We start from the raw sequence: 53076 nt of genomic DNA, 5'->3' as shown, positions 1-53076 counted from the left end.
AATTCATGGCATAACAGATTTAGAAAGTTATTTACCAGATATGAGAAGAAGGCTGAGAACTATCTTGGGCTGATACAGTTCTCTTGTTTTATGATTGTTTATAGAAAGATAATTTTGGGATAGACTCAGTTGTTTTTCTTTTAAATTAACTTTACTAATATAAAGAAAGTTTACTACAGTTCTTATATTTGATTTGAATGCAATTATAGAAATAAGACCAATTTTTCTCTTTTTGTTACCATCGTTTAACCAATTTTCTACTATCTAATATATTTCAAATTCCCATATACCTTTGATATTTACTAAGTATGGTATTAATATACGCCACAAACAAAATTTCCTATGATCTTCAATTGGCGTTTGTAAGAGTTTTTCTATCCATGGGATTTCTTTTAGTTCCCTTATATTAGATCTTTGGTTATAGCTGGGCCGTCTCTTTTCTTCTCTCACTCTTTCAGTTATAAGATGGGATAGAAATGTTCCAAGTTGATATGATATTGGGACCCTTTTGCCATCCCGCTCGATCATATTAACTTTGGATTCTTCTTCAGTCAACTCATTACAAGACATATTGAATTTAAGTGAAAGGGAAAACTTGACAAATATGATTTGAATGAATGAGGTCGACCTTGTCAGCATGACCGTGGGATAGAAAGTCTTTTATCAAATATTTTATGAAAAAAGTTGAGTATACATTAACAGTTTTATATTAAAAAGTTTTGAAGATGGTTATCCAACGGAAGATGGATCAATGTAGAAACTTGGTCTTGATTGGTTTTCCAGTTTATATGTTTCGACACAAAATTTTGCTATAATACAATCTTTTGTCTGATTTCCTTTTAACTATCTTGCAAAGGTAGTCTAAAAGTAAATGTTGCCCCTTTTCCATCTTGATTGTTTTGGGCCCAGATTTCGCCCCCATGAGCTTCAATAATACGTTTTGCTATGTATAACCCTAGCCCGGTTCCCTTCTCTGATTTTGTGACAAACTTGTTAAATAGTTGTGGTAAAATTTCTTCATCAATACCTTTTCCCTTATCCTTTATTGAAACTATAACGCCATTTGCTTGACTCTTATCGTTTTGATTTTTTGTTGTTACAATGTCAGATTTCTTCTCAATTCGAGTGCTATCAAAAAGATCTTTCTTTATTGAAATAGTTATTGGTTCATTATCTGAAAACTTAATGGCATTGTTAATCAAGTTGGAAATGGCTTGAAACATTCTAGTCCTGTCTATTAGAACCATTAATGGGTCTTGCTCGGTTTCAAAGCGGATATCAACGGGTTTGACATTTCCTGCTTTGCTAGTCTCGCTTGATTCCTCATGTATATCTCTGATTACATTTTTGACCTTTTCATTAATATTGAAAATTTCTTTATCAAGTTCCAACCTTTTGCCTTCAATTCTTGATACATCCAATATGTCCGAGACTATTTTTTCAAGTCGCCGTGAATTTCTATAAGTTGACATCAGACCTTCTATAAAGCCATGCAATTGTTGCTTGTCTTTTACCATGTCTTCAAACTCTTTATCTATTTTTTCATAATTTGCTGATGTTCCTTTTAAAAGTGATGGAAGATAGGCGATTTCAATTAATTCTATATTTCCCGATATGGCTTGTGATGGTGTTCTTAGTTCATGGGCCGCAATATTGATGAATTCTTTTTGTTGAATATCATGTTGCTCCAGTGCCTTGTTGGCATCTTTTAACTTAGAATTGCTTATGGCTAGTTCTTGATTTGTATTTGTTAGGGCGTTCTTTGTTTTGGTTAAATCGCTATTTGATTGACTTAATTCCTTTACCATTTCTTTTAATTCCCCTGTTTTTTGATTCACCAAAGAGCCGAGTAATCGATTCCATTTTAGTAGTAATATTGCCGTTATAAATGATATAGTTATGATGGTTCCAATTATGATAAATGTAAGAGAAGTTTGAAAATTGATAGTTGCTGTTACATCTTCAGCAAGTGTATGGGGCGCGGCAATGAATAAGGTTCCTATTTTATCAGATGATTCTAATACTTTTTTTCCCCCAGCCGTGACGGAATCGTATGCAATTGTAGTTACATTATTGCCAAATGTAAATTCATTCATACCATTATTAGAATTCATTGCATTTCTTATGATTGAGTTAAATTCTGCAGATCTGTCCTTTAATAATAAATTCACTGCTCTTTGAAACTTTTGACCAAAAATCCCCTCACCAATTAATGTTTGATTTTGAGTATAAAGGATTGTACCATTCCTATCAACAAAAGTAACATCCCCGGGAAAATTTGGGTGAATTTGATCTTCCAAAAATCGGCCGAGCATCTTTGTTTCAATCGACGCAAACACTACTCCTTCAAAGGTTTTAGATATGCTTAATGATTCGTTTCCATTTGTTCTATTATCCACATTAGTGACTTGAGGTGCAAACGATGAAAAAATTGGAACTGAAATATACAGGCGGGGGATATTGTCGTTTGAAATGATCACAGTACTTATGTAAATTGTTCCATTTTGTTTTGGAATGTTAAAATATTCTCTAGAACTTAGATCCGTTCCAACGTATTTAGAATTATCTTTCTCATCAATACTTGTAAATGTTACTATCTTACCTTCTTTATCTAATAAATAGTAACCATCTGTAAGACTGGCTGTTGACTCCAAACCCTTATTCAGCAGTATTTGAATTTTAGAAATATTCCAATCCGTTGTTGAAGGCGAATTGGCAATTAATTCTAAATTAGATCTAATTGTATTAATTGCATTTCCAAGACCATTCGATAAGCTAAAGGCCTCAATTTCGGAATTTGTTTGTAACTCTCTAATCGCTAGGCTTTGAATCTTATCATTCGTTTGAGTGAAATAATTATAAGAAAAGAGAGATAAGACTATAGAAGAAACTACAATTATAGATAAAATTATGGTGCTTTTTTGAAGTCTCCTCCGGTCCAACATTTTATAAAAATAGGGTTTGATTTATTAGGATTGTTTTGGTCTCATATGTTGATTCCCTAAAATCTTAAGTAATTGGTGATAAAACCAAAATTTTGCAAGTTTAATTTACCCACTAATTTCCGATACCTAACAATAAAAATATATTCAGAGACAATCAATATATGCACATCAATGACAAGAACGCTCCATCTGGAGTGCTTAGACTAGTAATGAGGGCTTTTTGTCAAGTTTCCTTGATAGTCAAAAAACTTGTTTTTAAAGGCCTATTACATCTTCCACATACAATTTCGTAATATGGTACCTTATTACTTCAACTGGCAAGAAACTCATGTCCTCTGATTACTTCAAACATATCAGCATTAGATCTCTGATATATCGGATATGCTATCAAAGTTAAATCATATGTAAAAACATGCACATACATCTTCTTTAGAATTGATAACAGATTCAAAGTTATATTGATAAATATCTTTATGATTTTTACAGGTTTCGTAAAAAAGTAGATTCGACTTGAGATTGTTGTCTCAAAAGTTTTGGCGATGGCATGTTGTGATTTGGGACTCAAACGAAGCCGTCAATTATAGATATATTCTATTGCAATAGACTCATCATAATTTCTTATATCGAGTCTTTTAATCAGTCTATCAAGACTTGTATCTTTGTCTAATATCTTTCTGTTCTTTATGGCAACATATCTCTTGTCATACTTTTGCTTAAGGTCATAGTCCAGCTTATGTATCCATTTAAAGTTATCTGCCAATTTTTCCAATTTATCTAGATCGGATTTGGCAAAATCATCTAGATCTTGCATGGTAAAGACTTTCATAGAATTCTAACCCTATTAAATATTGTCTTGATTCTAATTTCTTATAGTCATTAACTTAACAATTTAACGTAATCTTGAATCAAGTTTAGGTAAATTCAATCTATGATCTATTGTTTTTAATAGTTTTATTTCAAGTCCTAGACTATACATCTTTAGACTTAAACAACTAGAAAAACTTGCTCTTGATTTTTGCCTAAAAGAACAAGGGTTAATTTGTAATTACATTTAGTCAATTCTATGTGTTCGATTTGACTCATAATTGAATTGTGGGTTATACTTGCAATAGGCTAGGTAGATGACTACTTTTGGCATTGTATGATCACAGTTTTGTTCTCTTAATAGATAATATTTCATGAGTTTTTGTAGGGATGTGCTGCCTTATAGGTACGGTTTGACGATATCCAACTTTTTGAAGAGGAAATTCTCGATGTTAATGAGGATTGCCATGCTCATCTATATACAATATGGTCGCAGAAATCTACGCTGATTATCTCAACATTTTTTATAATTTTATATTTTTTGATATAAAAATGACTATCTATTTTTGTTCCTACGAGATCGAAAGTTTTGGCGACGGCTCTTCCTAATTATGAGTAGCGTAAGATCAACTGATGATTAAATAGAATGTTAATTCAAGTATGCTATGTCAGATACCAAAGAATCAGTTGAAGATGCAGGGGAAAGTATGAAAAGAGGAGCAAAGAAGGCAGGTCATAAAATAGAAGAGGGTGCAGAAGAAGCCAAAGATAAAATAGACTAGGTTTATTCACTTTCTCTAAACTCATACGTTTTTTCTTTTTTTATCTTAATTGCGTTCTAAATTAATAGGAACGTCCTTACATATGTATAGGCCAAAGACACCAAATGCGAGAGCACGTATACATAACATTAGATTTACTTATAGTCAGCGAAAATAGTATTTTTCATGGTAAATTTTACTTATTCTGATAGTTCTGATTCCAAAACTCGCGAAATGGAGGATATGCTGCTTCAGACGCTATATGAGTCTCATGTTCATGGGTCGGACTAAGTTGATTTAGGAATATTAAAAGAAAGGCCAAATCAGGATTATCATATTTTGCAGATGCAGTTTCAATTCTCCGAGAAAAGTTATTCATTGGGGCGCCGCCAGAGGGCACTTTTAGAATTTCTAGTGAAGGTATTAGTGAATATCAGAGGAGAAATCTTTCCTAACGACGACCGCGAAACTGTGGAACAATACTCCTAAATATGACCTGTTTGTTATGGTGGTTTAATTATTTGAATATTAAGGATAGGGAAAGGAGAATTTGTATCCTGGACTATAGAATGCTTTCCATTCTTGGACTAAAGTGGGGGCCGTCACTACTAAAACTGTAATCATCAACACAACAAAACACATTACCAAATACCGCAACATGTCATTGTTCTATTAGCATATTCTGATATTTTAGCGATATAAGATGGTCCACACTTTAATGAATCGGTGGAACTTCAACCAGGATAGATCTTTCGCATCAGTGGTGTAGAGGCTCTTTTTGCAAAAAAGAGTCACACAGTCCGGCTAAGCATTTCGCCCTCTCAATCGCGACAAGATAGGAAACCTTTAAGCTCTATTCATCATATAATACAACATTCTTTTGACAAAATGCAACCTTTGTAACCAGGGATTGAACTCCAACTATATCAGAATTGGAAATGCAGGAACCCTCAAAAAGATTGGATATACATGTCCAAATTGTAATATTCACTACGATAAAAAACTATACAGTAAATCAAAAACTGTATACAGATTCTCAAAAAACAGATATCAACAAAACAGGCCCAAATTGGCCCCAGAATTCAAATATAAGGATGCTCCGGCCGGGATTTGAACCCGGGATCGTCGCCTTGAGAGGGAACGTTCAAATCCCGTCCTTGGAGGGTTTTCAAGAATATTTGGAATCAAGCCTAAAGCTTGAAAAAGCCACTGTTAGAAATCGTATGGTATATGCTAAGAAGTATCATAGCTTATTACAAACATGGAACTTCTCTGAATTAGCAAAGATGTCTATTCAAAAACGGGGTCATGTTATGAGAGCACTATCGTTATTATCAAAGTATCAAGGTCAATATGAGAAATGGCAACAAGTGAGAAATAATTATCAATTAAAATGGTCAAATACCGATTCGCTGAATAGTTTTCGTAAAATAAACGATGAAAATAACGATATTAATAGTATGATAGACTGGGTAAGACAATCAGTTAAACAGTTCCCTAGATTTGCCAATGTCTTAATATTCAATACTTTGACAGGCCTAAGACCAACAGAAGCTGTCGAGTCCTTTAATTTATTATCCTCCTCTTCTAGGGATTACCTCTCTAAAGACGGCAGAAGACTGGAACACTTTAGATTTCCGTCAATCTTTATCAGAAGAACTAAGAAGGCATTCATCTCAATAATGAATAAGCACATAATGAATTTGGTAAAGGAATCTAAATATGAAGATTTAAACTACTCTAAAATCAGACTTGCATTTCAGAGGAATAATAAGAAATGCAATATGTCTTATTGCCGCAAGATATTTGCTACTTTCTTGAGGAATGAGGGGGTTGAACCAGAATTAATAGATCTTTTACAAGGACGAATACCTAATTCCATCTTTGTCAGGCACTACTATCGCCCGCAACTCGAAACAATTTATAATCGAGTTGCGGACAAGTTGGATAAACTAAATGACCTGTTAACAAGAACTTAATTATAAGGATAAATAATATAACTTAATCCTTTCAAAGAGATTATCAAATTAATAGAAATTTACAGATAAATTGAGGATTATAAAATAGTCATGTAAACCGAACATGTATTATTGTCACAAGGTCTTTATTACCTTCTTCTGCAACAAAGGAATTGAGCCCGAAATAATCGATTTACTTCAGGGAAGGATTAGTAGTTCAGTATTTGTGAATCACTATTACAGACCCGATATCAATCAAATAATAACAAAAAGGATACGACCGGTATTGGGTGAGTTAATGCAGTAACTGATTTGACTAGCAACTATTATCAAATTTTGTTAATAAGTATGAATAACGAACATCGTTTTCTGCAAGGTTCAATTATTTCCTATACGGCTACTAGCAAGTTCTAAAGTTACCGCCTAAATGCAAACCTTTATTCTAATTCCTATAAAAAGAATAGGATTGACTCAAATAGTATATCTGATTAATAATAATACAATCGTCAGGCGCTGCAACAGAGGCGAAAACTAACAGTCACACGACACCAGATAACTCTTAGACTCTGATATGCTTTACTAATATGGCATACTACCCGGATTAGTTTCTTTTCAATGTTTCTCTAGATTAAAATGTGTAGGAGCAAACACTTCTGGGCACCAGATTCTCGGTCAATTAAAATCCACACACATGTCGGTGTATCATAACTTCCCTTTTCTATAGTTATTTACATTATAAAACGTGTAACTTAATTCCATTAAAGCTTAAATTCTCGGCCAATGCTTTCTATTTAAGGTATTTCGTGTAACCTCTCTTACCTGTGAGAAGTAGTACCACACATCTCTTCTCATGGGTAATTTAATTAGAAGTCAATACAGTCTTATACCAATAAAATGTTTGACCTATGTGGAGACCTACATCTATGGTCGAAGAACAAGGCGCTTTAGTGGGTGCCAAAAGGAAAGAAATTCAGAGAATTAACAATCAGGCGTTATTAAACTAAACTTAAAGTATAATTGGTAAATAGACTCTATCGATTGTAATTGAGTACTACTAATCAAAGTAAAGGAGTTTGGGCATTAGGTGATTATAAAAGTCTTGGTAGAACAGTTCCTCCTGTTTCTGCCAAATTGACAAGACTTGTCAAAGTCGACCCAACAGATTCTGTTTTAGACGTAGCTTGTGGATTTGGTAACACCGCTATAACAGCCCGAAGAATTGGGGCAAAGGTAACCGGAATAGACATTACTCCGGAGCTTTTATCTTTGGCAAAGGAAGAAGAATCTATTGCAGGATTTAACGACATTGTATGGGAAGAAGGAAACGCCGAAAACCTTCCATTTGAGGATGAAATATTTGACGTAGTTCTTTCTACCTTTGGTCATATGTTTGCTCCAAACCAAGAGAAGACCGCAAAGGAAATGCTTAGGGTTCTCAAAAAGGGCGGGCGTATAGGATTTACAACGTGGTCACCAGACCTTGCGATGGGAAGAATGTTTTCCGTTGTATCAAAATACGCGCCAACTACACCGACTTCTTCTCCCGTTGAGTGGGGTAATCCAGATAGAGTAAAAGAGCTTTTGACTGGTGTAAAAGAGTTATACTTTGAGAGAGATACAATGAATTTTCCAATTCTTAGTCCAAATCACTATTGGCAGGAAATGTCAACAAAATCAGGATCTATGGTCCAACTTATTGAAGCATTCCGAAAGAGCGATAACAATGAAAAGATAGAATTACTTAGGAAGGAATACCTTACGGCCGTAGAGCCATACATAGTTGATAATGCAGTAAGGTTAGGTTACCTGATAACAATAGCAACAAAAGAATGAAAATCACCCTCTAGTTTGTTGTTGCATGAAGTAATTTTCGTATAACACATTGTGTCTACTTTTAATAACTACAAATTACTCACAAATAAGCTCAAGGCAGATAGATTAATTGACGGATGATGAGAAATTGCTTTGAAATAAGTCTCAATTTCAGAAACATTCAACAGTATTTACTCATTAGTTCAAAAAGAGTAAAAATGATATTACTTGGTCTGAATTGTTGTTGGTGATTGATTTTGAATTTGAGTGGGGTTATCTTTATGTGTTTTCGAGGTGGTGAGGTTATCTTGCTTTATAATTTTAGAGTTTGACTGACTCGAGGAAGAGGCTACAAATACTATATCTGTAGAAAAACTCTAGCCATGAAACATTGCATAAACATCTTGTGTGATCAATTCAATAAGATGTGCCATCGCGGCAAATCCTAGACTAAAGATTACAGAAATTATTGAAATTAGTTTATTCATATTCTGTAACTTAAATAACATGCTTGAATATATTCTAATATTGAAAAAGGCGGCTAAATGCTGTTAGATGCTATCTCTGTGAGAGTATCACATTAAAACATGGTGACAAGAAGATTTAAAGATACAATAAGGCCAATTAATATAGAATATGTCAACCATTACTACAAGCCGGACATAAATGAAATTATTACAAAAAAGGGATAAGGCCGGTGTTGGAGGAGTTGATGAAGGTGATACCTAATTGTCCGAGTATAATATGGAAGAATTTGCAAGTTCCTGTATTCATTTTTATAAATGCTAATCAATTACTAATTCGCATTACTTGTCTTGAAATATACAGATAATCCTTTCGCATATCCTCTTCTTTATACGGAATTTAAATAGCATAAAGTATAAGATACAACAATGTCCTTAATTTGTCCTAATTGCTCCTCTCCAATGCGAATTAGCAACAGAATGGGAGTAGAAATAGATCAGTGTCCAAGTTGTAAAGGTGTGTGGTTAGACCGAGGAGAACTGGAAAAGATGACTAAGATTCAGGATAGATACGAAGATGAACACTATACAAAGTACCATTCCGGACGGGATTATCATGATGACGATGATGATTATTACCGTAGAAGAAAGCACAAGAAAAGAGGCTTTTTAGGCGATCTGTTTGACTTTGATTGATTAGCCGTCCTTACATAATTTGATCACAATTCCATAGTATTTTTATTAATTTAACTACCAAAATTAAGGAAACCAAACAGCATGTTTAACAATCTGTCTATTATAGAGCCTGATTGTTCTTGCTGACTTTGAGAGGGAACGTTATCCTGAATACTAGTACTTTGGTTGGCTTCTGGAATCTGATTGTTGTTGTTGTTTGAATTTTGAGGCTGCTGTTGTTGTAGTTGTTGGTCTTGATTTGAGTTCTGTAAGTTACAAAAGTTTTCTACATTAATGATGTTAAACCCTCCTACAATTGAACATAATTCAGATAATGCTTGATTGGCACCAATCGTGTTTAAGTTATTACATATATTTACTGCTTGATCTAGTCCTGTAAGGCCCGCAATGAACCTATTATCCTGAATAAGCTGGCACATGGAGTTTACTGGAGAATTTGCAGTTTGAGGTTGCTGCTGTTGAGGTAGTTGTTGTTGTGCCATAGCCATATTTTCACCCAAGGTCAAAGAGATAGATAATAATGCTAGAGATAACAGCGATATTTGAAAATCCCGGAAATTGGCGGTTATACCATATAACATACTCTGAGTGTTCATTTTGTTTTAATATATCTATCCCGTGTAGGATTTCTAAACACTATAAAGAAGCACGCTTCCAACAATATACAAAAATGCAAGCATTTTTCGCTTGATCTTGTAACCATTATTAGATTTTGAATAATCATATATTTTGCGCTTTGGTTTTTGGTTTCTTTTCTTTTTACTACCTTCTAGATGTTGTGATTCTAAAGGCTCTGTTTGTTTCTCGTTTGTGTTTAGTCGGGCTTTTGTCTGTCCGGCCATCAAAAACAACTTGTAGTTTCCCAAGTTTAATTTGTTTTTTATAGATTTAGCTGGATTGCCTGCAACAATATCTTCATCACTTATGTCATGTATAACAGAACTTCCAGAACCTACTATTACTTTATTTCCAACCGTTATCTTGTTCTTTATAGTACAGTTAAGGCCAAGCCAGCAGTTATTGCCTATGGTAGTACTTCCACCAATTACTGTGCCTGCAGTAACTTGGGTGTTTCTGCCAATATGAATATTATGTGCTATATGACATAAGGAATCTATTTTGGTTCCTTTTTCAATCACAGTGTCAGAAATTGAGCCACGGGCGATAGAGCAATTGGCAGAAATTTGTACATTGTCTTTTATTATAACCAAACCATAATGAGGAAACTTTTCAAGTTCAAATGTAACTTTTTTCCTCTCAAAAGCAAATCCTTCTTCACCTATTACAGTACCCGATTGAACCGTACAGTTATTTCCTATTTGACAGTTTTGTAAGGTTGTTCTAGACTGTATTATACTGTTGTCGCCTATGGTACAGCCATCGCCTATTACAACAAAGTCGCCTATGTAACAGTCTTTTCCAATTCTAGCTGAATCTGAAATTACCGCATGTTTTGATATTACTTTTTGTATTTTGTTTTCTGGTTTTATTGTCTTGGCAATTTTTATGAATACTAATCTGGGATTATCCACAAACACAATCGTTTTCTCATCATAATGATTGTCTTTTATTCGATTCGTTAATTCCATTAATCTTGTGTTGGTCAGAGATTTTCTTATTTTGTTATTGCAAAGAATTGCACCTGCTTTCGATTTTGATATGGATTCTAAGGTTTTATTATCGGCTACCTCAGAAGAGCAAAACGATAAATCTTTTCTAGTAGCTTTGTTAAGAGGAGCAATATCTGTTATGGGTTTTTCTTTCGGTCCATAGATCTTAAAATCATATCCATTCTTCTCGGATAGGGATTTGACTGTCCATGTAGCCAACACTTACCTATTAATATATACACTATCACTGAATATAACCATATGAATATACTCTCAGAAATGAGATTTAGTTTGTTGTTTATTCGAGATCGACTCATGTATATGCTGATAGATAAAAAGCCCAAAATTAATTACGTATTTATGGCCATTGTAGAATCATCTTAGACGTTTTAATTATTATGACTTGTAATGGAATTTGTGTAAGGTATAAAGCAAAAAGGAAATCAGATGTTCCATTTAGATACAAAGAAGGCCAGAAAAGATGTAGTGTGTGTGAGATATTCATAAAATGGGATGAAAGTGTTTATTGTCCTTGTTGTAACTACAAGCTTAGAACACGATCTTTCAGAGGCTTTCAAAAGGGAAGGAAGGTACGAGAAATTATTATAAAACGATACTAAGTTTTTACTCAGGTTTAATCAGCGAGAGGAGGGAGCGCCCGCTCTACAGAGCGGGCGCGAAGAGTACGCTAGTTGTTATAGTACTGGTCGAGGTGGTGGTGTACAACGTGAAGGATCCGTATTACAGACTTCTGGATGCATTTGAGAATACAGATATCTTACATACTTTTCTGCGACTTGACATTTATCTGCTTCAAGACCTTCTGGTCCATTACATACTATCTGTGAATACTTCATTATATTGTCAAAACACTCTTGTAATGTTTCTTTATCTGCTTCTAACGTATATGTATAAAGATAACATCTCGATAATTCTGTATCCAATGAAGTTTCAGCAAGCTCAGATAAATCATCTTCGGGTGACACAAATTCTATGGCCAATACATTTTGATATAGTGGTGAAAACATAATTAGTAACACTATCATGTAAATTAATTTCATGGATTTATTATATCACATTAGATCTATATGCTTTCCTGAAAGATTTTACTGTTCGAATTGTAATTATTGATAGAAACATGGAGATGATTCAGGTTTGAAGATTCTCATAAGCAACTATAATTGACGCGGTATGAAGTGACGCAAACTGTAATCAAATATTTTAGTTCCTAAATAGAATTTAGGGCAAATAACATATGATATTCCCTCCCCACATTTAGCAGATCTATCTTATCCAACTTAATTATCCTTTAGATATTTCACTGTAACATATTGATCAGATTATTCCTTTAGGTAAGTTACATTTATGAAGTTATATCTAATTTTCTGCAAGAGAATAGTATAATCATCTTTGAGTTTAGAGTGTTTATTCGTTGCAACTAATTTAGCCAGTAAACCTGAGTTACAAAAGTTACCGCAAAATAATATATCCCCTTTTAAATTCGAACTCCATAATAAAGATTGTATATAATTGAATATACTACTCATAATAAGTATAGGAACAACACTATACTTCCATCACCAATCCATAAACGCTAGAACATACAAGGAAAGAAGCGATTACATTTACTACACACGTCTGTCAATAGAGATAACAAAGATACTTGTGAACGAAGCGACAGAATGAACATAGTAAAAGTTAATGCTTATTTTTCAAACTCTGATCGGAAAAAGGAATTTCAAGAGGCTATTGGAGACACAAAGGTAAAGGTGAAATGATGATGAGAAAAGAATCCTTTGTAGAATATGACCAATATTACAAGATTTGACGGAAGAGCTACACAAAGAATAAACAATGATGGAAATTGTTTATTAAATTTCGTCGGTATCTAACTGCCATCTTTAGAAGATCAACACAGTACACTGCTTAGTTTGACCGCTAAACATTGTGCCCTGACATTGAAACTCTGATGTTTGTTCGCCCGTTCCTTGAGGTGGAATGGGTGTAACTGAATAATCACCTTCTTCTATGGTCACATTTGTTCCTGTTTCAGAACCCTGAAATTCTGAGGGTAACGGATTATTTCCATTAACAACAATACGAACATCAGATGCATTAATTTCATTGGCAGCTGGATAATGAACATCTACCTTGACAATCAGTGTGCCGGTTTGGATTCCTCCTCCTGCAGGTCCTGGAGGGCCTTGCGGACCTGCGGGTCCCATAGGACCTGCTGGGCCAGTTTCACCTTTCTCTCCTTGAGGACCCACAGGACCGGGTTCACCAGTAGCACCGGGTGGACCCTGTGGACCAGGGGGACCCCTTGCTCCCTGCGGACCTTGCGAACCGATTGAAGGTATTTCATCCATTTTAAAGCTTAATCCATTTTGGCCTCCAAAATTCAAGTCTAGCGACCAAACATTATGATCAATAGGTGTAAATAACATCATAGAAAATATTGCTATTGTCATTGTCGATAACACAATCGGATTATTCATTAAAGAAATAATACCTGGTTAAAATTTAGGTGTTGTAGAATTAGATTATAAAATAATCGTGTATAAAAAAGACAGTTATTTGAAACCTATAAAGTAAATCCATTACCTATATTAAAAGACATAATCAGTTTCATTTTTGGAATCGCATCATCTTTATCATTAATCATGACGAATCACACACAATGTCGGAGATAAAGATAATGACAGTATTCTCTCGAGACAAAGAAAGTCTAGCGTGGATACAATATGGACAAAATTTACATGGCTGGAGTTACCATCCAATTATCATTGCTGAAACTAAAGTCTATAAACAGATCTCTTATGATTAGAATAGTGTAAAAGGTACAAGAAAGATAAACATGAAACGATTCTAATTTTAAACCCGGTCTTGATGACAAAATAAGGAGAGTGAGCGCCTGCTTCGCAGGCGCTAGCAGTTTAGCGAGACCACGAAGAGGCACACATTAGTTTCTTACTTTGTAAGATATACCCATTGTTCATAATGCAATGCGCTATCTCCTACATCAGGAACAAAATTATGTACTTTATAACCTGCCTTATTGAGTAAATCTAATTCGTCACCGATAAGAGATAATCCTCCTTCTAATACACCAGCGATAATAGAGTTATTTGATTCATACACTATAGTAAGAGGAGAATAACAAAATTTCACACTTAATCCGGTACATATATTCCTATACGCATCACTTTCGAATAGTTTTGTAAAATTAGTTTGTGCATATACATGAGGGATAAAAGATATAGATAATATTAATCCCAGAATTGGTGTTATGTAAGTTAATTTCACAGAACTTGTAATATAATGTTCGATCTAAATGTTTTTCTGAAAGTGTTTTCGTTGTATTTATTATTGAGTAGTAAGTTGATGTATCCGATGTTTTGTGAAATTCGATATTATTTATAAACTTGAATTACATATTGAGCAAGCAATGGACATCGGACCCGAAAAACACCATTACGGAAATAATTATTCAAATACATCAGGAAGAGGACTTAAGTTGTTCATTGCAGTGGCATTAATATTAACTTGTTCGATTCTATGGATCAGTGTTTATCATGATTTTCAATCCTATGAGTCAAATATGACTTTTATTTATGCTAAAGCTTTCATAGGATCTTTCTTATTATTACTTGGGATCGCTGGTATTACTAGTATTCAAAGTAATTAACCTAATATGCATAGGTATCTCTTCGTATATCCTAACTATAAAGTATCTACACGTAAAGCACTCGGAGTTACAATATCAAGTCCTCGGATTTGGTGGTCACAGGCCGACCGAAATCACTCACCTTTACGACTAAATCCAGTATACAAATTAAATATCTGTGAATTGAAACCTACCAACAACTTTTTTAATTCATTATTGGGATTGCCATATACATCTAGCGTATTTAATTTCGCTATATTAAATATTTTAGGAAGAATCATTTTTGAAGCGTCACTTTCATTGTGAGATATAACAGCCTTGGAATCTACATATGTTTCAGGGACCATACATTTTGTTCCATCTGTGTTAAAATAGGCTTGATATACTAATGTTGTCGGTTCGTTGACCTCGACAGCCCGACTCATTTCCCTTATCAGTTTCTTAAATTGTTCCACATTATCCTCTTTTATGAGGAATTCAGCTCTAACATGGATATTTTCGGACATTCTTATTTAATTTTAATGTAAGTATATCTCATTTGTCTTAATTTTGTCTTTCACTTTACTAAGTAAAATAGCATTATATTAATGACTTAGTATTGCATCTAATTGAAAAGTATGATAAATCATAAAATCGGCCGCTGATGGATAAGTAATAGGTCTAGTCGCATTGTATATTGTGTAGCCAATCATTATAATGACAACCAGAAGAAATATGATTAAAAATATGCCCGAATTAGATGACCCTGAGCCTCTTCGTCCACCAGATGAAGAGGGATTGTAGCCTGCAGGATACGTCATTTGGCTTAATTCAGGCTCATTGGTTATAAAAGGGATTCTAATCCAAAGTTGAACTAAGGTTTTATAAAAGTATAGTTAGAACTAGTCACGACACTGCAAAACTCATTTAGGAATTCGCTCGCCAAATACTATAGATCTATAATGGTCAAACCATTTTACAATTAATAAGATCTTCAGTTGCAACTCTGATATTTGTTATAAAAAAACACGTAGAAAATTGTTGCGCTTTTCATTATTCTTAGAAAAGATAACATATACTCAATGTTTGGATTTATCGTAATATTAGAAAACATACTGATAAACTACTATAACTTTTAATATTCCTATACAAATCCAATAGCAATGGTAATTAATAATAATATAACCATTAGCATAGTATTGCTTGCTATCTCTCTTGTGATAGTTTTTGGAGTTTCTTCACAGCAACAAGCAAGTGCTGTTACTGTGGCTGCAGGCGGAGGTAATGGAACTGCTCCATTGACCATATTTGTTCCTCAAAATGTCGATATAAAAGCTGGTCAAAGTGTAACCTGGAATAATCCAACAACAGTAGGCGAACCCCACACTATCTCCTTTGTTAAGGATAATAACATGGTTCCTCCATTCGTAGCTCCTTTTAGTATTCCAAACAATACTGAATTAATCGCTGCTATACCTTCTCCTAATGTCGAACCTACAACAATGCCCGATACATCAAATCCAAATAATAAACTGGTCGTAGTAGATAATATGAGGTCATCTGCTCCCGTTGTAATTGATGGCACTAAAACAAATGTAACTTACCTTCCACCAAACGCAAACTACACATTTATCGGTGATGAAAGTTATGTGAACTCGGGTTGGATTTGGCCAGAAGGACAGGTTCCGCCAGGTGCTCCACCAATTACTTCATTTACGATGACGTTTACTACACCAGGAACATATAACTACATCTGTGTAGTCCATCCTTGGATGACAGGTACTGTTACTGTGAGTTAGAGGTATTATTTACACCGATTATCCCAACCCTTCTTTTTAATTTAATAATGTAATCCACTATCAAACATGTTTTTACAAAAAGTGATAAATTCAAGGATTAAAATAATCTTCTTTTTACATAATGATATAGATGTGGAGATCTTTTTGATACATCGCAAATGTTATTGAACAATCCTTTTTCGTATCTACCTAGGAGATAGTGCACAGGTTTTAAGGAATGCAGTGTTAAGGAATGCAGCCAAGAGTTAGTTAAACTACGGATATTCTCTTAATAGATTGATAAAAGGACTCAACCTTTTTGACTATAATACCACCTATCAATAATGTGATAATAACTTGTTTGTCCATAGCATAGATAATACTCTTCTGTATATAGTTAAATTAAGAAAAGCGAATGAGAGAACAATCTTGCAGTATCTATTAAAGCAACTGTTAAAATGATAAACGTTCTCTATAAATAGTGAATAGTTACCTAAATTGCTCAATATTTAGATTAGATAAAAGCCATCATACAATAGTATTTGCTCTTTCAATTTGTGGTATATTATCTATGGGTTTATTGACTGTACATTCTCCCAATGATATGGCTCATGCACAAGGTAATCAAATTTTCAAGGTAATAGTCCAGGTCACAAATAACGGTGATAGTGATGAATACGGTGCTGTAAATGTTGATATTGATGGCGCCATGGCCGCACAATGGCAAAGTGGTCAGCTATTTCCATCGCATCAAACTAAGTCCTATACATTTACATTTAGTTCAAGTGATGTTCCGGTAGGAACTGGTTTTACTGCAGAAGTTGTGTATGGTGATGATTCTCATAGGTTTGCATACGGTAGCAATGGCCCATCCAACTCTCCTGAAACAGTAAGCATTAGCATTCCCTAATCCTTGAACTTGTTTGTAATGGCGATAGTGCGATTAGTCTCCATCCTTTGACTATCCGGCATTAGTTCTTATTATTCTATTTTCGTCCATAAATTATCACAATTTAATGAAGAGATATGTATGCTACCTGACGCTTTTATTCTATTTTTATTAACATCTCTGTGCTAAGCGTTAGGGCTTACCAGAGAATTTCTTTTAAATTAATCATAAATAGTATCAATATTTAGAACTGGGTTTAGATTTGTGCGACTAAATGATGATGGTTACTCATTATAGTATTCTATTACATTTTATATACCAAAATTACTATTTCTTAAATACTATTATGCACATGTTATGGAATGTCAAGTGACAAAAAAAATACCAATTTGTCAAATTCCACTTACAACGTTATATCTGCAATGGGAAAAGAGGCTGACTTCCTTTATTCAGCAGTAGACAAGTATATTCAGGATGCTCAAAGTGATGGACGTCAAAACCTTGTAGATTTGTGGAATGAGATAAAAAAGGATAAGCAAAATCATTTGTCAAGATTGAGAGAATGTCTACAACAAGAAGCAAAAGATCAAAAGCTCAGTGGATGATTCTTATTATTCTTGAATCCTATATTGACTCATTTATACTCGGAAAGCATTTTAATATTATTTAACCATGATAAAGTTTTTCAATCCTACCGACTATCTTCCTTGTAAAAATTGTTCGCATTCTAAAAAGCTTCATCTTATCAATTCCGAACTTCCTAGATGTACTGTGAGTGGATGCCTGTGTAGTTCTTACAAGAAATATATCTAAACTACTCACGCTATTGGTAAAATAAGGTAAAGATAAGGGTGAAAGACCATTTTATCAAGGCAAATAAAACAAAGCATTTCATTTCATTGTAAGTGATATTTGTTGTAATCGATACAAAATTACTGCATGATGTTGACAGTTCACAAATGGATTAATAGTGATAGAGCGCGTACTTAACAGTGGGATTATGAACCGTAACATGGTTTTCATTCATGCAGTGGTAGACAGATATCTCATTATTCAGTTTGCATTTGGAGTTGACGGAGTTTGTGTAAATATGGATAAGTCACCTAAAATATAAACATGGTGTAATCAGTTGCAAACAACTGTATGTCCTTTTAGGGTTTGTAAAATTATATATCTTGAAACGGACGAAAGTAAAAGTCTATTAAAACAGTAAAAAAGAGGTGTGATAGAGTTTAGTTCTTACTTTTTCAACAACTCTTTTCCATTTTCATCTATTATTGATTGAACTGTTCCAAATACTGGGAGCCCTTTAAAGTGATCTTCAGTTTTAGCTGGATCGATATTGATGTTTAAGATGTTTCCATTCTGCATAGTTACGTGAATCAAAACATCTTTCCATTTTACTTCTCCATTAGTGGTTATATCTGCTGTTCCTCTAAACATCGTAGAATTTCCGTTTACCAATGCTATTTTGGAATTAGGTTCCCCAGTCATGAAATTTAATTTAAGTGGTTCCTGAGCACCCATCGGCATTCCAGTTGCGTTGTTTATCTTTTCTATCGAGTGCTTATGTGCTGCTGTTCCATCTACTTGCGTCATATCTATATCAGCTACAAAGTTAGTCAGGTTGCCATTGGCTACATTAAATTCCCAATCACCGCCCAATACCCAAATTGCGTTTTCTGAAGAGTTAGATGTTCGTCCAGCTAGCGTGTCAGACGCTAAACTAGAGATTTGACCCTGAGCACGAAAGGTGTCAATAGCACTAGTTGAATTACTTGAAGTTGCATTAGAGCTAGTCGTATTAGTTACATTTTGAGCCTCGGCCGATTGGATGCCAGTATTAGTACTTGAAATGGTCATTAACAATATCCCTACTGCGACAGGTATTGTAAGCGAATAAATTACATTTTTTGATATAATCATTGTCAGCACATGTACAATAAGCTATAAAAAGACAACATTTTTGTCCTTTTCATACCTAATCCCGAGCATATAAATTATAATATTTGTACAATCACTATATCATTTAGATATTTAATAAGTTGTGACTTGAAATGATATGTACATTTATCCTTTAGAATACATTAAACCTGGCGCTCAAATGAACATTCGCAGCATAAGAAGTTTTGTGATGAAATGTATGAATAGGTAACGGCCCACTACTACCAATGTAAACAAGACGAGGTTTTGACTATATATGAGTGATGATTTGGACCGTTACCCACAGTCATGCTGTTCTTGTCCTTGGCTCATAATCAAATATCCTTAATATAAATAAACCGCACTCATTCGCAAGCAATTGCAATTAAAATGGTTGTTTAGATTGAGAAATGCAATCAACTAAAGATTCTTCCGTTAATCATTTAAAAATTAAACCTCATTTATGAACCTGCTCACCGAATGCCGTTATCTTATAGTGGTCAAATCTTTCTACACTCGTAAGAAAACTGAATCTTTCGGTAGAACTAGGTTCGTAAACGGTATGTCCTAGTTAAGAAGCAACAAAGGCATCAGCTGACTGTTTGTTACCGCATATGGTTTTCAAGTCTCATGCTTTTGTAAATATGTGAAAATCGTAGTAATAATAGGGCTTAGCATCAGCAACAATAGCAGCAGACAAGTAGTTTCCGACTTCTTTAACCACCATTGTTGCTGAAAGCACTATTATATAGTCATCATCAATTTACTACTTTCTTCACATTCAACTTTTATCGCATGAATGTAGCCTTTGCTATTTCTCTAGGCTATTCATAATTGTACTACAAGGTTAATAAGGTTAATACTGTGTTTTAGTAATGAAGGTAAAATTATCGCAAATGGGAATATTGATAAAAATATCATGAGACTGCATATTTATGATATTTAATGTTATTATCAAGCAGGGTATACCTATTCTAAATTACCTATAATACAATAAGTTAATTTATTCTTCATGCACACTGCTGTTGATAAAGATAATCTTTAGTCCTTATGAAATCTTGTATTGAGATTCAAAAACTATCTTTTATATGTATTCTTCCATCGTGTACTTTACTTCGCATTTGTCAGACAAGATAATAAAGGCAATTAATAGTTTAAAATACAATATTCTCGAACATATTTTGAAGAAATAGAGGGAGGTTTACTTCATGGATTGTTTTCTCACTTTTGGATTTGTTTAATAGATAATGATTGGCAAAATCTTGACTTATTGTAATTATACCTGAAAAATCAACAATAATTTCCTCATAAGGCTTGTTAAATAATTCTTTATTTAATTTATTGTCGATATCTGGTATCGTCATTAAATTGCTTGTAAAGATATCTTTGATAGAGGCTACATAGATAATGGGCATAGTGGTCATTACGTCCCAATGTATTTATTTGAATATGAACATTTCTATCGTTTGTTATAGGTTAATTTATCTATATCAATTATATCTTCAATTTCTATTAATGTACGAATGAAATTAAAACCTTTCAAAGTAATGCCTTGGCATATAAACAACAAGCAAGCCCGAAGGCCTGAGCGGGCCTTTGGGTGACACGGTTGTAAAACGCAATGAATGATAATGTAAAAGCCTCAGCGGCTCGTTATTAAGACGAGCCGCTGAAACGACATAAGGAGCCAGCCGTAAACGACGAGATAGAAGTGTACGGCTGGCTCCTTCAATGAAACAACTTCGTCGATACAAAGTTGACGAGACCTTGTATCAGCTGTTTCACTGCTGCATACCGGTCAAAATATGCGTGATTGTATTATGCATAACAGAGTAATAAATTTTAGGGGCACATAATTAGTAGTATGAAGATATATGTTATAATTAAACTGTGAATAATTTGAGGTAATTACTATGATATCTGTTCTAGGATTATTGCCATAATACGATAGTTGAATCAATAGCGTCTAAGAATTCTGTTAATTATATACCTAACAAAGACATAACTCATAATGATAACGTTTATTAATACTTCGCTTCCAAGGATAAGAGACGACGAGAAATGGGTGACACCAGTATTAAACATAAAATTAGTATACTTCATGAGACATTTACAGGATTAGAGTGTGAACAAGATAGTGACTTGGTAATGGGGGGAAAATAGATGACAACTGAATCATCTCAGTTGGATGAAATCTTTGGTACCTTTACTAAGGATAGTCGTGCTGAAACTCTTCAAGATAATTCAAAATCTGCATTTCGAAATGAAATCCCTAAATTGGAAGTATTATTTAGATTGCCTATATCTGATGAACATAGAAATAACAATATTAAATGGATCAAAATTAATCCTCAATACCAGATTGTAACTAATATTAGAAATCATGGTAATTTCAAAACTAATATCAAGTATGAAAAAGTGGATGGTAGATTCCGAATCAACTGGGAAGAAACTAATGATGAAATAACCAATGATTTGAAAGAAGAAATAAGAACTAAGGAAGTAAACTCTATAATCAAATCTATACTGTCAAGTTTAGACATACAAAGAGACAATATCGAATACTACATCAACGGAATACCGACCAATGGTCCTTTGGACGCTATTAGAGAGTATATTGTAAATCCTGATGAATCTGACATATCTGACATAAATGATGTAACAAAATCAGAAACGATCAGCGTATCCAATGCAATCAAACAAAGTGAGGGATATCACAAAGTTAAGGGAGTCATTATTAGTGTATCTGAGCCTTACAAATTAATTCAAGCATATCAAGCTGAATGTATCTGTGGCTGGTATTCTACTACTGAACAGTTTAAAGTTCCCATTTATAAGGAACCTCGATTGAATTCATCCTCCTGTAAGAAATGTCAAAGTAGTCTGAATGTACATTACGAATATGTTAATGCAATAATGATAGAACTCCAAGATGATGAAAGGTTTAGTGAAATTGAAAGGTTGAATTGTTTGCTACTTGATACAGATACACATAACATTAAGGTAGGAGAAAAGGTAACAATAGGTGGCTCTATTCATATCACTCAAAAGAATCAGAAAGGAAATCTTCTTCCAATTTTATACAGCCGAAATAAGCTAGACTATGAAAATAGAATCGAAGTAGTAACGAGTAGTTTGGATGAGGAAGCCATAAGAAGGTTTGCAAGGATATTCGGTGAATCTACAATACCAAAACTAGTTGATATGTTTGATAAATCCGTAATAGGACAAGATCTCGCAAAGGAATGTCTTCTGTTAAGTCTAGTTAGTTCAGGTGATGATTTGAACAAAACCAAATCCAATCAGTCTGGGAGAAATAGAACTCATACATTGTTAGTGGGTAAACCCGGTAACGCAAAAAGCTCATTACTAAAGAAGGCGGCAAAACTCCTTCCTAATGGTCGTTTTGAAAGTAGTCAGCATTCATCTGGGAAAAGCCTGACTGCAATTATTGAGAAAGAAAATGAACATCATTTACTTAGATTGGGCTCAATCCCATTAGCAAAGTATAGTGTCTGTGCTTTAAATGAGATTGGAACCATACCATTTGAAGAACAAAAATACTTGTTAGATGCGATGGAGGAAGGCGAGTTTAGCATCAATAAACATGGGATACATTCTGACATTGAATCCCCTACAACAATAGTTGGGTCAACCAATCTTTTAAAACCCACCTACCACGCAGACATAACTGATGGTAATATTAGTCTTAGTCAAATACCTTTAACAGCTCCTGTTTTGGATAGATTTGACCTGATAAACGTGGTAACTGAAAATACCAGCGATAGTGCTATACTTTATTACACTGAAAAGAAGATGGAGTTATCTGACAAACGTATTCCCAAGTATGATTTATATCTACAGAAACATATTGAGTATGCAAGGAAATTAGATCCAAAACTGAGCTCAGAGTGTAAGGAACGTATAAAATACTTTTATACCGCCCTTAGAAAATCTAATCCTGATTTTGGTTCGAACCGAGTGTTAGAAACAATTATTAGACTATGCAAAAACGTGTCAAAACTAAAACTAAAACAAACAGTTGATGAATTGGATGCTAATGAGGCAATAGAATTCTATAGTAAAATAATATCGAGGTATATAGAATCTTCAACAAGAGTTCCGATAGAGCCCGATAAATATGCTTATGAAAAATGCTTTAACATCCTAAAAAGACGATATGTAGATGATACTCAAGTGCGATTTGAAGACATTCTATATGAGGCCTGTGAAACTGACGGGGTAGTGAAGGCATATATTTTAGATTCGCGTTCGGAAATAATCGATAGAAATAATCTGAAACTAGATAGGAATCGTAAAGCTCGACAAGTCAGAGACCTGCTAATTAATAATCAATTTGTGAGGATTATAAAGAAAAACCCACTTACCTTACAAATTGAGTAGGCAATACGCGATCAGTGAGTTGGATTTTAATTTGTCAGAAATGTCAGATGCGTCAGATGTAAGATACAAGCAAGAGTCGGGAACAGATTAAATAATAAGAACTTCATCCGCGTGGTTGAATGAATAAGATTCAGTTCCGATCGATACAGAGAGGTAGTCTTAAAACGACTCTATATTAAACCTCTCGAAAACTAAATCCATTTAAAGCCAATCATTACCAATTTACAGTAAATACTTATATATCATCTAGGTCATAAATATGATATGGATTCTGGGAACACTAACAAATACAAGCAGATTTTAATAGACTTGGATAACTACAACGCACTTAAAGACCTAGGAAAAACAGGTGACTCGTTCAACAAAGTAATCGGTAATCTATTAGACAAGCAAAAATGTGAGAATGGAGATACAGCCTAATGTCATATCTATCAAATGTCATAGTCTTTACATCTAATAATGAATTTATGGTGAGAATAAGCCCTTCACTACGTAAGTTAGGAATGATTGCCATAACCTGTAATAAAAATAGGATGGAGATTGAATTTAGAGGTGAATACTACATAACAATTCATTATCCCAAAAACCTTGATCATCTTCCTGACGCCGTAGAAGAAGAAGTTAGATTACTAGCACCATTATACGAATCGAATATTCAGACGATAAGGTATCATATTGATGAGAACTTGGAGCAAATTAAAGATGCTTTAAATCACATAAAATAGAAATCTGATGTATAAAGAGATTCTAAAATAGATAACACGTTTATTATATCAATTTTCGATTGAAAGATAAGTAAAACGAATTTGGTATAAGATTGATATAATATTCAATTATTCTCACTCATTACAAATATAAACGAGTATAATAATCCTGAAGAAATAGTGGAATCGCTATATCAAACTTGTTTGTTGATTATAGTAGGTCTTTTCTTTGCTTTGTGTATCTCAAATGAATCTATGGCAATTCAATTTAACGGCCTAATATCGCATGAAAATGGTACTGCATTAGCATCCTTTAAAATTGACAAAATTATAACTTTAGAATATCCTAGCAAATATACTACAGATCCCATTCTAGACATAAGCAATCCATCTATAGAATTTACCTTAAATTCATCAGATAACTCCAATGGCTTGAAAAATGTATTGGACAAAATAAATGAATTATTCTCTTTAAAAGACCAGAGTCAGGCGAAATTTGATAGTGCAATCCTCCAATACAAGGCTTCAGTAATTGGAGGACCCTCCAACGCTACTTTGTATTATGATATTTCATTAGTGCCCAAGGTGTCAAACCTCATTGTAGATTCCAATCAGACGTCATCCCTATTTGATGTTGGTTGGAGGAGTTTTGCTATTGAAGGACCATTGATAGTAAATACTCAGGAATATGGCCCCATTGATATAAATTATCCATATAGTGCCTTAGAAAAGATGTCTCCTAGTCTTGTTTCTAAGATCAAAGACACATCATTAACAGAAGTAGTTAATGAACCATTACTAAATTTTGAAAGATTTAGCGAACCTGTGAGTAAGTGGAAATTTACAAATATGACAAAAGAGGTCGCTTCAAATATTTCTAATATGGATATGATCAAAATAAATCCAAAGCCTGAAGATGGTACTAGTTATTCCTTTTATGACGATAGTAATTCAAACAATGGGAGGTATCTACAGAATTTGAAATATGGCCTAGTTGATGGGTTTAGTGTTAGAGCTGCCAGTTATCTACTTACACCATCAGGTTATTTGCAAATTGACGGTCAATCTCATCTAATAAAGAAAGGAGATGCCGAATATATCTCGGCTCCAAAGGAAAGTTCCAAGAGCCAAATAGATTTACCTTCCAAGATATTTTCAACAGTAATTCAATATTATCCTGCAGTAACCTTGGAATTCATTAGTGATTCTACAGTTGTATTAAAAGGAGATGAGAAATTTATGCTAAAGTCTGAAAATGATTTAAGATCATTCTGGAAAGCTATTGACACAGTAAAACAATTTGGATTTAGTGTAGATGAAATAACGGAATCCGGATTGGGAAGTGTAGGAAATCCGACTAGATTTTATGCGGTAATGTCACTGGATGTCGATTTCGAAGAGAATATGGATCATTAGGATAGGAGTGATAATATTGCATTCTCACAATCAAAAACTAATTTACGGATTAATTTCATCACTGTTCTTAGTTTGTATAACTTTTCAATCTACATTTGCTCAAATGGAGTCGGATTCAACACCTATTATTCCCGACGTCACTTCTAACATCTCTGAAATAATGACACCTGATTTACCGGATAATTTATTTGAAAAAGACTTTCTTAAACCATTAAACCACCATTATCAAAAATCTGCAAATAGTAGTCAGAACACAGTTAATAGTACCACATTAAATTTGATTCCATCCTCGGACAAAACGTTAGGTACTACGGCAAGTAATGACATAACACATTCATCGAATCAAACAAATACGACTGAAGATTCCGATCTTATAGTTCCTCAAATTTCAAATCCGAATCATATGTTCAAAATGTCAAATTCTTTGAATAGCGTGTCTCAGACATTATGGAATAACTTTACTTCAGATGATGGATACTCCTTCTCATACCCAAAAGGTTGGAATTTGAGTACTTCTGATAATGAAGTTTACCTCGAATCGACCGAACATGATTCTGACTATTACCCGGAAATGACCATTTCTATAAGATATCTCGACCCAAACTCATTGAATGATACTATTTCTGATTTGTTTTCCGTCGAAGGAATATCCCTTGATGTAATATACTCTTCATTTTTTGATAGCAAAATCTTATCAAATATGGGATTAAAATATTATATCGATCTTGATTATGTCATACTGGAGCCTACCCAAGTAGGAAAGTACATAATTGATGGAAAACAAGCGTCATCATTTAAGGTCCATGAATTAGGAAGCAATTATGAAAACGAGCATATAACGGTCAAAAACAATGATAAACTCTATAGCATAGAAATTGATTCAGACTATTTTCCAAGTTCTGCTAAAGAAGCGGTACAATTAAATCAATTTAAAGAAACTGTGTTGGAGTCAATTAAATGGCTAAATAAAGAAACAAAACCCATTACGATAGAATCCGACTTAGCGGATGCAACTAACAACACCTTCACCATTCATGATGAAAGTAATGGTACACTAGATTTATTTGACAATGATGGTGACGACAATGAAATACACAAGACTATTTCATCTTCTGAATCTGACCTAAATATTACAAGTTCAACACACTTCTTTGATGGCGATAATTTCAAAGTTGTTGGCGAGGTCCTAAACAAAGGACCAAATGCGAAAGATTCCGTGAAAGTGATAATCACGTTGTATGATAGGAATGGCAACATACTCGGAACTGAACTAACTTATACAAATCCCGATGATTTGAAACCACAACAATCGGCACCATTTGAAATCATAATAAGCCCAGGAAATGTAAAAAATGTAAGCGAGATTGGCAGATACAAACTGTATTTAACGTCCTTGGCTGATCAATCATCATCCACATCCTCGTTATTTGAAAATACAAGTATTATCAATCAAAGTGTTCATTCTCCAGAAAACAAAATATCCGTAAATTCGCTGGATAAAAATCAAATATTAAACGAAGACGAATTTGCAATCAATGCTACGCTTAGCGTAAGTAAAGGATTTGGAAATTCAAGTAAATCTTATTCTGTACAAAGTTTAGATTTTAAAGTTGGGTCCAATAGCACCATTTGTCCAGAGAATAACTGTGAATATGAGATACAAGATGGAAGAATAGGATTGTTAACTGCGCATCAATACGTCTTTAGCGGAACGTTAAAGATCATTACACAAGACGAAGAGGGAAAAAGATCTAAACTAATGTACATGCATTCCATATTGAATATAGGAGAAATCCTTGAAAAAGATGGTATTGAAACTGAAAAACTCGCAGGCAATTTTGACATCGGACCTTCAATAAGTTATGCGGTAGCGAATAGTTCATTAACGCTCCATGAGAATAATGCAATGTTGTCCCTGTTTGGTAGGGCAATTTAGTATCATCCGCTGATCTACAACGTAAGTGGATGTAATTTTTACACTATATTTGGAATCTTTAAGCCAAAGATCAACCGATAGAGCCTAACTCGACCTAATTCTGTTTGTATTATAATACACCAGATCAATCTATTTATTCTGATTTTGATTATCTTAGATCCAATTGACAAAGTGTCGAATTTGTCACAAAGGTCTAAATTCTAGCTATATTAGAGTTGGCGCTAAAGAATCATTCAAGAAAATTGGCCTATACTGTATCAGTTGCGATATGTACTACTCGCCGGACTTTCAAAAACAGTATACTGTAATACAAAAACAGTATACTATAGATAATTCAGAAATAACCCTGTCCCGGGTTCAAATAGATAACACAAGGATGCTCCGGCCGGGATTTGAACCCGGGATCGTCGCCTTGAGAGGGCGAAATGCTTAGCCGGACTGTGTGACTCTTTTTTGCAAAAAGAGCCTCTACACCACCGGAGCTCTCGTGCTGATTAATTATTTGCGAAGGGTTATTAATACAATACTTTGAAGCTGGCCCCTCTAAAACACCAACACTTGGTTTTAAATGGCCATCACTACCATTTAAAGACATATTGAAGCATTTCGTTCCTGCGGGAAGTTTCTTTCCCCCATTATGCTTCTTGTATCGCTTCTTGCTACTAAATTCAGTAGCAATGAGAGTATTAGAATGGATATTACTAAATTCCGTAGCTCCTTGTATTTTTTGATATTGATCACAGGCTTTTAAGCGGTTAACACCCCCATAAATCTCAAATCCCTTGTAGCCTGGGGCAAGAGTAGTAAATTGTCCATTACTTAATTCAGTAGCACCCTTTACATTGTTGAAATTTTGAACAATGAGTGTATGTTTGACATCTTCTTGTTTTGGAATTTGGATCGAGGTGCAATTCTCATCTACGAATCCAGATAAAATTGAACTAATATTTTCACCAAATAGCGTAGACAGAAGCGGAAGTTCTTTTTGCAATGACCTTATCTTTTTCATAATTAAGCACTTTAACTTCCTTTCATAGGATTTGGAAACTTGTTTTTGACCCTGAAGATACTGAACTTCTGCTTTTGATAACATAGTGATATGAACTCTAGGTCCAATGAAGAATTAAGCTTTTTCTATTAAATGCCGATTTGTATACTTTAAAAAAGTTTGATCTTAGACAGTTTTGATTTGAGTCATAGTTATAATACGCTGTGTATACATGTATAATAGTTAAATCCATTGACTTTATAATGTCTATGTGGGCCGCAGTATACTATCATTCCGACAACTCATTGAAATAGAAAAGTTGGTTTGGTCAGAATTTAAGAAGGAATTAAAGACCAAGGATGTCAAAAAGACTTTTGATTCTCTATTTGACAACACCAAACTTTATACATCTCACCAGTCTTTTGCGAGCAGATTCATACCCATTGAACCCATCATAGTGGGAATGATATTTCATCACTACAAAACCTTTGCAAGTATAACGAAAAGCAATACAAATGAGGGGGCTGTAATAGGTACAGAAATTGTTACATCTGAAATCTACGAACCCTACAACAAAGAGTTGGTTGATAAAACATGCGACAAATGGCGCGCTTCATCAGGATGACAGAAAGGTTTTGCCAATTATGTTTGTTAATGGCGGTAATGGTTTGGATGAGGGGTCGGCGAAGACCATAATTGAGAGAGATAAGCCATAGTAACAATCTATTTCTTCTTATATCTCATTTTGCAGAATCAAAGATTGATAGACAGAATTATAAATTCTATCTCGGAAAACGAAAAAACAGAATGTAAGTTGACAGATTTTTTAAGATGTGATAGTTCTATAAGTTACACATTATAAAACACTGAAAATCCAATTTCAAACCAAAGTTGCAAGATTTCTTATCATGTTCAAATTTATAATGAGTGGGCATGATATGCCGTCGCCAAAACTTTCAAAACATACTTGACAAAAATTTTTAATGCTTTTCATTCCCATAGGCTATAAACTTTTCAGAAATGCTTTTGATTACTATGTTAGAAAGTACATCCCTTTCTATAAATAGAAAACTATAAAGCTCTGGTCCTTTTTTAAGAAGACATCGTGGGAGAAACAAAAATAGTCACGATCGTTGGCCCTGAAGCAAAAGCCATTTTAGAAAATCTTGTTAGAAAAGGAGATGATGAAAAATATTCATTTACTTAAGATGTTAGCGATAATTTAGACATCGTAGAAATATGGATTAATGATTTCTAACCATAGAATATTCTTCTATTTTTATAGACGATAAAAAAATTCTATTCATTTGCCCATTAGTGGACAATCAACTATAACAATCTTCTATTCGTTTGCCGACAAGTCCTCAATCGTATAATATATTCTTCTATTTTTATAATCCATAAAAAAATTCTATTCATTTGCTGTAACTACAGCAATCGACTATAACATTCCTCTATTTCTTTGCGAAACACATTGCATTCAACTATAACAATCTTCTATATTCAAGAATATTAAGTACAACAGTTCCTTTAAGCAGGTTTCGGCCCGCTCTTTCCTATGAATGAGATAAATTTATCATCATTTAGATGGTATCACACTCTGATAAAACAAGGACCAGGTTCAACAACGATAACTATCCCCAACCAATTATAGCAGCACTAGGGTTGAAAGTAGGCGATCACCTAGAAATTCAGTTCAAAAAAGGAAAGATCATAATGACAAAAAAACAAAGAAAAGGAGAATGAACAAATGTATAATCGATTATGTAGAAAACCAGACTATACATATTTCTATGGAATTTTGAAGAATGATACTGTTGATTTTCATTTTGAAAGGAAAATACAGATACCTTTGAATGAGGAATCAGTTGTCGAATATTACACCCACAATTTTGACTATATTGTAAGAACTAATGATTACACACACAAGTTTCATATTTTAAAAAAATATTTGAAATTCCTTGAATTCAATTCTCGTTTTGAATTTGAAGAAAAGGTTCTCAAACTTATCATCTTGAATTTATGTAGTAAATATGGAGTAGATCTTGAGAAAGTGCAAAAGAAAATTGACAATGGTATTTCTTATGAGGAGAACTTTAATTGACAGTTCCCAAAACAATAGATCCTGACTTTTGGTTTTATACAATCGGTGTAAACGCAATCCCGGCCACTTCCATGATAAAAATACCCAAAGTTGAATGGAAAGAATGGCAAGACAAACCAATACCCAAGGAAGTCTATGAAGATTGGAAGAAATCTAGTGCTTTCAAGGCTGGTTGTGCAATCATTACGGGATTAATATGGCGTGGCGAATTCAAAGGAAAATATCTAGCCTGTATAGATATTGACAATGCTAAAGGAATTGAAGCATTTCTTTCCAAATTTGGTAAAACCAATACATTAGAAAAGATTGCAGAAAACACGATTGTTGAACAACATCTTGATGCTAAAGATAAAAAGGCGCACGTCTATTTCGTAGTTGAAAAACCGTTATCAAAGAAATCAGGGATCGATGGACCGCCCAATTCACTGGATCAAGAAATTCCAGCGATTGAGGTAAAGTCGGAAGGAAAGCACGGTATAATGTATTGCTCACCTTCAGTTCATAAGAATGGACACCCTTATCAAATCATTGGATCTCGAACTCCAACGGTATTAAACGAAGAACAGTCAGAAGGTCTTGAATATTCGATTAATCAGATATATGAAGAATTTGGTCCCACAATATCGGATAGTAACAAATCTCCCACCATCCAAGATCTGTTTAAACATGATTATGTCAAATTTGAAGGTAACAACAGACACCTAGATCTATTGAGGATGATGGAATCTCTGATACAAAGAAACAAAGCTATAATGTCTGAAGAAGAGATAAAGGAAATATCTAAAAGAATGAATCAAGAACATTTCAAACCACCCCTAGATGAAAAAGAATTTGAGAGACAGTGGAAAGATGCAAAGAACTTCATATCAAGGAATGCCGAAAATGTTGAAACAACTGACAAATCAAATATTCCAGATTTGTTAGAGTCAATCAAAAAACGATGGTTACAGGTTTTCAAAGACCAATTTAACAGATACTATGTTACAATCTGCATAAATGATCATATTGAATGTATACCCCTAGATAGTGATCGATTCAGAAAGATAGTACAAAAGGAGTATTATGAGAAAGAAAAGAAGCCTCTAAACAAAGACAGGGTAAGCGAAATAGTTTCCCTTTTAGAAACACAAATGATATTTGACGAAAAAGTAGAAAAGTTCGACTTGAGTCTAAGAGTAGCATCTAGAAAAGCAGAACCAAGTGTTTTCTACTATGATCTTACAAATCTAGATTGGGATATAGTCAAGATCTCGTCAGGTGGCTGGGAGATCATCAAAAGCAACAAAATTCCACTTTTTAAAAGATATGAAACCAATTGCAGTCAACAAGTCATACCATCATCTTCATCAAAACAAGACAATGAAAAAGGGTTTATTCACTTCTTAAGATTGTTTAATCTACAATCTAACGACGACAAGATATTACTATCTGTATACCTTGTCTCTTTGTTTATACCTAATATTTCTAAAGCAATATTGGTGGTAAAGGGCGATGGCGGGGGCGCCAAAACAACAGCATTTAAGATGCTAAAGAGAATAGTAGACCCATCTAGCGTTGATAACTTTTCATTTAGCAAGCAGTATAATGACATCATACAGACTTTGGAGCATCAATACGTCGTATTCTTTGACAACATATCATCTATTTCAAATTATCATTCAGATTTGTTGTGTAAAGCAGTTACGGGCGCGGGCTTTAGCAAACGAGCGCTTTATACTGATGATGGGGATATAGTTTACAATTTCAAAAGATGTATTGGTATTAATGGTATCAATTTAGTTACAACACGGGCAGATTTTTTGGATAGATCTTTGATTATCAAGTTTAAAAGAATTGAAGAGAATGCGAGAAGAAAGGAACAAGACATTGAAAGAGAATTTGAATGGTTAAAGCCATTTGTTTTGGGACACATATTTGACGTTTTGGTAACGGTACTTAGATACAGAGAAGAACACCGGGATGAAAAAATATTGGAGAAGCTCCCAAGAATGGCTGATTTTGCTGAATGGGGGGAGATCATTTCAAGATGTTTGGGATATCCAGAAAACAAATTTACCAAACTATATTCTGAAAATATATTGGAACAAAATGACGAAGTCATTGAATCTTCCCCAGTCGCTGAAGCAATATTGATTTTCATGGATGAAAGAAATAGCGAGTGGAATGGGAGTCCAACTCAACTACATAAAGAACTTGGTGATGTAATAGACCAAATAAAACCCGAATTAAGAAGGAGTAATTTATGGCCAAAAACTTCAAGTGAACTTTCCAAAAAGATTAATGAAGTGACACCCAATTTAAAAGCGAAAGGCATTGACGCTATTACTGGAGAAAGAGATACCAAAGGCGGGCGAATTATCAAGCTGATGAAAAAAACAGAATATAGCGTATCAGAAAAAAGGGATTTTAATTCCCATATACATAGGATTGGATACACTGATAGATTTGAATGTGACAAGTGCCCATTAATTGATGATATCCATCATATGAGAAATCATATATGTGTTTAATTGACGGGCAAGAAATTGCCGTCAAGATCCTGTCAAACCATTTTATAATATTTTCAATCAAACTAGTGCTTAATTTGATACTTTAAATGATATCATTTGACAGGTGGACGGGTTTGACAGGTATTTTTCATAAAGTTTCCAATGATTTACGAAAACGTATTTTCGAGAAAATGGTAATATCTCTTTTCATTTGAAAAAGTCTCGCCAAACCTGTCAAGCCGTCAAATGTCTAACATTATGGTAACAATGTTAGCACGAAAGAGGTCTAAATTGTTAAAAATCAATTTGACACATGTTTGACAGGTGATAATCCTCTGTCAAAAGAAAGATTTAATGATTTTGTAACTGGAAAAATTATGCCGTCGCCAAAACATTGACAAATGTAGTATTATAGATTAACCCACCTTTAAACCTGAAAATTTTCTTTACAATATAAAAAAGCTAAATATTAGCAAAAGTAATAGAAGATTTGTATGCTAATACCTTCTGCTATTGTTTTTGCTATTTTTTGTGTATTTATAGGCTTGGGCGCCCAACACTCTGTTTTTGCTCAATCAGAAGAATGGAAAACCTATATTAATCCTGAATATAAATTCTCAATAGATTACCCTCATATGGAAACAAATGTTGCAAATATATTGATAATTGGTGATAAACCAAAAATATCAAACAATCTTGAATCAGAAATAGATTTTTCATTACTTATATCTCAGAAAAACGATTCTAATGATATTAAACCATATGTTGAATATTGGTTACAAAAGGATTTGTCTAATGAATTAAGAAATGTAACTATATTTGATCCTCTACACCCAGTAATTTTTGCAAACAGTTCAGGTTATGAGTATGTTACTTATAATGGAAAGGATTCATTACGAACCAATATCTTCCTAGATCATGATGATAAGATTTTCTTTTTTACTACGTCCAACCCAACAACAGATTTCAATCTGGACAAGTTTTATAGATCAGTTAACTCTACCAAATTTTTTGATTAGTCTTCAAATTGAAATGGAATATAAACCAATACAGATATTTATGTTATGATAATTGAAAGAATTTGTCGGAGCAGTAGATGAAACAGAGGATGGTGAATATATTGCTTTTATGATTTGTAATCATGAATCATTGATTAAAAATATTCCATGTCTTCCTAAGAATTTTACTCATCTGACAAGTGTATTTTACTCCACAGACAGACAACAACAAATTATAAATAGTTTTGATTTTAGTCAAGGAGTTTTGATCTGCTGTATAAAATTTGGAATATCTTCATTACGTAAAGAAATAGATAATTCAATCAATTTTGGTAAAATGCCGCAAGTTAAATTTCGATCAAAAATTTCATATAGAATGCGAAAACATTTGAACTCTATTTGTAGTAGGTTTTTAGATAAACACCGGATTAAGATAAATGAGGTCCAATTTCAAGTTGATAATGGAGATATCCGAGGGTTTTTAATGCAGGGTGGATTAAAATGTGTCGAATCATCATATGCTCATAAAATTGCTGATTGTATTGCATATGCCAATCATAGAGGTTGGCCGCTCAAAGGTGATCACATAATAGAAAAAGGAGAAGATTTTAGACTATCTTTTCGTGATCAAATCATTAAAGATTTAAAACTATAACACAATATGTTTTGCAGGCATAAGGACCCCACATAAGCTCTAGTTATTACATCTCCGAGTAACCCCATTTCGTGAGTATTATCCCGCAACTAGAAATGCTAGAGATTCGAGTTCCAGTTCCCCACTAATGAACATTGACGACGAGATCATCAATTACTCATTACCTATATTATAGTGATCATAATATAAAAAGATTATAGGAATGTTGGGGTGGGCCCCTTCTATTCATACCATATTAGATAGTTCCCTTCTTTTAAAGACGGGCGCCCCACTCTGTATTGGCCGAAACTCCAGATGAAATTATAATTAAAGATTCTAAAAAAATATCAAATCTAAATATTAGCAAAAGTAATAGAAGATTTGTATGCTAATACCTTCTGTCATAATTTTACTTGCTGTTATAGGGTTGGGCGCCCAACACTCTGTTTTTGCTCAATCAGAAGAATGGAAAACCTATATTAATCCTGAATATAAATTTACGATCGAATATCCATTTAAGACTGATAGTTTGAGTGGTTACATCAATTATAACAAATCTTCAGACATGTTGGATTCAGACATTACTTTTGGTTTATACATATATCCTTCTTACGGAGTAAAAGATATCAAACATTTTGTAGAGAGCGCTCTTGCAAATGATACTGATTCTACTACCATAAATTGGACAGTCTTTGAAGATATTAAACCAGTAAAATACGCAAACCTTACTGGATATGGATTTAAAACATATGACAAGAATGACAGCATAATGACTGATATAATTTTACTTCATAATGATATAATTATGAGGTTTGAAACATCTAACTCAATTACTGACTACACCGTAGATAAATTTATCAAAATGATAAATTCAATCAAGTTTTTTAATTAATTTTTATAGAATGGTTAGAAGAAACAAAACAAGGAAACGGTTCACAAAAGTAGCCACGATAGTCGGGCCCCAAGCTCGTGCTATCAAAGATCACATCTTAATCCAAAGAGAGAAACCATTTATGAATGGCAGGATAAAAGTGTAGAAGGAATAGATATTGTGGAGTTATGGATTGACGAATATTTATCATAAAACGAAATAGTTCCCTTCTTTGGTTTTTGGGCGCCAATTTTGTAAATGGCGCAAAATCCTTATGAAATTCTATTAAAAGTTTTAGGGAAATGAGATCCAATTAATATTAGCAAGTCTCAAACTAAATTGAAATACTAACATAGATAGAACTGAAAGTAATTCATCGTTTGAGGCCATAAAAAAGAATTTTTACCACTAAACAGAGATTAGTTAAATTGAGACGAATGCAAAAAGGTTAAACGTTCTTTCAACATAATCCTGTTTTCGATAAAACAACTGAAAGAAAAAACACCCCCTAGCCTATATGGCTTTTCTCCTACCTCTTAAAACGAATCTGGATATGAGTGGCTTAACTTCCGCAAACTATTACTTTCCTTCAAGTAAAGACGGTTTTATGTATCAATACCTACTTACCTCAGGCATGACCAAATCCGAAATTTAAGATATAAACGGGTTACAGTCATAGCTTAGGATGTAGCTGATTTAGTAGAGAAGAAAGATGTACACATCATTATGAGATAAAAAACTGCACTACCTCAGGTTTCTTTGCTGGTGTATTCATCCCAAAAATGTGTTGATTGTAGTCAACGCCATAGTCAAGGTTTACTTCAAATTCAGTCCCAACGGGTACATCGCTTGATTTGAATGTAAATGTCTGTGAAGTGGTTTGTCCGGCTGGGAAATACAGACCATATGCGGACTTAAAAACATTTTCAGGATAGCTACTCACATTTAAGGTGATTCCCCCATATGTGTCCTCTGACAGTGGGTTTGTAACTTGAACAATGACCTTGAAAGTTCCTTTTGAATTTGGTTGATTGTTTCCATTAGAACAAGTTTCAAATCCATCGTTGTATCCACTCATAAAATCTGGCGTATGATAACTAGGTCCCTTTCCTGGTTGATTTATGTACCTTTTTGAAGAATCAGATATTTTTGCATCAGAACAACCATGACTATATCCAGATTTATATGGTAAATTGTTTGCAGTATTATCGTCAACTTTGCATTCATTCAATGTAGGATGCTTCTTACAGACACTGTCTTTGTATTCACAAGTAGGAAAGTCAGGACTCATAATATAGCCTGGATCACATGGAACACTATCAGGAATACACCTTCCGCTCTCATCATCCTCATGGCTGTGGTATCCAGAAGGACATTTATCATGAGCAGGAAAACATTGTTCATAACCATTCATGTGAAAGCCGTCAGGACATTTGCCATTCTCATCGGGTGCACATTTTGGCAATGATGGATCAAACAAACAGTCCCTATCTGGCTGCGATTTAGCAGCCCCTATCTGGCTATTTGACTTTTGTAAAATGGTTTGACTACTACTTGTATTCTCAGAATCATTTCCTGAAGAACCGTTTTCTAAAGATGATTGTTTATCTGTATCTTCATTGTTTTGTTCTTCTGCAGTATTTGGAATAATATTGGCTGAATCTTCCCTTTGTGAATTTGTCTCATTGGATTGTCCATATACATTCCAACTTGAGGCGGCCGACCCCAATACAAGTGTAGATATTAGAATAAAAATTGTAAGAAATCTGACAACAGATCTAATATTTTTTCCAATTATACTATCGAAATTAATATAATGATAACTATCAGTTCTTTTTATCAATATATGATACTACAGATTTAATGTTTAAAATATTATCGTATATTCTTATAGTAGAATTTTCAAAAGCATTTATGCTTGGTTAAAACATCATAGGAATAAATTAAGAAATCTTCATGACTCGTTCCAAGCGGTGCCGTGAATTCAAACTTTAGGTTTGATGTCATATGCCAAGGGGTAATTTTTCTTTCAGTTAACGTAATCGAAGATCAAATTGGTTAAAGCAAGTTTATCGTATTCTTAGATAAAGATTTTTACTACATAATTTAGAGGAATCATTTGTTTAAATGATTATGAATTGAGAACTAAATTCAGGTAATCAACCTTTGAAGTCTAATCAATTTCTTTTTAATACCATCATATTTAGATGTCATACAAGCAGCTTTGATTATAGTAATTCTTTTCTCAACTCATTCAACACAGGTCTTATCTTCTTTGTAATTATCTCTTTAATATCGGGACGGTAATAATGATTTACAAATACTGAACTACCAATCCTTCCTTGTAGCAAATCTATTATCTCTGGCTCAATTCCCTTGTTGCGTAGATAAGTGGCAAATATCTTTCTACCATAATTCATGTTTAATGGAATTTTTCTTTTTGTAAAATATGATCTGAATGCAGCAACATTCATAACAGAACAAGAAAAGACAAGTTCGATCAAATCAGCGATTATAACACTACAATATGCCTTCTTTGTCCTTCTGATAAATATTTCTGGAAATTCATAATGTTTAATCATTTCTTTGTCATTTGAGATATATTTTAATCTAGAATTTTCATTCTTGATTAACTTTATACTTTCAATCGCTTCAGAAGCCCGAAGACCGGTCATAGTGCAATACAGCAAAATATTTCTATGACCAATAGGAATGTCACAGTTCTTCAATGTCGACCGCAAAGAAGGAATCATTGAATCAAGAGTATTTACTGGTTCAATTATCTTTTTAAATACTTCAATCCCATTAAATCCAGACGACCACTTTAGATTGAATTTGGTTACTATATCCTTCCATCTGTCATAAATTCCCAAATATTTAGACAAGGATGTTAATGCTTTCATAATATGAATTCGCTTGTCTTTAGACATGGTATGAAGCTCATGGAAGTTTCTACTAATTAGTAAATCGTAGTATCGTTTCGCGTACGAAAGCCGGCTATATATGGTTTTTTCAGTATTGAGTTCCAGTAAATAGCTTCTGAATGAGTCCCAAAAGTTAGTACTTTTGATAATATTCTCGATGGACTTTTTATCATATTCTAAATCTTTTTGATCCAATCTATCAAAATGATTGATTTCAAACGGATTTGAACCCGGGATCGTCGTTTTTTGATGATTTACCAGCGAAAAAGAACCTTGAGAGGGCGAAATGCTTAGCCGGACTGTGTGACTCTTTTTTGCAAAAAGAGCCTCTACACCACCGGAGCTCTCGTGCTGATTAATTATTTGCGAATGGTTATTAATACAATACTTTGAATCGGCCTCATCAAGTTCTCCACTTATTGGTTTTAAATGGCAGTTATTGTCTGTAGTCACTGTCATTAGTCGTTTAACGTCACTTGAATTTGTCCTTAATACCATAGGCTTGTTGGGCCTACCTTATCTCCTAAATTCAGTGGTGACAGAAGTATTACCCACATTATTTCTGAATTCATTAGGAGACTTATTAAATGAAAGGATGTCAAGTAATACACGAAACCTAATCTGCTGCTTTAATACCTAAACCGACCTCCCTTTTCAATCCTGTATGAAGAAGAAATAGTTTAATACAATTCTCAAACAGTTTGGTAATGTGTAGAAGCTCTTTTTACAATCTCTTTCTTTTTTTAATCAAATATTTTAACTTCATTTTACAAGAATTTGAAACTTGCTTCTGTATTTAGACATGTACAATATTGATCTTCAACAACGATATGATTCGTACAATGGTAATAGAGGTATCAATCATATTCTACTTGTCAGATAGTTAAAAGATTAGTCATGTCTGAGTTTGATGGTTTTTACTCAAATTCTTTTGACTCATAGTAATAGAATGTTATATAGAATATTGCATACTCTAATTTTATTGGAACTACAAGACAAATCTGACAAAATACAGAGTTTGACTTTGACATTTGTCAAAGTATTGATAGAAAGTACCGGTAAAGAATTGAAAGTACCGGTAAAGTTTATTGATATTTATAATGAGGCATGTAGGTTAAGGGGCGGCAACAGAAACAAAGAAGAGTCAAATCTAGAAATAAGGCAATATGTCAGAGACGATTTGCTAAAGAATGGTTACATCTTTGTAGACCCCACAGACGTTGACTCAATTTATCTAACACAAAAGACAATAGATGAATATTCTGATTATTGATAAGCTAGTTATTCCACGTTTGTATACAAAATACCTAAATCAAAATATAAATACATAGTAATACGAACCATATCATATCACAATCCTTCATTTGATAAAACCACGATATGTAGCAGAATCTGATCATATCCCTTAGACAAAATAATAAAGAAATAATGCTTAACGCCTTTGTAAATTTTATTAAAATAAGGTAAATTTCGAGACTACCAAAACCCTCGTTAAGAAAGATCTTAAGATCTTATCACAACCCTTCTTCACATCAAACCATTCTTACAGTATCAATTATGAATGGACAAAAATAAAGTTTGGACTTAAAAACATTTACATCTAACTGAATATGCCTAACATCTCAGATTAAATCAAATTCAAAGATGGAAGGAAATGCTTCTTTTTATATGTGAATAAAAGCATGTTGTTAGCAATATAGTAATAAAGTCTATGGTATTTCTATAGCAACAGTTTCTGAAGAATTAGGAGAAGTATTTTTGCCATATACCCTTTTGTGTATATCAGTGGCATACACGACTTCGGCAACAAATTCCTTTCCAACTGGAATTTCCTTTGAATCAAATACAAATTCAAAAGATATTGTTCCTCTCGCAGGAAAAATCTGTCCGCTTAACCCATCCACTGCAGGACTGTCATTAATATTTACATATATGGTACCATATTGGTCTGTAATCCCAGTGTTTGTAACCTCCACACTTACCCTAAAAATAGGCTTGCTTTGTTGTTGTGCTTTCACATGATTAATAGAAGGTATTTCAGTTAAATAAAAAAAAGTGAATAGTAATGTAACTAAAAAAAACGTAAAAAAAACTCGATCGGACTTAAATCCACAACTAGAATGAAGGATATGTTTTTTAAAAATAAAGACTAAACTAGACAAATTTACAGTTACTATAAACCACGTATATTTTTATAAATTGTTGAAAATACTACTACCAAAATTCTCAATACATAAAGATTAGAATTCTATTACAAGAGATTCTTTGATCAATTTACCTTATGGTCTAGGTCACTTTCATATCATCAAAAAAAAACTTGATTGAAAACAGATATTCTTCTTATGTCCAAGTGGGTACTAAAATTCTAAAAGAAATTTACAAGGTAAATATTACTGAAATTAATACATAGATCATATGTTGAAAATTTATGCTGGTTTAACTTTAATTCTGACAGTCTTTTTGACTGGGTGCCTCAACCTAATTTCAGCACAACAATATGAAACATTTTACAGCCCAGAAAAGAGATTTGCTATAGATTATCCGATTTTTAGTAGCAAAGATTTCAGGATAAACGATTCGAGAGAACAAACGAGTATTTCCACATCCTACGTACAATTATTAGTAAATATGACTCCTAACATCCACAATGTTGATCTCAATGAAAGAACGAATTCTATCCAAAAAAGTTTACAACACAGAGGATTTGGAATCATATCAGAAACAGAACCGATCCTTGTTGATCATTACGTAGGGTATAAATTCATAGTTTCTGGAGTTCAAAATTTGGCGGATGTTTTTTTGTATGTTGAACACAATAACAGTATTTACCAATTTCAGATTGCTTATACCGTTGGTTTTGGAATGGATTTTAGTCACTACGTAAACCACATGATAAAATCAATAAGGTTCTATTAAACTTAAAATCAGATTGATTGAAATAATATTAATATCTTTTTAATACTTTTAGGTTTGGATAAATGCTATGTAAATATAGATACTTTGCAAAAGAAGAAATCGATTAGGAAATAGACAAAACAGAATGATAAAAATTTATTGGAACAGAGTATCGCCTCTTATTATCTATGAAAAGTTATGGTCATTCTTATTAGCATGGGAAATTCCTTATCAAAAAGTTAGCCATACTCAAACATTACCTTAGTGGTTGATCCACTGAAAAAAATATTAAATATTATTAAAAAAGGGCAATAATTATTTTGACGCCTTCAGCATCCTCATATAAACTAATAAGAGATCGAAACTATTCGTTTTTAATTAAATTGGGATAAATAGTTTTGACAAAGGGTAATTGCAGGTTAACACCCGCTCTTTTAGGCAAAAATCATAGATCTATGTTATGAAAGATTTTAACGAAATGACAGAAAAAGAAAAAGAAGATTTTCTAAAACTGGTGCAGGATCTTCCAGACAATTCAAAAGAGAAAGGAGATTCTTTCGATCTATTTACTCAATCCTTTGATGAGATCTCAAAGACGTTGACTGCATCGGTAAAAGAGTTTGAGATCCTTTATCCAGAGTATATCAAAGATGAAAGGGCAAATACTCTTGAAAAATACGAATCCAAATGGACCGCAAAAATCAAAAGAAAATTTTCCTAATTATGTAATGCTAACTTGTAAGATCTTATACAGAATAAACTTTAAAAAAATTAGAGTTTGATTGAATTTGATTGACCTATAATCATGATAATAACGTTAGCTTGTAGGTTCTATGACTTTAAGGAATAGAATTATGATAATATTTAATGGGATTGAAATTACACACTCTTCTTTATCATTTAAGATCAAGATAATTTTGCCAAGTCCATCTAGATATATTGGAAAGATTGGCAGACAACTTAATGCATACATCATCTACACGATGCTTTAAAAGGAAGGTACAAAAATAGACTTGTTGCCATAAAGGATAGAAAGTATCAAGATAAAAAAATATACCCTGACCGAAATGATAAAAGAATCAATATTAGAAATCCCGAGGAAACTATTGCGACAGAATATACCCACAACTGACGGCCTCCATTTAGGACTCTTGTTATAATATATACCATTGTCAAAAAAAGGAAGAAAGAATATTAATAAAACTTCTATAGTTTTTTTGTTCAGAAAAATTCCAAAAATGATATGAACACAAGCTAACTAGGATAAATAGATTGATAATCATATGAGGGATTTTTGTAGATATACAATCCACACATCCATCACTTTTTCAAATAACCTACGGTAGAGATGAAACTAGAATAAATTTTTTAGGCGGGGCTTTAAACACATGCGTTAACACCGCATCCCTCATTCAATCCATACTTTTTTGCATCCAAAGGTCAATCATACTCCCTTAACCCATTTTATATTGCTGTACACACCAATTTCTCAAGGAATTTTGTTCCTTTTCAGTATACTACTGATCAGTTATTAAATACACATCCTTGTGAAAATCGGCTTCTATAAAGTCGACTGCATTAAATCCATGGAATTTAGAATTAGTAGTATTTACATGACTACATTACTATCTCATTTTGTTATCAAACCGATTCTTACTTATCATCCTCAAGTCTTTCGGACTACATAATAGTAATTTAGAATATCACCATCGATTTGTTTGACATCAATTGCCTCAGAAAAAGCAGCTTCCCTTAGCTTTTCCTCTGCCAACTGACGGCCCCACACGGTCCCCAAGCCATCGCCGCCTTGTGCTAATGAAACAGTCATACAGTGCATTGTAGAAAATGTATAAAGTGTCGGGGCGAGTGGATTTTGAATATTCTCTTCTGTGTTACTAGATGCAGCAATGTCTTGCATTAGAAAAATTCCTTTGGTCTTTAAGGCCTGGTATATTTTTGAGAGTACTGTTGTAGGATGAGCCTGATCGTGTATAGTATCAAAGGCCATGATAAGATCGTATTTATTAGTATCAGTCAGTGTGTTGACATCTTTGACTTCGAACACAACATTTGTTAGATCCATTTCTTTAGATTCTCTTCTTCCAGCTTTTACACCCTCCTCTGAAAAGTCGTAGCCAAAAAACTTGCTATTAGGAAATGCTTTTGCCATAAGATTTAATGCATGGCCGCGCCCACATCCGACTTCTAAAACTAATGCCCCTTCGTTAAGATTGTTAATCATTTCGTTCCCCGTCAAAGGTATTATTTGGTCTACCAACCGCGTATCGAATACTCTTGATGTCTCTTCTGCTTGAAGTGATTGGAAACTAGGGTACTCTGAATAAGGAACACCACCACCATTTTTAAAGCAATTTACAATCTTGTCTTCCACCAATCCCATTAAACAAACATACTGCGAAAAGAGTGCTATATTATCAATTCCAGCAGCCCGGGTTGTGAATGCTGCATGTTCGGGTGGTAACCAATACCTTTTTTCCTTAGGAGAATAATTAACGATTCCACCTACCACCATTCCCCCTAACCATTCTCTCACATAACGTTCGTTGAGATTTGCTTCCTTTGCTATTTCCTCAGAAGTAGATGGCTCCCGTAATCTTGACATTGTGTCAAACAAACCTGTCTTATGTCCTATACTTATCATTAGGGAAAGACAACCTCCATTGATTATCTCTAAAAGTCTTCCAGCAAATTCTTGAGCTTTTAAATTATCGAACCGATTTTCCTCTAACATAAAAAAATAAATTTTGGGCGAGATATTAAAGATTTTGGACTATTACAACTCTATAAGCTGTTTCTACTAGATCCAAAGAAAATAAAACCAGATAAAAAAGGTTAAGTTCAGTTATTGGATAAAGAATTGAACTACCTCGGGTTTCTTTGCAGGTGTGTTAATTCCATATATATACTGGTTATAGCCATCGCCATAGTCAAGGTTTACTTTGAATTCTGTTCCTACAGGAACTTCACTTGAGTTGAATGTAAATTCCTTTGAAACGGTTTGTCCTGCTGGGAAATAGATACCATTTGAGAGCTTGAAAACACTCTCAGGAAAGGTGCCAACATTTATGGTGATTCCACCATAAGTATCTTCCGATAATAGGCTTGTAACTTGAACTATCACCTTAAATGTCCCCTTTGAAGTTGATGGAGGTTCATAGGTCCCCTCAGAACATGTCTCAAATCCATCATTGTATGCGCGCATAAACTCTTGTGTATGATAGCTTGGGCCCATGCCGGGTTGATTGATATATCTTTTAGTAAAGTCAGATATTTTTGCATCGGAGCATCCATGACCATAACCGGAGTTATACGCAGATTCATTAGCAGGCACATTATTACCCTCCAATTTACAATTGTTTAGTTCGGGGTGTTTTTGACAAACAAAATCTTTGTATTCACAGGTCGGAAACTCAGGGCTCATAATATAACCTGGATCACAGGGAACGCTATCAGGAATGCATCTCCCACTCTCATCATCCTCATGGCTGTGATAGCCTTCCGGGCATCTATCGTGATAAGGGAAACACTGCTCATCTTCATTTATTCCAAAGCCTTCAGGACAGTTACCATTCTCATCTGAAGCACATTTTGGCAAGGATGGATCGAACAAACAATCACCATCAGGATGTGGAGCAGCTGACCCTCTCAGAGAATTTGATTCGCCAAACCTGATCTGATTATCAGTTACAACACCTGAACTAGTATCAGAAGAACCTGATTCTGTTGTTAAAGCATTTCCTGCATTTTCGGTGATTTCATCATGAGAAGGCTGTAAATTACTTTGAATTCCATTTTCTTTTTGCGAAACAGATTCAATGGATTGTGCATTCACATTCCAACTTGACACTATCGAGCCCAGAATAAGAAAGGACATAGACATAAGAATCGTTAAAGCATTTAAAAAATAATGGAATTTTTTTTCTTTATGAACTTTGAAATATATAAATTCAAGTAAAATAGTTCTTTTAATCAATATTTATGGTATGTATTTAGAATTCTAAAAAGGTTTCATACTTTCTACCACCTTATTTTATATTTGAAAACTATTAAATCAGTAAAGGTATGTTTTTAAATTGGTCATTCTATGATAAAAAACTTTTATATCCTAGCTTCTCATGAACGCTTGAAATATAGAAGAAATTTTTCTTTTTATCCCTATCTCTAATCTCATCAATTACATGAATACGATCAAATCCTAACACTAGTGGTCTTTGTGGACCCGGAGGTCCGGTTTCGCCCTGTAAATCTTGGTCATCCTGTGGACTAGGTATACCTACACCATTAAGTTCTTAAGAAAGATTGTTGCAATTAAGCGAGTTACTATATGGATATACACTTGCAGCTTTGGTTCCTTCCTTTTTAAGCTTCATCGTTCTATAATGCTTCACGCTCATCACCATCCTGACCCATGACATTGTTGTAACTATTGTTAACATCTTCTTCACCATCATTTTGTTAGAGATTGTTGAAATGAACCTTCTCTCATTGAAATCATGAAAATTACTATGATCATTTTGTATAAAAAGGCAAGCGTCGTTTTATATATATCATGAAATTTTGTATTCATTGCTATACGTTTGGGTTTTAAAATATATACACTATAAATGATTAATTGGAAATCATAGGCAATTTTATACATTGAACTTAATATGAATTGATACTACATTAAGAATTTGCAATTGGAAAAGAGCTTGTGGACTAAATCTGAAATCATAGTTTGACGGAAGCGAAGATCCATTGATACAGTTAAATTTTTCTCATGACATAATCGAATCTTAAGAATTAATTGTTATAACCAATATGCTTTGTTTTTCTAACATTTTATGCTTGAAAAAAAATATCCAAGGGTCTTTCAATCTAGGCAAAAGTATTGAAAGCAGTTTTTAAGGAAATGTCAATTTCTTCGGTTCAGCTTATTTTTGTTGAGTTCAGCCGATAGCGTGCTACATCAAATCCTTTGATAAGAACTTATGCAAACCAGATTCATTGAGTAATTATTTCTTTTTAAAAGTTGGATTTTCTGGATTATTTACAGACTTGACTTGCCAATTAAATAATCTCATGGAGTAAAACTATTGTCTATAGTCCTATCCTCTTGTTACCAAGACAGGTTATGAATATCTATATACCTAATTCATATTTGGTGCAAATTCTCCTTTGATATATCCTAGTCTAATATAGTAACATTTACATCGAACAGTAAAGAGCATGTTAAATTAATTCAATTGTATAAATACCAAATCATTTCTTCTTTCTCCTTCTGTTAATTACATTTAAAAACTCCTAATGCTTCAGTATGTGGTTGATATTTGATATACATCGGAACCTAGAATTACGTATTAATCAACTCTTTTTTTCTATTGGAGATCATAACAATGGATTAATGAAACTATTAGAATATTTTTATGACCTCTCAGATATTCCCGCTCATCAAGTTCTACCGCAACGTAGTAATCATTAAGTCAATATTTCAAGAATAATTATCCTTTTGAATGCTGCAATCCCATTGAATTCTCCAAGACTACTTAAAATCAAATTTAATTGCCATAATGTTCTAAGATCCTAAACCCATAGAAAAAGACATGATAAATAATGATTATTTTATGATGCAAATTCATTTTTAAGGAGACATGGTATAAAGTACTATAGTTATTACAAGTCAGCTAATACCAGATTATTATTCTTTCAATTGGCAGGCCAGGTATAAATCGTTTCTTGTAATATTAAATTACAATAGAAAATTTCCGAAATGAATTGCAAAAGTTAGAGATTAGAAAATAAGTTTGATAAATTATCTTTCGTAACATGATTCTTTTTGTCAACTTATCAATATGATCTATTTCATCGACCTTAAACCTGGAATAATCGATTTTTTAATGATCTGTATTCAAAAAAAAGGGTTATAAGGGAAATTGCATGGGCGGAAGTGTGAACCTTGATAGTAAAAAATGGTTTTCCTACACCACCGGAGCTCTCGTGCTGATTAATTATTTGCGAAGGATTTTTGATGCAATTCATTAAAATCAATTACAAACTAATTTATGGGATGTATTTTGATGTTTACAAATAGTCCAATATTTGATTCTATTGCGAATGAATTTGAATTACAGATGTAAGTTAATCACGGATAGTTTTTGCCATATTCATAGATCCTCCTGGTTACATTATTTGTACATTTATTAATTAAGCATGAATTTCAACCACCCAAAAAAAAAGAATATTAAAATTATAAAAAAAGGGGAAAAAGATTTCCATCATTAGCAAAGATAAACCTAATACACATCGAGTTAATTAATTGTCTATTTCCAATGATTATTTGCTTATAGACGATGTAGATTGTGGGGTTAGTTTTGACAACCAATCCATCATTGTACGTATACTTTTTGGATTCTAACCATATTAGGATCAACGGGCTGATCTAGTGAATTGGTAGTAACATTGGCGATCTTGTCCACAGTTTCCATACCTTCGATTACTTTACCAAATACAGTATATTGTTTATCCAAGAATCTAGAGTCATTTACTACAATAAAGAACTGAGATCCAGCACTATTTGGATCTGGCATCCTGGCCATGGATACAACCCCTCTTTCGTGAGACATATTGTTAAATTCTTCATTGATGGTATAACCAGGTCCACCGGATCCCCACAGATCCCTGCTAATGCTTGCATTTTTTGTATATGGATCGCCAGCTTGAATTACAAAACCTGGAACAATCCTATGAAAAATCACACCGTCGTAGAATCCTTGACGTGCTAGATCCTTAAAATTCTTTACATGCTTTGGTGCCAAATCGGGATAAAACTGTATTTTGATATCCCCCTGAGTAGTCTGAAGTAATGCGGTATCATTGGAAAGACTCTGGTTTGTTGACACTTGAGAAGTCGGATTTTGTATCATATTCCAAGTTGAATTGGAAGTTGAATTGGTTACTCCGTAGCTTGGAGTATCCGTCCACATTAGTGAATTCAATAAATAATTGAATATAGGATTTGTTTGGTTATACAAATTTGTCTCTGTGACAAATACGAATCTGTAAACGTTTTCATTATGAAGTATGAACGTGTTATTTGACACAAAGGTCGATTTCTCAAGAACACTGTTGATTAATGAAATCAGGTATGAATATGCCGGATTACCGCTAATGTTCATAGGGGATGTATCCTCAACCAACATAAGGTATGAGTTGTTTATGTTCATATTCAGATGCGATTCTTTAGCTTGATTTACAATATCAAGGAATTCGCTAGAATTTTTCCCATAAATACTTGGGCTTATGCTAAAGCCATCTTTATCTATATCACCTATTTTAAGATCCCGATAAGGATCAAATCTTGTCTCCTGACCCTCCTTTTGAAATGATACATCCGATGGATGTTTCAAGATAAGACCCAAATCTTTGCTTGTGTAATCTTTCCAATCCTTACTACCTAAATCAGATTGGGCTATTTTTTCTTGAGCCAGTTTAACTTGATCCTCAAGTAAGGCAAGGTCATTTAGGTTTGAACCATTAAAAGTCTGCCTAGTGATTTCATTATCCGATATTGGTGAATTATTAGAAATGTTTGGCTGCAACATGAATGAAAAGTTAGAAGGCATATCAGGTAAAAAATTTGTATCATTCAAAGAAAATTGACTATATCCACCTAAACTCATTGAATTTAGAAATAAAATGCTTGCGAATGATGATCCAAGTATAATTAAGTATACAATTAACCTCATACACAACCTCACAAAACTGAAATATAAAATAATTCCTATTATTCTAACGATAAAAGAAGAATAATTATTACCGCACGAGTTAATACAATATGAGTTATTTTAATAGTTGGAGTTTTTCAGCATAAATGGTTTTAGATTCCAGATCACTGTAGACATTGAAGTTGCTCTGTTGCATGATTCATCCAGATTACAAATAATTCATATTTCTTTTCTCTAAATAGATATAAACTTGTTATACAGAGACGCTTTAAGCATCAGCTCTTGCTTCATGTTTTCCATTTTGATAGAATAAACATATTCACCAAACATTCTTTTTAAAGATGAGAACACAGTTTCAACAATCCATCTTTGTCCATAACTTACCATGCTGTCCTTCCATTGTTCAAAGTCGTTTCTCTGGGCTATCACAGACAGATTCCTAAAACTATGAGCAGTATTCCTCACTCTTGAATTCTTTCTAACTTTAATACAGGGTATAATCCCATTCTCTGATAAAAATCTAAAAGTATCGTTACTGTCATAGGCTCCATCACCTAAAACTCTATCCACTAATACTGCAAATCTATCATTGTTTGATTTAAGAACATTATCAATCAACATTGGTAGCATCTTGTTATCATGAACATGCTCGTCTGTTACTTCCATGGACAGAATTTTCTTGCTTTTTATGTCAACGGCGATGTGGATTTTCAAGTAGCCTTTTCTATTTTGCATGTTCCATTTATCAGACATCCATTGACCTCTATTAGTAACTTTGATACCTGTAATGTATATGGTAATAATGAGATCATCAACTACATTCTCTCTTTTTATGTCGATGTTTAACCTGTTGATCCTTTTACAGATGTGACCGTAGCTTGGTGAATTTGAAGGTAACCTTTTTCCCGTGGCTTTGACTACCCCTTCGGTTTGTCTATAAGCAAGGTGAAATGAGTAACGGATGTAACCAATGGCCAGTATGAAAGAATTGGGAAATATAAAGGGTTTACCCTTCTTGCCTTTATTCATCCTCTATCTAGTTCATAACCCCAATTATCAAGGAAATCATGCGAGAAGAGGATATATCTCACCACTTCTAACCAATGAACGATTATAGGAAGGCCAACAGTCAATCACAAATACCTATTATGAACAATTCGAGCTAAATAGTTTGAGTTAGGCGACAAAGCATTTTTTTGCATAATCCATATACTTTTAATGCAAGAAACATTGGAAACATTTGAATTCCAAAGTGATGGATGCTACGTTAGTAGAATAAAATATGAAAATGAAGTCCTTGGTCAATCAATTTAGTTTTTTTAGTTTAGTTTTGAATCTCATAGTTTTTGTGGTGTAGTAATTGTCTTGCCTATCTGATCTCCATTTATCATCATTATATGTCCTTTTACCATATTTTGGAATGGTAGTACTGCATTTATAAGTGGTTTAATTTTCTTATTTGCTGTCCAGTATAACACCTCTTCTAGTTCTGCTCTTGTTCCTTGAGTAGCTCCAACTATATTTATTCCTCTGAAAAAGAGATACCTTAAATCTATTGTAGAGTCATATCCTGTTGTAGCGCCTGTAGAAACCAATGTTCCACCCATTTTTAATAAAGATACTGCCTGAGGAAACACAGTATTCCCTATATGTTCAAATACTATATCAACGCCTTTTTTGTTAGTAATGTCTCTTACTTTTTTATACCAGTCTGCTTCTCTATGATTTACGACATGGTCTGCCCCTATTTCTAAACACTTGTCCATTTTTTGTTTATTGCCTGCTGTAGCTATGACATTACAGTCGTACAGTTTGGCGATCTGAATTCCAACCATACCAACACCGCTAGTTCCACCCATTATTAACACCGTCTGACCAGGTTTTATCCTAGCTCTATCAACAAGCATGTGCCATGATGTCATTCCAACCATGGAGATAGCAGCTGCATCTTCAAATGATACGTTATCACTAATCTTTACAATATTTACCTCAGGTAAATGTGCAAATTGACAGTAACCGCCCCACAAAGGACCTGTCTGAAATCCCCATACCTGCCTCTTTTTACAATCATACTCCCTACCAGAAGTACAGAGATTACATATTCGGCAGCTCAAATTTCCATGGGATACCACTCTATCGCCTCTTTTCACTGAAGTAACCTCTTCACCAACTTCTTCTACCGTTCCTGAGATATCTGTCCCTGATATGTGAGGCATCGGGACCTTAATTGGACTGCCCCAAATAGCCCACAAATCATTATAATTGTAGGCTGTAGCTTCAACCTTTATTAAAACCTCATGGGGTTTTATTTTGGGAATATCTATATCTTCAATTTTTACTACTTTTTCAGGATCCTTGTCATGTTCTCTAAATACAGCGGCTTTCATAGTTTTACCTCCTTTTGATTTGACGTAATGTTGGATAAATACGAATTGATCTTCACAACTACATCAAAAAATAAAGACTAAATATATATTTTCAATTACTATTTGCCATATCTATCAAGAACTCTAGCATTTATACCAGGATCAGTGGCTGACGATTGATTTTAGGTGATCAACAATAATAATAAAATAGATAGGATCAGACCGTGAGTTTATGCAAGTTCAGAGAATAAAATAATGCAAATTGCATCCATTCACCAATCTTATATTATGTGATTTATCATTGAACGGATAAACTTGGTGTATTGACGCAACAGGTACAAGACTGCCGATCTTTAGAACAGGGTAAATAGTAATTCTGAAGTTATCTTTAATAGATAAAATATCTTTTTTGAATCTTACATTTTGAATATCACGAACCATGGATGTTTTAACTCTACTACTTTTTTTATAACTATAAACAACATTCTGAAGCTGTTACCTAAGAAGTTAGAGAAATTGCTCTTTCTCACGGTCAGATATAACACTTTGACTTTTTTTGTATATAATTGAGTGCGATCATAACTTGCCTAGATACTTTTTCCTTAGTTTTTTAGTCTTTTTGTCTTTCCAATAACCGTAATAATATGGTCCGTGTTCCTGATCACAGTTTGGTTTTCCGCATTTAGTATATTCACATTTGATAAAAGCTGATAATGGTAGCGAGGCTATGCGTTCAACGAATTTACTTTGATTTGAATCGTCTTTTCTTAGTAATTTTTGTAGCCGTTGTCTATATTCAGACTGTTCGAAAAGTGATAATGATTCTCCGTAAATAGTGTCCAGAATTTTGCTTCCATTTTCGGATGTTTTCCTCATGCAGGATAAACTCAGGACTTGATATATAAAATTAGATTATTGATAATAACTAAATCCATATAGTATCTAGTTATGGTATTATTGCTCGCTTATCACCACCTGATTATTGTTTATTCTATTAATTTTCAATATTGAGTATACTTGTGAATAAATAAGAAATAAGAAATAAGAAATAAGAAATAAGAAATAAAACTCGGATACCCTCTCATGTATTCTGAAACAGATATTCAAATATCACTATATCCAATACGATACAATCTTAAATTCAATATTAAGTCAAGCACAATTTACACAATAAAAGATTCTCTTAGGGGGAAATGATTAATACTGAAATAGAAAAATACTTATCATTTTTTGAACATTTTTTTGATCTAGTAACGCATTTTCATTGCTCATTTGCTCCAAAGTTAAGGTGTGGATAAGTGTATACTCATAAATATGTTATGTATAGTCGATCCGAA

Annotated in this window: 44 protein-coding genes, 1 tRNA gene and 1 pseudogene; 23 read left to right on the top strand and 23 right to left on the bottom strand. The window is 33.6% G+C overall.

Going from position 1 to position 53076, the window contains the following annotated elements; translation table 11 throughout:
• Positions 1 to 264 precede the first annotated feature (264 nt).
• The 4 genes from F1Z66_RS13595 to F1Z66_RS13580 all read right to left on the bottom strand — a co-directional run bounded on the left by F1Z66_RS13595 (position 265) and on the right by F1Z66_RS13580 (position 4889).
• A complete protein-coding gene (locus tag F1Z66_RS13595; protein WP_159357611.1) occupies positions 265 to 639 on the bottom strand; it encodes a hypothetical protein in 375 nt (124 codons plus the stop codon).
• Between the two features lie 200 nt (positions 640 to 839).
• Positions 840 to 2945, bottom strand: a complete 2106-nt coding sequence (locus F1Z66_RS13590) for a sensor histidine kinase (RefSeq protein ID WP_149864173.1) — start codon at positions 2943 to 2945, stop codon at positions 840 to 842.
• A gap of 574 nt (positions 2946 to 3519) precedes the next feature.
• Positions 3520 to 3771, bottom strand: coding sequence for a hypothetical protein (locus tag F1Z66_RS13585; RefSeq protein WP_149864172.1), 252 nt, complete (start codon positions 3769 to 3771; stop codon positions 3520 to 3522).
• A 935-nt stretch (positions 3772 to 4706) separates the two neighbouring features.
• Positions 4707 to 4889 (bottom strand): hypothetical protein, encoded by a 183-nt coding sequence (locus tag F1Z66_RS13580; RefSeq protein WP_159357610.1) that lies wholly within the window; start codon positions 4887 to 4889, stop codon positions 4707 to 4709.
• Between the two features lie 559 nt (positions 4890 to 5448).
• Here F1Z66_RS13580 and F1Z66_RS13575 point away from each other — a divergent pair.
• The 3 genes from F1Z66_RS13575 (at position 5449) to F1Z66_RS13565 (ending at position 9440) form a co-directional block, all read left to right on the top strand.
• Positions 5449 to 6489: an integrase gene (locus F1Z66_RS13575; RefSeq protein ID WP_159357609.1), complete on the top strand. Its 1041-nt coding sequence runs from the start codon at positions 5449 to 5451 to the stop codon at positions 6487 to 6489.
• 1023 nt (positions 6490 to 7512) lie between these two features.
• Positions 7513 to 8301 (top strand): class I SAM-dependent methyltransferase, encoded by a 789-nt coding sequence (locus F1Z66_RS13570; protein ID WP_149864169.1) that lies wholly within the window; start codon positions 7513 to 7515, stop codon positions 8299 to 8301.
• Positions 8302 to 9173: 872 nt separating this feature from the next.
• Entirely contained in the window at positions 9174 to 9440 is a 267-nt protein-coding gene (locus tag F1Z66_RS13565) for a zf-TFIIB domain-containing protein (RefSeq protein WP_149864168.1), read from the top strand.
• Between the two features lie 50 nt (positions 9441 to 9490).
• Here the strand turns inward: F1Z66_RS13565 and F1Z66_RS13560 are convergent, their stop codons facing one another.
• The 5 genes from F1Z66_RS13560 to F1Z66_RS13535 all read right to left on the bottom strand — a co-directional run bounded on the left by F1Z66_RS13560 (position 9491) and on the right by F1Z66_RS13535 (position 14356).
• Positions 9491 to 10036: a hypothetical protein gene (locus F1Z66_RS13560; RefSeq protein ID WP_149864167.1), complete on the bottom strand. Its 546-nt coding sequence runs from the start codon at positions 10034 to 10036 to the stop codon at positions 9491 to 9493.
• A 33-nt stretch (positions 10037 to 10069) separates the two neighbouring features.
• Positions 10070 to 11272 carry a UDP-3-O-(3-hydroxymyristoyl)glucosamine N-acyltransferase gene (locus F1Z66_RS13555; RefSeq protein WP_149864166.1) on the bottom strand — a complete coding sequence of 401 codons (1203 nt, stop codon included), beginning with the start codon at positions 11270 to 11272 and terminating at the stop codon, positions 10070 to 10072.
• Between the two features lie 473 nt (positions 11273 to 11745).
• The gene (locus tag F1Z66_RS13545) at positions 11746 to 12078 is read right to left on the bottom strand and encodes a hypothetical protein (RefSeq protein WP_149864164.1); all 333 of its coding nucleotides are present in this window, start codon (positions 12076 to 12078) and stop codon (positions 11746 to 11748) included.
• A gap of 873 nt (positions 12079 to 12951) precedes the next feature.
• Entirely contained in the window at positions 12952 to 13548 is a 597-nt protein-coding gene (locus F1Z66_RS15900) for a hypothetical protein (RefSeq protein WP_159357608.1), read from the bottom strand.
• A 472-nt stretch (positions 13549 to 14020) separates the two neighbouring features.
• Positions 14021 to 14356 (bottom strand): hypothetical protein, encoded by a 336-nt coding sequence (locus tag F1Z66_RS13535; RefSeq protein WP_149864163.1) that lies wholly within the window; start codon positions 14354 to 14356, stop codon positions 14021 to 14023.
• A gap of 94 nt (positions 14357 to 14450) precedes the next feature.
• On the opposite strand from F1Z66_RS13535, the gene F1Z66_RS13530 reads away from it, so the two are divergent.
• Positions 14451 to 14738 (top strand): hypothetical protein, encoded by a 288-nt coding sequence (locus tag F1Z66_RS13530; RefSeq protein WP_149864162.1) that lies wholly within the window; start codon positions 14451 to 14453, stop codon positions 14736 to 14738.
• 113 nt (positions 14739 to 14851) lie between these two features.
• Here F1Z66_RS13530 and F1Z66_RS13525 read toward each other — a convergent pair whose 3' ends face one another.
• Together F1Z66_RS13525 and F1Z66_RS13520 are read right to left on the bottom strand one after the other, a co-directional pair.
• Positions 14852 to 15223, bottom strand: a complete 372-nt coding sequence (locus F1Z66_RS13525; RefSeq protein WP_149864161.1) for a putative quinol monooxygenase — start codon at positions 15221 to 15223, stop codon at positions 14852 to 14854.
• A gap of 78 nt (positions 15224 to 15301) precedes the next feature.
• On the bottom strand, positions 15302 to 15517 hold the full coding sequence (locus F1Z66_RS13520; RefSeq protein WP_149864160.1) for a hypothetical protein: 216 nt from the start codon (positions 15515 to 15517) through the stop codon (positions 15302 to 15304).
• Between the two features lie 342 nt (positions 15518 to 15859).
• Here F1Z66_RS13520 and F1Z66_RS13515 point away from each other — a divergent pair, with 342 nt between their 5' ends.
• The 3 genes from F1Z66_RS13515 to F1Z66_RS13505 all read left to right on the top strand — a co-directional run bounded on the left by F1Z66_RS13515 (position 15860) and on the right by F1Z66_RS13505 (position 17968).
• Positions 15860 to 16495 carry a hypothetical protein gene (locus F1Z66_RS13515; protein WP_149864159.1) on the top strand — a complete coding sequence of 212 codons (636 nt, stop codon included), beginning with the start codon at positions 15860 to 15862 and terminating at the stop codon, positions 16493 to 16495.
• Between the two features lie 550 nt (positions 16496 to 17045).
• Positions 17046 to 17384 (top strand): hypothetical protein, encoded by a 339-nt coding sequence (locus F1Z66_RS13510; RefSeq protein ID WP_195907545.1) that lies wholly within the window; start codon positions 17046 to 17048, stop codon positions 17382 to 17384.
• 341 nt (positions 17385 to 17725) lie between these two features.
• Complete coding sequence (locus F1Z66_RS13505; RefSeq protein ID WP_149864157.1) at positions 17726 to 17968, top strand: hypothetical protein; 243 nt, start codon at positions 17726 to 17728, stop codon at positions 17966 to 17968.
• Positions 17969 to 18602: 634 nt separating this feature from the next.
• Here the strand turns inward: F1Z66_RS13505 and F1Z66_RS13500 are convergent.
• Positions 18603 to 19289, bottom strand: a complete 687-nt coding sequence (locus tag F1Z66_RS13500; protein WP_149864156.1) for a hypothetical protein — start codon at positions 19287 to 19289, stop codon at positions 18603 to 18605.
• Between the two features lie 1151 nt (positions 19290 to 20440).
• The gene (locus F1Z66_RS13495) at positions 20441 to 20701 is read right to left on the bottom strand and encodes a hypothetical protein (protein ID WP_149864155.1); all 261 of its coding nucleotides are present in this window, start codon (positions 20699 to 20701) and stop codon (positions 20441 to 20443) included.
• A 748-nt stretch (positions 20702 to 21449) separates the two neighbouring features.
• Between F1Z66_RS13495 and F1Z66_RS13490 the strand changes: the two genes are divergently transcribed.
• The 5 genes from F1Z66_RS13490 to F1Z66_RS13475 all read left to right on the top strand — a co-directional run bounded on the left by F1Z66_RS13490 (position 21450) and on the right by F1Z66_RS13475 (position 27746).
• Positions 21450 to 23690 carry a hypothetical protein gene (locus F1Z66_RS13490; protein WP_149864154.1) on the top strand — a complete coding sequence of 747 codons (2241 nt, stop codon included), beginning with the start codon at positions 21450 to 21452 and terminating at the stop codon, positions 23688 to 23690.
• Between the two features lie 264 nt (positions 23691 to 23954).
• Positions 23955 to 24110: a hypothetical protein gene (locus F1Z66_RS15705; RefSeq protein ID WP_154670575.1), complete on the top strand. Its 156-nt coding sequence runs from the start codon at positions 23955 to 23957 to the stop codon at positions 24108 to 24110.
• Positions 24110 to 24415 carry a hypothetical protein gene (locus tag F1Z66_RS13485; RefSeq protein ID WP_149864153.1) on the top strand — a complete coding sequence of 102 codons (306 nt, stop codon included), beginning with the start codon at positions 24110 to 24112 and terminating at the stop codon, positions 24413 to 24415. The genes F1Z66_RS15705 and F1Z66_RS13485 overlap by 1 nt, the downstream gene beginning before the upstream one ends.
• Before the next feature lie 159 nt (positions 24416 to 24574).
• Positions 24575 to 25810, top strand: coding sequence for a hypothetical protein (locus F1Z66_RS13480; RefSeq protein ID WP_195907544.1), 1236 nt, complete (start codon positions 24575 to 24577; stop codon positions 25808 to 25810).
• Complete coding sequence (locus F1Z66_RS13475; RefSeq protein ID WP_149864151.1) at positions 25779 to 27746, top strand: FxLYD domain-containing protein; 1968 nt, start codon at positions 25779 to 25781, stop codon at positions 27744 to 27746. Before F1Z66_RS13480 ends, F1Z66_RS13475 begins: the two co-directional genes overlap by 32 nt.
• Before the next feature lie 377 nt (positions 27747 to 28123).
• On the opposite strand, the gene F1Z66_RS13470 is transcribed toward F1Z66_RS13475, so the two are convergent.
• Positions 28124 to 28229, bottom strand: a tRNA-Glu gene (locus F1Z66_RS13470).
• A 776-nt stretch (positions 28230 to 29005) separates the two neighbouring features.
• Here F1Z66_RS13470 and F1Z66_RS13465 point away from each other — a divergent pair.
• The 8 genes from F1Z66_RS13465 to F1Z66_RS16305 all read left to right on the top strand — a co-directional run bounded on the left by F1Z66_RS13465 (position 29006) and on the right by F1Z66_RS16305 (position 35996).
• Positions 29006 to 29359 carry a hypothetical protein gene (locus F1Z66_RS13465; protein ID WP_149864150.1) on the top strand — a complete coding sequence of 118 codons (354 nt, stop codon included), beginning with the start codon at positions 29006 to 29008 and terminating at the stop codon, positions 29357 to 29359.
• Between the two features lie 962 nt (positions 29360 to 30321).
• The gene (locus F1Z66_RS13460) at positions 30322 to 30480 is read left to right on the top strand and encodes an AbrB/MazE/SpoVT family DNA-binding domain-containing protein (protein WP_149864149.1); all 159 of its coding nucleotides are present in this window, start codon (positions 30322 to 30324) and stop codon (positions 30478 to 30480) included.
• A 4-nt stretch (positions 30481 to 30484) separates the two neighbouring features.
• Complete coding sequence (locus F1Z66_RS13455; RefSeq protein ID WP_149864148.1) at positions 30485 to 30838, top strand: hypothetical protein; 354 nt, start codon at positions 30485 to 30487, stop codon at positions 30836 to 30838.
• The gene (locus tag F1Z66_RS13450) at positions 30835 to 33348 is read left to right on the top strand and encodes a bifunctional DNA primase/polymerase (protein ID WP_149864147.1); all 2514 of its coding nucleotides are present in this window, start codon (positions 30835 to 30837) and stop codon (positions 33346 to 33348) included. Before F1Z66_RS13455 ends, F1Z66_RS13450 begins: the two co-directional genes overlap by 4 nt.
• Positions 33349 to 33821: 473 nt before the next feature.
• The gene (locus tag F1Z66_RS13445; protein WP_149864146.1) at positions 33822 to 34346 is read left to right on the top strand and encodes a hypothetical protein; all 525 of its coding nucleotides are present in this window, start codon (positions 33822 to 33824) and stop codon (positions 34344 to 34346) included.
• Between the two features lie 52 nt (positions 34347 to 34398).
• Positions 34399 to 34980 carry a hypothetical protein gene (locus F1Z66_RS13440; RefSeq protein ID WP_149864145.1) on the top strand — a complete coding sequence of 194 codons (582 nt, stop codon included), beginning with the start codon at positions 34399 to 34401 and terminating at the stop codon, positions 34978 to 34980.
• A 364-nt stretch (positions 34981 to 35344) separates the two neighbouring features.
• Complete coding sequence (locus F1Z66_RS13435) at positions 35345 to 35851, top strand: hypothetical protein (protein ID WP_149864144.1); 507 nt, start codon at positions 35345 to 35347, stop codon at positions 35849 to 35851.
• Positions 35852 to 35861: 10 nt separating this feature from the next.
• Entirely contained in the window at positions 35862 to 35996 is a 135-nt protein-coding gene (locus F1Z66_RS16305) for a hypothetical protein (RefSeq protein WP_255437932.1), read from the top strand.
• Between the two features lie 558 nt (positions 35997 to 36554).
• Here F1Z66_RS16305 and F1Z66_RS13430 read toward each other — a convergent pair.
• Positions 36555 to 37673, bottom strand: a complete 1119-nt coding sequence (locus F1Z66_RS13430) for a hypothetical protein (RefSeq protein WP_149864143.1) — start codon at positions 37671 to 37673, stop codon at positions 36555 to 36557.
• Between the two features lie 385 nt (positions 37674 to 38058).
• Positions 38059 to 39252, bottom strand: coding sequence for an integrase (locus F1Z66_RS13425; protein WP_149864142.1), 1194 nt, complete (start codon positions 39250 to 39252; stop codon positions 38059 to 38061).
• A 466-nt stretch (positions 39253 to 39718) separates the two neighbouring features.
• Here F1Z66_RS13425 and F1Z66_RS13420 point away from each other — a divergent pair, with 466 nt between their 5' ends.
• Positions 39719 to 40027, top strand: a complete 309-nt coding sequence (locus F1Z66_RS13420) for a hypothetical protein (protein WP_195907543.1) — start codon at positions 39719 to 39721, stop codon at positions 40025 to 40027.
• 436 nt (positions 40028 to 40463) lie between these two features.
• Here F1Z66_RS13420 and F1Z66_RS13415 read toward each other — a convergent pair whose 3' ends face one another.
• The gene (locus tag F1Z66_RS13415; protein ID WP_149864140.1) at positions 40464 to 40772 is read right to left on the bottom strand and encodes a hypothetical protein; all 309 of its coding nucleotides are present in this window, start codon (positions 40770 to 40772) and stop codon (positions 40464 to 40466) included.
• Positions 40773 to 41214: 442 nt separating this feature from the next.
• Here F1Z66_RS13415 and F1Z66_RS13410 point away from each other — a divergent pair, with 442 nt between their 5' ends.
• Complete coding sequence (locus F1Z66_RS13410) at positions 41215 to 41670, top strand: hypothetical protein (RefSeq protein ID WP_149864139.1); 456 nt, start codon at positions 41215 to 41217, stop codon at positions 41668 to 41670.
• A gap of 439 nt (positions 41671 to 42109) precedes the next feature.
• Complete coding sequence (locus F1Z66_RS13405) at positions 42110 to 42370, top strand: hypothetical protein (RefSeq protein WP_149864138.1); 261 nt, start codon at positions 42110 to 42112, stop codon at positions 42368 to 42370.
• A 945-nt stretch (positions 42371 to 43315) separates the two neighbouring features.
• Here the strand turns inward: F1Z66_RS13405 and F1Z66_RS13400 are convergent.
• The 6 genes and pseudogenes from F1Z66_RS13400 to F1Z66_RS13375 form a co-directional block, all read right to left on the bottom strand.
• Positions 43316 to 44401 carry a class I SAM-dependent methyltransferase gene (locus F1Z66_RS13400; protein WP_149864137.1) on the bottom strand — a complete coding sequence of 362 codons (1086 nt, stop codon included), beginning with the start codon at positions 44399 to 44401 and terminating at the stop codon, positions 43316 to 43318.
• Between the two features lie 111 nt (positions 44402 to 44512).
• Positions 44513 to 45550, bottom strand: a complete 1038-nt coding sequence (locus F1Z66_RS13395; protein ID WP_159357605.1) for a hypothetical protein — start codon at positions 45548 to 45550, stop codon at positions 44513 to 44515.
• A 2485-nt stretch (positions 45551 to 48035) separates the two neighbouring features.
• Complete coding sequence (locus F1Z66_RS16120; protein WP_230207570.1) at positions 48036 to 49298, bottom strand: peptidylprolyl isomerase; 1263 nt, start codon at positions 49296 to 49298, stop codon at positions 48036 to 48038.
• A gap of 309 nt (positions 49299 to 49607) precedes the next feature.
• Positions 49608 to 50510 (bottom strand): annotated as a pseudogene (locus tag F1Z66_RS13385) (IS5 family transposase).
• Between the two features lie 200 nt (positions 50511 to 50710).
• Positions 50711 to 51760 (bottom strand): zinc-binding dehydrogenase, encoded by a 1050-nt coding sequence (locus tag F1Z66_RS13380; protein ID WP_149864135.1) that lies wholly within the window; start codon positions 51758 to 51760, stop codon positions 50711 to 50713.
• 555 nt (positions 51761 to 52315) lie between these two features.
• A complete protein-coding gene (locus F1Z66_RS13375; protein ID WP_149864134.1) occupies positions 52316 to 52615 on the bottom strand; it encodes a hypothetical protein in 300 nt (99 codons plus the stop codon).
• Positions 52616 to 53076 lie beyond the last annotated feature (461 nt).

This window comes from Candidatus Nitrosocosmicus agrestis (assembly GCF_008389435.1).
Classification (GTDB): Archaea; Thermoproteota; Nitrososphaeria; order Nitrososphaerales; family Nitrososphaeraceae; genus Nitrosocosmicus; species Nitrosocosmicus agrestis.
The sequence above is the reverse complement of the archived record's forward strand: the minus strand, read 5'-3'. Positions and strand labels throughout refer to the sequence as shown.

What these genes read in the sequence shown, in the direction of transcription:
- F1Z66_RS13595 (WP_159357611.1), bottom strand. Translation starts at nt 639, where the DNA reads ATGCTGACAAGGTCGACCTCATTCATTCAAATCATATTTGTCAAGTTT.
- F1Z66_RS13590 (WP_149864173.1), bottom strand. Translation starts at nt 2,945, where the DNA reads ATGTTGGACCGGAGGAGACTTCAAAAAAGCACCATAATTTTATCTATA.
- F1Z66_RS13585 (WP_149864172.1), bottom strand. Translation starts at nt 3,771, where the DNA reads ATGAAAGTCTTTACCATGCAAGATCTAGATGATTTTGCCAAATCCGAT.
- F1Z66_RS13580 (WP_159357610.1), bottom strand. Translation starts at nt 4,889, where the DNA reads ATGAATAACTTTTCTCGGAGAATTGAAACTGCATCTGCAAAATATGAT.
- F1Z66_RS13575 (WP_159357609.1), top strand. Translation starts at nt 5,449, where the DNA reads ATGCAGGAACCCTCAAAAAGATTGGATATACATGTCCAAATTGTAATA.
- F1Z66_RS13565 (WP_149864168.1), top strand. Translation starts at nt 9,174, where the DNA reads ATGTCCTTAATTTGTCCTAATTGCTCCTCTCCAATGCGAATTAGCAAC.
- F1Z66_RS13560 (WP_149864167.1), bottom strand. Translation starts at nt 10,036, where the DNA reads ATGAACACTCAGAGTATGTTATATGGTATAACCGCCAATTTCCGGGAT.
- F1Z66_RS13545 (WP_149864164.1), bottom strand. Translation starts at nt 12,078, where the DNA reads ATGTTTTCACCACTATATCAAAATGTATTGGCCATAGAATTTGTGTCA.
- F1Z66_RS15900 (WP_159357608.1), bottom strand. Translation starts at nt 13,548, where the DNA reads ATGAATAATCCGATTGTGTTATCGACAATGACAATAGCAATATTTTCT.
- F1Z66_RS13525 (WP_149864161.1), bottom strand. Translation starts at nt 15,223, where the DNA reads ATGTCCGAAAATATCCATGTTAGAGCTGAATTCCTCATAAAAGAGGAT.
- F1Z66_RS13520 (WP_149864160.1), bottom strand. Translation starts at nt 15,517, where the DNA reads ATGACGTATCCTGCAGGCTACAATCCCTCTTCATCTGGTGGACGAAGA.
- F1Z66_RS13515 (WP_149864159.1), top strand. Translation starts at nt 15,860, where the DNA reads ATGGTAATTAATAATAATATAACCATTAGCATAGTATTGCTTGCTATC.
- F1Z66_RS13510 (WP_195907545.1), top strand. Translation starts at nt 17,046, where the DNA reads ATGGGTTTATTGACTGTACATTCTCCCAATGATATGGCTCATGCACAA.
- F1Z66_RS13505 (WP_149864157.1), top strand. Translation starts at nt 17,726, where the DNA reads ATGTCAAGTGACAAAAAAAATACCAATTTGTCAAATTCCACTTACAAC.
- F1Z66_RS13500 (WP_149864156.1), bottom strand. Translation starts at nt 19,289, where the DNA reads ATGATTATATCAAAAAATGTAATTTATTCGCTTACAATACCTGTCGCA.
- F1Z66_RS13495 (WP_149864155.1), bottom strand. Translation starts at nt 20,701, where the DNA reads ATGCCCATTATCTATGTAGCCTCTATCAAAGATATCTTTACAAGCAAT.
- F1Z66_RS13490 (WP_149864154.1), top strand. Translation starts at nt 21,450, where the DNA reads ATGACAACTGAATCATCTCAGTTGGATGAAATCTTTGGTACCTTTACT.
- F1Z66_RS15705 (WP_154670575.1), top strand. Translation starts at nt 23,955, where the DNA reads ATGGATTCTGGGAACACTAACAAATACAAGCAGATTTTAATAGACTTG.
- F1Z66_RS13485 (WP_149864153.1), top strand. Translation starts at nt 24,110, where the DNA reads ATGTCATATCTATCAAATGTCATAGTCTTTACATCTAATAATGAATTT.
- F1Z66_RS13475 (WP_149864151.1), top strand. Translation starts at nt 25,779, where the DNA reads ATGTCGATTTCGAAGAGAATATGGATCATTAGGATAGGAGTGATAATA.
- F1Z66_RS13460 (WP_149864149.1), top strand. Translation starts at nt 30,322, where the DNA reads ATGGTATCACACTCTGATAAAACAAGGACCAGGTTCAACAACGATAAC.
- F1Z66_RS13455 (WP_149864148.1), top strand. Translation starts at nt 30,485, where the DNA reads ATGTATAATCGATTATGTAGAAAACCAGACTATACATATTTCTATGGA.
- F1Z66_RS13445 (WP_149864146.1), top strand. Translation starts at nt 33,822, where the DNA reads ATGCTAATACCTTCTGCTATTGTTTTTGCTATTTTTTGTGTATTTATA.
- F1Z66_RS13435 (WP_149864144.1), top strand. Translation starts at nt 35,345, where the DNA reads ATGCTAATACCTTCTGTCATAATTTTACTTGCTGTTATAGGGTTGGGC.
- F1Z66_RS16305 (WP_255437932.1), top strand. Translation starts at nt 35,862, where the DNA reads ATGGTTAGAAGAAACAAAACAAGGAAACGGTTCACAAAAGTAGCCACG.
- F1Z66_RS13425 (WP_149864142.1), bottom strand. Translation starts at nt 39,252, where the DNA reads ATGGTATTAAGGACAAATTCAAGTGACGTTAAACGACTAATGACAGTG.
- F1Z66_RS13405 (WP_149864138.1), top strand. Translation starts at nt 42,110, where the DNA reads ATGAAAGATTTTAACGAAATGACAGAAAAAGAAAAAGAAGATTTTCTA.
- F1Z66_RS13400 (WP_149864137.1), bottom strand. Translation starts at nt 44,401, where the DNA reads ATGTTAGAGGAAAATCGGTTCGATAATTTAAAAGCTCAAGAATTTGCT.
- F1Z66_RS13395 (WP_159357605.1), bottom strand. Translation starts at nt 45,550, where the DNA reads ATGTCTATGTCCTTTCTTATTCTGGGCTCGATAGTGTCAAGTTGGAAT.
- F1Z66_RS13380 (WP_149864135.1), bottom strand. Translation starts at nt 51,760, where the DNA reads ATGAAAGCCGCTGTATTTAGAGAACATGACAAGGATCCTGAAAAAGTA.
- F1Z66_RS13375 (WP_149864134.1), bottom strand. Translation starts at nt 52,615, where the DNA reads ATGAGGAAAACATCCGAAAATGGAAGCAAAATTCTGGACACTATTTAC.